54 protein-coding genes are annotated in these 54049 nt (G+C 73.0%); 25 read left to right on the top strand and 29 right to left on the bottom strand.

The window, feature by feature from the left end; all coding sequences use genetic code 11:
• Positions 1-242 precede the first annotated feature (242 nt).
• Entirely contained in the window at positions 243-1412 is a 1170-nt protein-coding gene (locus ABD067_RS10055; protein ID WP_343895128.1) for a YbfB/YjiJ family MFS transporter, read from the top strand.
• On the opposite strand, the gene ABD067_RS10050 is transcribed toward ABD067_RS10055, so the two are convergent.
• On the bottom strand, positions 1402-2388 hold the full coding sequence (locus ABD067_RS10050; protein ID WP_343895127.1) for a Bug family tripartite tricarboxylate transporter substrate binding protein: 987 nt from the start codon (positions 2386-2388) through the stop codon (positions 1402-1404). The two genes, ABD067_RS10055 and ABD067_RS10050, sit on opposite strands and share 11 nt — an antisense overlap.
• 108 nt (positions 2389-2496) lie before the next feature.
• On the opposite strand from ABD067_RS10050, the gene ABD067_RS10045 reads away from it, so the two are divergent.
• Entirely contained in the window at positions 2497-4482 is a 1986-nt protein-coding gene (locus ABD067_RS10045; protein ID WP_343895125.1) for a DUF4139 domain-containing protein, read from the top strand.
• Between the two features lie 2 nt (positions 4483-4484).
• On the opposite strand, the gene uxuA is transcribed toward ABD067_RS10045, so the two are convergent.
• The 5 genes from uxuA to ABD067_RS10020 form a co-directional block, all read right to left on the bottom strand.
• Positions 4485-5675: a mannonate dehydratase gene (gene uxuA / locus ABD067_RS10040; protein ID WP_343895124.1), complete on the bottom strand. Its 1191-nt coding sequence runs from the start codon at positions 5673-5675 to the stop codon at positions 4485-4487.
• A 21-nt stretch (positions 5676-5696) separates the two neighbouring features.
• Positions 5697-6671, bottom strand: coding sequence for a TAXI family TRAP transporter solute-binding subunit (locus tag ABD067_RS10035; protein ID WP_343895123.1), 975 nt, complete (start codon positions 6669-6671; stop codon positions 5697-5699).
• A 108-nt stretch (positions 6672-6779) separates the two neighbouring features.
• Positions 6780-6989, bottom strand: a complete 210-nt coding sequence (locus ABD067_RS10030; RefSeq protein WP_343895122.1) for a hypothetical protein — start codon at positions 6987-6989, stop codon at positions 6780-6782.
• A 64-nt stretch (positions 6990-7053) separates the two neighbouring features.
• Positions 7054-7890, bottom strand: coding sequence for a potassium channel family protein (locus ABD067_RS10025; protein WP_343895121.1), 837 nt, complete (start codon positions 7888-7890; stop codon positions 7054-7056).
• A gap of 2 nt (positions 7891-7892) precedes the next feature.
• Positions 7893-9128: an argininosuccinate synthase gene (locus tag ABD067_RS10020; RefSeq protein WP_343895120.1), complete on the bottom strand. Its 1236-nt coding sequence runs from the start codon at positions 9126-9128 to the stop codon at positions 7893-7895.
• Between the two features lie 221 nt (positions 9129-9349).
• On the opposite strand from ABD067_RS10020, the gene ABD067_RS10015 reads away from it, so the two are divergent.
• Positions 9350-10348 (top strand): alpha/beta fold hydrolase, encoded by a 999-nt coding sequence (locus ABD067_RS10015; RefSeq protein ID WP_343895118.1) that lies wholly within the window; start codon positions 9350-9352, stop codon positions 10346-10348.
• Positions 10349-10355: 7 nt separating this feature from the next.
• Here the strand turns inward: ABD067_RS10015 and ABD067_RS10010 are convergent, their stop codons facing one another.
• The 9 genes from ABD067_RS10010 to ABD067_RS09970 form a co-directional block, all read right to left on the bottom strand.
• Complete coding sequence (locus tag ABD067_RS10010) at positions 10356-12125, bottom strand: cation:proton antiporter domain-containing protein (RefSeq protein WP_343895117.1); 1770 nt, start codon at positions 12123-12125, stop codon at positions 10356-10358.
• Positions 12126-12134: 9 nt separating this feature from the next.
• Positions 12135-12590, bottom strand: a complete 456-nt coding sequence (locus tag ABD067_RS10005) for a MaoC family dehydratase (protein ID WP_343895116.1) — start codon at positions 12588-12590, stop codon at positions 12135-12137.
• Between the two features lie 23 nt (positions 12591-12613).
• Positions 12614-13807 (bottom strand): MFS transporter, encoded by a 1194-nt coding sequence (locus ABD067_RS10000; protein ID WP_343895115.1) that lies wholly within the window; start codon positions 13805-13807, stop codon positions 12614-12616.
• Positions 13808-13852: 45 nt separating this feature from the next.
• Entirely contained in the window at positions 13853-14149 is a 297-nt protein-coding gene (locus ABD067_RS09995; protein WP_343895114.1) for a SemiSWEET family sugar transporter, read from the bottom strand.
• Between the two features lie 101 nt (positions 14150-14250).
• A complete protein-coding gene (locus ABD067_RS09990) occupies positions 14251-15285 on the bottom strand; it encodes a YihY/virulence factor BrkB family protein (RefSeq protein WP_343895113.1) in 1035 nt (344 codons plus the stop codon).
• A 62-nt stretch (positions 15286-15347) separates the two neighbouring features.
• Positions 15348-16613, bottom strand: a complete 1266-nt coding sequence (locus ABD067_RS09985) for an OprO/OprP family phosphate-selective porin (protein WP_343895112.1) — start codon at positions 16611-16613, stop codon at positions 15348-15350.
• A 37-nt stretch (positions 16614-16650) separates the two neighbouring features.
• Entirely contained in the window at positions 16651-18390 is a 1740-nt protein-coding gene (locus tag ABD067_RS09980) for an ABC transporter ATP-binding protein/permease (protein WP_343895111.1), read from the bottom strand.
• A 43-nt stretch (positions 18391-18433) separates the two neighbouring features.
• Positions 18434-18886, bottom strand: coding sequence for a DUF1499 domain-containing protein (locus ABD067_RS09975; RefSeq protein ID WP_343895110.1), 453 nt, complete (start codon positions 18884-18886; stop codon positions 18434-18436).
• Positions 18883-19182, bottom strand: coding sequence for a DUF3253 domain-containing protein (locus ABD067_RS09970; protein ID WP_343895108.1), 300 nt, complete (start codon positions 19180-19182; stop codon positions 18883-18885). Before ABD067_RS09970 ends, ABD067_RS09975 begins: the two co-directional genes overlap by 4 nt.
• A gap of 163 nt (positions 19183-19345) precedes the next feature.
• Here ABD067_RS09970 and ABD067_RS09965 point away from each other — a divergent pair, with 163 nt between their 5' ends.
• The 3 genes from ABD067_RS09965 (at position 19346) to ABD067_RS09955 (ending at position 23287) form a co-directional block, all read left to right on the top strand.
• Entirely contained in the window at positions 19346-21190 is a 1845-nt protein-coding gene (locus tag ABD067_RS09965) for a DUF4214 domain-containing protein (RefSeq protein ID WP_343895107.1), read from the top strand.
• A gap of 425 nt (positions 21191-21615) precedes the next feature.
• Positions 21616-22746 (top strand): type III PLP-dependent enzyme, encoded by a 1131-nt coding sequence (locus tag ABD067_RS09960; RefSeq protein ID WP_343895106.1) that lies wholly within the window; start codon positions 21616-21618, stop codon positions 22744-22746.
• A 76-nt stretch (positions 22747-22822) separates the two neighbouring features.
• Positions 22823-23287, top strand: coding sequence for an Lrp/AsnC family transcriptional regulator (locus ABD067_RS09955; protein WP_343895105.1), 465 nt, complete (start codon positions 22823-22825; stop codon positions 23285-23287).
• Between the two features lie 15 nt (positions 23288-23302).
• On the opposite strand, the gene ABD067_RS09950 is transcribed toward ABD067_RS09955, so the two are convergent.
• Positions 23303-24901 carry an ABC transporter substrate-binding protein gene (locus ABD067_RS09950; protein ID WP_343895104.1) on the bottom strand — a complete coding sequence of 533 codons (1599 nt, stop codon included), beginning with the start codon at positions 24899-24901 and terminating at the stop codon, positions 23303-23305.
• Positions 24902-25061: 160 nt separating this feature from the next.
• Between ABD067_RS09950 and ABD067_RS09945 the strand changes: the two genes are divergently transcribed.
• Genes ABD067_RS09945 through ABD067_RS09905 form a run of 9 tightly spaced genes read left to right on the top strand, consistent with a single transcriptional unit; the run spans position 25062 to position 32918 of the window.
• Positions 25062-26684: an ABC transporter substrate-binding protein gene (locus tag ABD067_RS09945; protein WP_343895102.1), complete on the top strand. Its 1623-nt coding sequence runs from the start codon at positions 25062-25064 to the stop codon at positions 26682-26684.
• Positions 26681-27658: an ABC transporter permease gene (locus ABD067_RS09940; protein ID WP_343895101.1), complete on the top strand. Its 978-nt coding sequence runs from the start codon at positions 26681-26683 to the stop codon at positions 27656-27658. The genes ABD067_RS09945 and ABD067_RS09940 overlap by 4 nt, the downstream gene beginning before the upstream one ends.
• Positions 27655-28590, top strand: coding sequence for an ABC transporter permease (locus ABD067_RS09935; protein ID WP_343895100.1), 936 nt, complete (start codon positions 27655-27657; stop codon positions 28588-28590). The genes ABD067_RS09940 and ABD067_RS09935 overlap by 4 nt, the downstream gene beginning before the upstream one ends.
• Entirely contained in the window at positions 28587-29567 is a 981-nt protein-coding gene (locus ABD067_RS09930) for an ABC transporter ATP-binding protein (protein ID WP_343895099.1), read from the top strand. The genes ABD067_RS09935 and ABD067_RS09930 overlap by 4 nt, the downstream gene beginning before the upstream one ends.
• Positions 29564-30607 carry an ABC transporter ATP-binding protein gene (locus ABD067_RS09925; protein ID WP_343895097.1) on the top strand — a complete coding sequence of 348 codons (1044 nt, stop codon included), beginning with the start codon at positions 29564-29566 and terminating at the stop codon, positions 30605-30607. Before ABD067_RS09930 ends, ABD067_RS09925 begins: the two co-directional genes overlap by 4 nt.
• A 5-nt stretch (positions 30608-30612) precedes the next feature.
• Positions 30613-30747: a hypothetical protein gene (locus tag ABD067_RS09920; protein WP_343895096.1), complete on the top strand. Its 135-nt coding sequence runs from the start codon at positions 30613-30615 to the stop codon at positions 30745-30747.
• 24 nt (positions 30748-30771) lie between these two features.
• Entirely contained in the window at positions 30772-30900 is a 129-nt protein-coding gene (locus tag ABD067_RS09915; RefSeq protein WP_343895095.1) for a hypothetical protein, read from the top strand.
• A 57-nt stretch (positions 30901-30957) separates the two neighbouring features.
• Entirely contained in the window at positions 30958-31926 is a 969-nt protein-coding gene (locus ABD067_RS09910; protein ID WP_343895093.1) for a Bug family tripartite tricarboxylate transporter substrate binding protein, read from the top strand.
• Between the two features lie 14 nt (positions 31927-31940).
• A complete protein-coding gene (locus ABD067_RS09905; protein WP_343895092.1) occupies positions 31941-32918 on the top strand; it encodes a DUF1177 family protein in 978 nt (325 codons plus the stop codon).
• Here the strand turns inward: ABD067_RS09905 and ABD067_RS09900 are convergent.
• From ABD067_RS09900 to ABD067_RS09890, 3 genes are read right to left on the bottom strand one after another with little or no spacing between them, the layout of a single operon-like run.
• Positions 32822-34030 carry an MFS transporter gene (locus ABD067_RS09900; RefSeq protein WP_343895091.1) on the bottom strand — a complete coding sequence of 403 codons (1209 nt, stop codon included), beginning with the start codon at positions 34028-34030 and terminating at the stop codon, positions 32822-32824. The two genes, ABD067_RS09905 and ABD067_RS09900, sit on opposite strands and share 97 nt — an antisense overlap.
• Complete coding sequence (locus ABD067_RS09895) at positions 34027-34812, bottom strand: NAD kinase (RefSeq protein ID WP_343895133.1); 786 nt, start codon at positions 34810-34812, stop codon at positions 34027-34029. Before ABD067_RS09895 ends, ABD067_RS09900 begins: the two co-directional genes overlap by 4 nt.
• A 49-nt stretch (positions 34813-34861) precedes the next feature.
• The gene (locus tag ABD067_RS09890) at positions 34862-35707 is read right to left on the bottom strand and encodes a carbon-nitrogen hydrolase family protein (RefSeq protein ID WP_343895132.1); all 846 of its coding nucleotides are present in this window, start codon (positions 35705-35707) and stop codon (positions 34862-34864) included.
• Between the two features lie 181 nt (positions 35708-35888).
• Between ABD067_RS09890 and ABD067_RS09885 the strand changes: the two genes are divergently transcribed.
• Complete coding sequence (locus ABD067_RS09885) at positions 35889-36098, top strand: hypothetical protein (protein ID WP_343895089.1); 210 nt, start codon at positions 35889-35891, stop codon at positions 36096-36098.
• 15 nt (positions 36099-36113) lie between these two features.
• Here the strand turns inward: ABD067_RS09885 and ABD067_RS09880 are convergent, their stop codons facing one another.
• The 6 genes from ABD067_RS09880 to ABD067_RS09855 form a co-directional block, all read right to left on the bottom strand.
• Positions 36114-37457: an amidase gene (locus tag ABD067_RS09880; RefSeq protein WP_343895088.1), complete on the bottom strand. Its 1344-nt coding sequence runs from the start codon at positions 37455-37457 to the stop codon at positions 36114-36116.
• A gap of 188 nt (positions 37458-37645) precedes the next feature.
• The gene (locus ABD067_RS09875; RefSeq protein ID WP_343895087.1) at positions 37646-37792 is read right to left on the bottom strand and encodes a hypothetical protein; all 147 of its coding nucleotides are present in this window, start codon (positions 37790-37792) and stop codon (positions 37646-37648) included.
• Between the two features lie 72 nt (positions 37793-37864).
• Positions 37865-39247: an MmgE/PrpD family protein gene (locus tag ABD067_RS09870; protein WP_343895085.1), complete on the bottom strand. Its 1383-nt coding sequence runs from the start codon at positions 39245-39247 to the stop codon at positions 37865-37867.
• Between the two features lie 11 nt (positions 39248-39258).
• Positions 39259-40233 carry a hydroxyacid dehydrogenase gene (locus ABD067_RS09865; RefSeq protein ID WP_343895084.1) on the bottom strand — a complete coding sequence of 325 codons (975 nt, stop codon included), beginning with the start codon at positions 40231-40233 and terminating at the stop codon, positions 39259-39261.
• Between the two features lie 18 nt (positions 40234-40251).
• Positions 40252-40866, bottom strand: coding sequence for a thiamine pyrophosphate-dependent enzyme (locus ABD067_RS09860; RefSeq protein ID WP_343895083.1), 615 nt, complete (start codon positions 40864-40866; stop codon positions 40252-40254).
• Positions 40867-40870: 4 nt separating this feature from the next.
• Entirely contained in the window at positions 40871-41422 is a 552-nt protein-coding gene (locus tag ABD067_RS09855) for a thiamine pyrophosphate-binding protein (RefSeq protein ID WP_343895082.1), read from the bottom strand.
• Positions 41423-41517: 95 nt separating this feature from the next.
• On the opposite strand from ABD067_RS09855, the gene arfB reads away from it, so the two are divergent.
• Positions 41518-41940: an alternative ribosome rescue aminoacyl-tRNA hydrolase ArfB gene (arfB, locus tag ABD067_RS09850; RefSeq protein ID WP_343895081.1), complete on the top strand. Its 423-nt coding sequence runs from the start codon at positions 41518-41520 to the stop codon at positions 41938-41940.
• Positions 41941-42012: 72 nt separating this feature from the next.
• Entirely contained in the window at positions 42013-42294 is a 282-nt protein-coding gene (locus ABD067_RS09845) for a hypothetical protein (RefSeq protein WP_343895080.1), read from the top strand.
• A 46-nt stretch (positions 42295-42340) separates the two neighbouring features.
• Here ABD067_RS09845 and ABD067_RS09840 read toward each other — a convergent pair whose 3' ends face one another.
• A complete protein-coding gene (locus ABD067_RS09840) occupies positions 42341-42571 on the bottom strand; it encodes a hypothetical protein (protein WP_343895079.1) in 231 nt (76 codons plus the stop codon).
• A 39-nt stretch (positions 42572-42610) separates the two neighbouring features.
• Positions 42611-43357, bottom strand: a complete 747-nt coding sequence (locus tag ABD067_RS09835) for an SDR family NAD(P)-dependent oxidoreductase (protein WP_343895078.1) — start codon at positions 43355-43357, stop codon at positions 42611-42613.
• A gap of 97 nt (positions 43358-43454) precedes the next feature.
• Here ABD067_RS09835 and ABD067_RS09830 point away from each other — a divergent pair, with 97 nt between their 5' ends.
• The 6 genes from ABD067_RS09830 to ppdK are packed head-to-tail and all read left to right on the top strand — an operon-like array spanning position 43455 to position 50776.
• Positions 43455-44261 carry a S49 family peptidase gene (locus ABD067_RS09830; protein ID WP_343895077.1) on the top strand — a complete coding sequence of 269 codons (807 nt, stop codon included), beginning with the start codon at positions 43455-43457 and terminating at the stop codon, positions 44259-44261.
• 58 nt (positions 44262-44319) lie between these two features.
• The gene (locus ABD067_RS09825; RefSeq protein ID WP_343895076.1) at positions 44320-45207 is read left to right on the top strand and encodes a glycine--tRNA ligase subunit alpha; all 888 of its coding nucleotides are present in this window, start codon (positions 44320-44322) and stop codon (positions 45205-45207) included.
• A 54-nt stretch (positions 45208-45261) separates the two neighbouring features.
• On the top strand, positions 45262-45522 hold the full coding sequence (locus tag ABD067_RS09820) for a type II toxin-antitoxin system VapB family antitoxin (RefSeq protein ID WP_343895075.1): 261 nt from the start codon (positions 45262-45264) through the stop codon (positions 45520-45522).
• Positions 45519-45908, top strand: a complete 390-nt coding sequence (locus ABD067_RS09815; protein ID WP_343895074.1) for a type II toxin-antitoxin system VapC family toxin — start codon at positions 45519-45521, stop codon at positions 45906-45908. Before ABD067_RS09820 ends, ABD067_RS09815 begins: the two co-directional genes overlap by 4 nt.
• Positions 45909-45911: 3 nt before the next feature.
• Positions 45912-48092, top strand: coding sequence for a glycine--tRNA ligase subunit beta (gene glyS, locus ABD067_RS09810; RefSeq protein WP_343895073.1), 2181 nt, complete (start codon positions 45912-45914; stop codon positions 48090-48092).
• An 11-nt stretch (positions 48093-48103) separates the two neighbouring features.
• Positions 48104-50776 carry a pyruvate, phosphate dikinase gene (ppdK, locus tag ABD067_RS09805; RefSeq protein WP_343895072.1) on the top strand — a complete coding sequence of 891 codons (2673 nt, stop codon included), beginning with the start codon at positions 48104-48106 and terminating at the stop codon, positions 50774-50776.
• Between the two features lie 47 nt (positions 50777-50823).
• Here ppdK and ABD067_RS09800 read toward each other — a convergent pair whose 3' ends face one another.
• On the bottom strand, positions 50824-52032 hold the full coding sequence (locus ABD067_RS09800) for a calcium-binding protein (RefSeq protein ID WP_343895071.1): 1209 nt from the start codon (positions 52030-52032) through the stop codon (positions 50824-50826).
• Positions 52033-52234: 202 nt separating this feature from the next.
• Entirely contained in the window at positions 52235-52963 is a 729-nt protein-coding gene (locus ABD067_RS09795; RefSeq protein WP_343895070.1) for a hypothetical protein, read from the bottom strand.
• 176 nt (positions 52964-53139) lie between these two features.
• Between ABD067_RS09795 and ABD067_RS09790 the strand changes: the two genes are divergently transcribed.
• Positions 53140-54012 carry an SDR family oxidoreductase gene (locus tag ABD067_RS09790; RefSeq protein ID WP_343895069.1) on the top strand — a complete coding sequence of 291 codons (873 nt, stop codon included), beginning with the start codon at positions 53140-53142 and terminating at the stop codon, positions 54010-54012.
• Positions 54013-54049: the final 37 nt, after the last annotated feature.

Here is a 54049-nt window from a genome sequence, read left to right as displayed (position 1 = left end):
GGTGGCCGGGTTTTCAGTGGCGCCGCCGGAGGGGTTTGCACGGGCGCCTGACACCATCCGGCGGTCCCGAGCGCCCCGTCGCGCTGGCGACCAGCGGCATCTCCGGCGAGGGGGGCGGCACGGCCGGAGCCGCCGCACGCGCGGCGAGCGCCGCCGTTCGCCGCCGACCGGCGAAAACCGAAAGGCTGGGCCGCGTTTTCCCGGGCCTGCGCCCGGCGCCTGAAGACCCTAACCTGGCCGGCATGGGTTCTCCTGCAGCCGCGAGCTTACTCCGCCCGGCGCTGGCCGGGGCGGCGGCGACCTGCGCCGGCAACGGCCTCGCCCGCTTCGCCTACGTGCCGCTGTTCCCGGCCATGGTGGTGGCGGGCTGGGTGGACGGCGGCGGCGCGGGGCTGCTCGGGGCGGCCGCGCTGGCCGGCTACCTCGCGGGCGTGCTCGGCGCGGGGCGCGTGGCGCGCGCGGCCGGGGTGGCGGGCACGCTCGACCTCGGCATGGCGTTGGTGGCGCTCTCGCTCGCGGCCTGCGCGTGGAACGGCGGCTTCTGGTGGCTGATGGGCTGGCGCTTCGCCGCCGGCGTGGCGGGCGGGTTTTTGATGGCGCTCGCCGGCCCGGCGGTGCAGGCGAGCGTGCCGCCCGCGCGCCGCGGGACCGCGGGCGGCGTGGTGATCTCGGGCGTGGGCACCGGCATCGCTGCGGGGGCGTTGCTGGTGCCGGCGCTGCTGCCGGCGGGGCTGCCCGCGACGTGGCTCGGGCTCGGCGCGGCCGTGCTGCTGCTTTGGCTCTTCGCGCGCCCGCGCTGGCCGGACCCGCCTTCGCCGGCCGGCGACGCGGCGTCGGGCGCGACGCCGAAGGCCCCGCTGCTGGTGCTGTGCTACGGGCTGCACGGGGCGGGGATGGTGCCGCCCATGGTGTACCTGGCCGACTTGGCGGCGCGCGGGCGCGGCCTCGGCGTGGAGTGGGGCGCGCTGGCGTGGCTGCTCTTCGGTTTGGGCGGCGTCGCGGGCGGCGTGCTGTCGGGGCGGGTCGTGGACCGCTTCGGCGGCCTGCCGACGCTGCGGGTCTGGCTCGGCGTGCAGGCGGCGGCCCTGGCCTTGTCGCTGCCGCCGGCCGCGGCGCTGGTGCCGCCGGCGGCGCTGCTGGCCGGCTTCGCCGCCGTCGGCGTCACCGCCGTCACCCTGACCGTGACGCGCGAAGCGGCGCCGGCGCGGCCGGCCGTGCTGTGGGTGCGCTGCACGGCGGCCTTCGCGGTGGCGCAGGCGGCGGTGGGCTTCGCGCTGGCGGCGCTGTTCGCGGCGACGGGCGAGAGCCACGCGGCGGTGTTCGGCGCGGGGCTCGCCTTCTCCGTGGCGGCGCTGGCGCCGGCGCTCTCGCTGCGATCGGTCGCCGCGACGGGGGCGAGTGTCAGGGCGTGATGTTCTTCTCGCGCACCACCGCCGTCCAGCGGTCCACCTCCTCCGCCAGCAGCCGGCCGAGCGCCGCGCCGTCGCCGCCCACGGGAACGCCGCCCTGCTCGGCGAAGCGCGCCCGCACCTCCGGCAGGGCGTTGATGGCGCGCACCGCTTCGAGCAGCCGCGCGGCGGCCGCGGGGTCGGTGCCGGCGGGGCCGAACAGCCCGTACCAGTAGCTGTAGGCGAAATCGATGCCGAGTTCGCGCAGGGTCGGCGCGTCCGGCAGCGCCGGGATGCGGCCGCCCTTGGTGCCGATGGCGAGCACCCGCACCGTGCCCGCGCGCACCGCGCCGAGCACGGTGGGCGGCGCCGCCGCCACCAGTTGCAGGCGGCCGGCGACGAGGTCGGTGAAGGCCGGGCCCATGCCGCGGTAGGGCACGTGCGTCATGCGCATGTTCGCCAGGTCCTGCAGCACCTCGACGTAGAGGTGCGGCGCGCTGCCGTTGCCCATGGAGCCGTAGTTCATCGCGCCCGGCTCCTTGCGCGCGGCGTCCAGCAGCTCGGGCAAGGAGCGCGCGGGCAGGGCGGCCGGCACGGCGAGCACGGAGGGGTAGTCCACCAGCAGCGCCAGCGGCGAAAAGGCGGCGCGCACGTCGAGGCCGAGGTCGGGCATCAGCGGCACCGCCGTCGCCAGCGAGTTCTCGGTGAGCAGCAGCGTGAGCCCGTCCGGCCGTGCGCCGGCCACCGCGCGCCACGCGATCGAGCCGCCGCCACCGGGCCGGTTCTCGACCACGACGGAGGCGCCCAGCATCTCGCCGAGGTGGCGGGCGTAGAGGCGGGTGACGAAATCCGTGGTGCCGCCCGGCGGCCAGGCGATGACGATGCGGACCGGGCGGCCGTCCGGCCAAGCGCCCTGGGCGCGGGCGGGCGCCGCGCGGCGGAGGACGGCGGGCAGCGCCAGGAGCAGCGGCGCGACGTGGCGGCGGCGTGGCGGGCGCATGGGCGTGTCCTCCCGGTGTTGCTCTTCCCGGCAGCGGAGCCGCGCTTCGGTGCAGCGGTCAAGCGGACGGCGTGGTACTTGTTGCGGAATCGACAAGCAGGAACCGCCATGCGCCTAGCCATCGCCTCCGCGCTCTGCTTCGCTGCGCCCGCCATGGCCACGGAACTCCCGGTGCGCGCGGTGACGCTCTCCAACGCCGGTCTGGCGCTGGTGGAGCACGCCGGCGCGCTGGCGCCGGACGAGCCGATCGCCCTCCGCGTGCCGGTCGAGAGCGTGGACGACGTGCTGAAGAGCCTGTTGCTGCGCGACCCCGCCGGCGTGGCGGAAGGGGTCCGGCTCCCGGCGCGGGACCTGGAGCGCGAAGCCTTCCGCGGCCTGCCGCTCCGCCCGGAGGACTTCGCCGACCGCGCTTCCCTGCTGCGGGCGCTGCGCGGCCAGCGCGTGTCGGCGGGAGGCGCGACGGGCCGGCTCGCGGATGCCGAAGGCGGCGAGGGCGGCACCTTGCGCCTTTCGCTGCTGACGGAGGCGGGGCTGCGCCTTTTGGTGCTGCGCGAGGGCGACGAGGTGCGCTTGGCGGACGCGGCCATGGCCGCGCGCCTCGACCGCGCCGCGGAAGCGCTCGCGGCGGCCCGCACGGCGGACGAGCGGGTGGTGGAGGTGCGGCTGCGCGGCGCCGCCGCCCCGCGCGAGGTGGGCTTCGCCTACGTCGCGGGCGCGCCGCTGTGGAAGCCCTCGTGGCGCTTGGTGGTGCCGGAGGGCGACGGCGAAGCGCGGCTGCAAGGCTGGGCGGTGGTGGAGAACCGATCCGGTTCGGACTGGAACGGCATCCGGCTCTCGCTGGTGTCCGGCAACCCCGCGGCGTTCCGGCAATCGCTCTACGCGCCGTTGATGGTGCAGCGGCCCGAGCTGCCGGTGCGCGCGGCGGAGCGGGTGGACGCGCGCCCCGACACCGGCGCCCGTCCGGCCCCACCGGCACCCGCGGCGGCCAGGGCCATGGCGGCCGGTCCGGCGCAAGCTCTGCGTATGGGCGCCGCCCCCGAGGCCGAGGCTCTGCCCGTCGCGCCGGTTCAATCGGCAGAAGCCGCGTCGGCCGGGATGCGCGTGGCCTTCACCGTGCCCGCGCCGGTATCGGTGCGAAGCGGCGAAACGGCGAACATCCCCTTCCTCGACGCCGCGGTGCCGTCCGAGCGGCTGTGGTGGGTGCAGGACGTGTCGGCGCGGCACCCGCTCAACGCCGTCCGGCTCCGCAACGCCACCGGCCACCCGCTGCCGGACGGGCTGGCCACGCTCTACGACGCCGTCAGCGGCGCGCACCTGGGCGACGCCGAGATCCGCATGGCGGCGCCGGGCGAGACGCGCCTGCTCGGCCACGCGCGCGACCGCGGCGTGCTGCTCTCGGCCGCGACCCACGCCGACGAGCGCCCGGCGCGGATCGAGCGGCGGCCCGGCTCCGTCGTGGTGCTGACGGTGCGGCGGGAGGAGACGGCGCTGGCGATCGACCCCCGCGGCGCGCGGGGCCGGGTCGTGGTGGACCTGCCGCGGCGACCCGGCGCCGAGCCGCGCTTCCCGGTGGCGGAGGAGGGCGATTTCGGCCTGCGGCACGAAGCGGCGCTGGATGGTGCCGCCGCCACGCTGCGCTTCGCCTGGGAGCGCGAGGGCAGGAGGGAGATGCCGCTGTGGGACGCCGGCCTCGGCGACCCGGTGCTGCTCGACTGGCGGAACCTCGGCGGCGAGGACGCGATGCGCCGCCTGCCCGGCGGCCCCGGCACCGTGGAGGGTTTCCGCCCGGTGCTGGAGCGGCTGCCCGCCGACGCGCCCGGCCGCGCGCTGCTGGAGAACGTGGTGCGCGGCCTGGAAGAGGCGCGGCGCCTCTTGGACGCGGCGCGCGAACCCCTCCGCCGGGCCGCGGTGGCGCAGGCGGCGCTCGACCGCGCGCGCCAAGCGGCCGAGGACCGGACGGGGGCCGAGCGCGAGGAAGCGCGCCGACGATTGAACGCGGCCAGCCTGGAATTCGAACGCGCCGGCGCGGCGGCGGACGCGGCGTGGGAGGCGTGGCGGCGGAAGGTGGCGGAGGTCCTGGCGCTGGGCGGTTGACCCTACGCGACCCGCCCCGCGCGGAACGCCCGCACCGTCCGCATCACGCCGCGCAGCTCCGCCAAGCCCTTCAGGCGGCCGATGCAGGAATAGCCGGGGTTCACCGTCTTGCCGATGTCGTCCACCAGCAGGTGGCCGTGGTCGGGGCGCATGGGGATCGTGGCGTCCTCGCGCCCTTCCGCCGCGCGCCGCTCCTCCTCGCGCATCAGCGCTGCCACGACGGCCACCATGTCCACGCGCCCGTCGAGGTGGTCCGCTTCATGGAAGGAGCCGTCGGCCTCGATCGTGACGTTGCGCAGGTGCGCGAAGTGGACGCGCGGCGCGAACTCCTCCGCCATCGCCACGAGGTCGTTGGCGCCGTTGCTGCCGAAGGAGCCGGTGCAGAGGGTGAGGCCGTTCGCCGGCTCCGGCACCGCCTCCAGCAGCGCGCGCGCGTCCGCCGCTGTGGACATGGCGCGCGGCAGCCCGAATATGGGGAAGGCCGGGTCGTCCGGGTGGATGCCGATACGCGCGCCTTCCTCGGCCGCCACGGGCGCCACCTCGCGCACGAACTCGACCAAGTTGGCGCGCACGCCTTCCGCGCCGGTGTCCTCGTAGACGTCCAACATCCGCTGGAAGGAGGCGCGATCCCAGGTGAACTCGCGCGCCGGCAGCCAGCCGATCAGCACGCCCTCCAGCGCGGCGACGTCGCCCTCCGACATGGCGCGGAAGCGCGCCTCGGCGGCGGCGCGGCGCTCGGGCGGGTGGTCGGCCTCGGCGCCGGGCCGGCGCAGCACGAACAGGTCGTAGGCGGCGAGGTCCGTCCAGTCGAAGCGCAGCGCGTAGCCGCCGCTCGGCACCCGCCAGGCGAGGTCCGTGCGCGTCCAGTCGGTGACGGCCATGAAGTTGTAGCAGACGGTCCGCACCCCGGCGCGGGCCACGGCGCGGATGGAGCGCTTGTAGTCCTCGATCCGCTCGCGGAAGGCGCCGGTGCGGGTCTTGATGTCCTCGGACACGGCGATGCTCTCCACCACCGACCAAGCGAGGCCCGCCGCCTCGATCTCCACCTTGCGCTTCGCCACCTCCTCCTCGGGCCAGGCGCGGCCTTGGTTGAGGTGGTGCAGCGCCGTCACCACGCCGGTCGCGCCGGCTTGGCGCACGTGCTCCAGCGTCACGGGGTCGTCGGGGCCGAACCAGCGCCAGGTTTCTTCCATCGCGTCCCCCTCCCCTTCCGTTCAAGCGGGCAAGGCGATCTCCGGCACCGCCGCGCCCATCTCCCGCAACGCCCGCGCCGCGCCCGGGTGGAAGGGCAGCACGCGATTGGTGCCCGCATTGGCCGGGCGGGTGCCGGCCGCGGCCGGCGCGATCTCGCGCGCCGGATCGGCGGCGGACAGCGCGGCGCGGGTGAGGGCGTGGGCCGCCGCCTCCGGCATGGCCGCGTTGCCCACCACGAAGTTCCACGCCGCGAAGGACGCGATCGGCGCGTCCTGCCCGCGGTATGTGCCGGGTGCGACGGTGGCTGGCGCCAAGTATGGCAGGCGCGAAACCACGCCGCGCGACACCTCCTCGCCTGGCCCGAACACCGCCGCTTCCGTCCGGTCGGCCACGGCCGCCAGCGCCGGGATCGGCACGATGGCGCCCTGCCACAGCGCGTCGATCTCGCCGCGCAGCACGGCCTCCACCAGCACCGCGCTGTCGCCGCCGACGATCTCCGCCCGGAGGCCGGCGACCTCGGCCGCGGCGCGGAAGAAGGTCTCGGCCGGGCCGCGGGCGGGGCCGCAGCCCACGCGCTTGCCTTCCAGGTCCGCGAAGCGCGCGATCCCTCGGGCGCGCGGCGCGGCGACCATGAAGGCGGTCTCGTACATCGGGAACAGCGCGCGGATCGCGCGGTGCCGGCGCCCGCCCGCGGCGGGCGTGCCGTTCAGCGCGTCCGCCGCGCTGCCGAGGAAGGCGGTGCCGATCGCGGCCGGGTCGTCTTCCACCCGGGCGAGGTTTTCCAGGCTGCCGGCGGAGCGGCGTACCTCGACGGCGATGCCCTTGGTCGCCAGAAAGCGCGCCAACGCCTCGCCGTAGGGCAGGAAGGCGCTGCCGGGGCCGGCCGTGTGGAACGGAAGCGGCGCCGCGGCAGGAGCGGCCGGGGTCTGCGCGCGCGCCGCCGGCACCGGGGCGACGGCCAAGGCGGCGGAAAAGACCAGGGGGCGTCGGCGCATCGGGGTGGTCGGTGTCCTGCTCGTCCGGACCGGGCAGGCTGGGCGCGCGAGACGCGGGCTGTCCAGGCCCTGGCGGCCCGGAGCGCGCCGTCCGTCGGCCTGAGCGCCCTAGCTGGGCTGGCCTTCGCCGCTCTCTTTCTGGGTCTCCGCCGCGGCCTCCTCCATCTTGGCGCGGTCGTCGGTGGGCCGGCCCTTGGATTTGGGCTCTCCGGCGTCGCCGGGGCTGCCGCCGCCCGCGCCGCCGGGCGACCCTTGCCCCTTCTCTTCGGGAGTCCAGCCGCCCTCGACGGGCTTGCCCCCGGCTTCGTCGCTCGTCATGGCGTCCTCCTGCGTCAGGGAAGGTGCAGCGCCGCGGCGCGCGGCGGGTTCCGCGCCGCGGCCGTCAATCGCGGCCCTGGTCCGGGATGCGGAGGATGGCGCCGCACCCCTTGCAATGCACCGCGTCCGGGTCGTGGCGCATCAGCGCGCAGCTCGGGCACTCGAAGGTAACCTTCTCCGGGCGGAACAGCGCCTGGGCGAGCCGCAGGAACAGCGTGACGCCCGCCAGCATGATGACGACGGAGAGCAGCCGGCCCGTCGTCCCGGGCAGGGTGACGTCGCCGTAGCCGGTGGTGGTGAGGCTGGTGACGGTGAAGTAGAGCGCGTCGGCGTAGTTGCGGATGCCGGGGTTGGTGCGGTGCTGCGTCTCGAAGACCAGCCCGCTCATGATGAAGAGGAACACGCCGAGCTGGGCCGCGGCCAGCGTCGCCTCCTCGTTGCGCTTGAAGAAGGGCAGGTCGCTCCGCAGCGTGGCGATGAGTTGCACGGAGTGCAGCAGCCGGAGCGTCCGCAGCACGCGCAGAAATGCCAGGGCGCCTTGCAGCAGCGGCGCCAGCAGCAGCGACAGGATGGCCACCAGGTCCGCCAGGTTCAGCGGCTTGGCCAGTTCCCGCCAGGGCCGCCGGCTGGCCGCGAGCCGGAGCCCGAACTCGCCGAGCAGCACCAAGCCGAGCGCGGCGTCCACCGTCAATTCGACGGTGGTCGTGGGGACGAAGGAGGCGGCGACGATCCAGCCGATGCTGACCAGGTCCAGCAGCAGCAGCCCGTAGCGGAACCCCTTGGCCGGCGGCGTGTCGGCGCGGTGCAGGTAGCGCAGCCACACCCGCAACGAGCCGTGGCGGTGCCGGGCCGGCGGTGGGCGAGACGCCGTCCTTCCTTCCCCCACCGGTCCGCCGTCCATCGCTACAGCCCGCCGCCGCGCCGCCCGGCCATGGCGCCGAGCCGCAGCCGGAGCGCGTTCAGCTTGATGAAGCCCTGCGCGTCGGTCTGGTCGTAGGCGCCCTCGTCGTCCTCGAAGGTCACATGCTTCATGGAGTAGAGCGAGTGGGGCGAGCGGCGGCCGGTAACGACCGTGTTGCCCTTGTAGAGCTTCAACCGCACCTCGCCCGTCACGCTGCGCTGGCTCTCGTCCACCAGCGCCTGGAGCATCCGACGCTCGGGCGCGAACCAGAAGCCGTTGTAGACCAGCTCCGCGTAGCGCGGCATCAGCGAGTCCTTCAGGTGCGCCGCTTCGCGGTCGAGCGTGATGCTCTCCATGGCGCGGTGCGCGGCCAGCAATATGGTGCCGCCCGGCGTCTCGTAGCAGCCCCGGCTCTTCATCCCGACGAAGCGGTTCTCCACCAGGTCGAGCCGGCCGATGCCATTGTCGCGGCCGAGTTGGTTGAGGCGCGTCAGCAAGGCGGCGGGGGAGAGGCGCTGGCCGTCGATGCCCACCGCGTCGCCGCGCTCGAACTCCACCACGATCTCGGTGGCGCGGTCGGGCGCGTCCTCGGGCCGGATGGTGCGTTGCCACACCATCTCGTCCGGCGCGTCCCAGGGCTCCTCCAGGACCTTGCCTTCGGAAGAGGAGTGCAGCAGGTTCGCGTCCACGGAAAAGGGCGCTTCGCCGCGCTTGTCCTTGGCGATCGGGATCTGGTGCTGCTCGGCGAACTCGATCAGCTTCGTGCGGGAGGTGAGGTCCCATTCCCGCCAGGGGGCGATCACCTTCACCTCCGGTTTGAGGGCGTAGTAGGCCAGCTCGAACCGGACCTGGTCGTTGCCCTTGCCGGTGGCGCCGTGGGCCACCGCGTCGGCGCCGGTCTGCTCCGCGATCTCGATCTGCCGCTTGGCGATCAGCGGCCGGGCGATGGAGGTGCCGAGCAGGTACTGGCCCTCGTACAGCGCGTTGGCGCGGAACATCGGGAACACGAAGTCGCGGACGAACTCCTCCCGCAGGTCGTCCACGAAGATGTTCTCCTCGCGGATGCCGAGCAGGCGGGCCTTGTCCCGGGCCGGGGCCAGCTCCTCGCCCTGGCCCAGGTCGGCGGTGAAGGTCACCACCTCGCAGTTGTAGGTGGTTTGGAGCCATTTGAGGATGACGCTGGTGTCCAGCCCGCCGGAATAGGCGAGCACCACCTTCCTCACGTCCTTCACGCGCATGATGGGCTTGTCCTTGAAACGAGACGCGGGCGGGCGCGCGCCCGGCGGGTCGCCCCGCGACGGGTGTGGCCGCTCCGCCCCCTCATCGCCCCAAGCGCGCGGCCGGTAAAGACCACCGTTGCGAACGGCATACGCCTTGTGGTTTCATCACAAGGATGGCATTTCACATTAAATTGTTTTTTGCCCTCTGCGCCGGCCTGCTCGCCGCGGCCGCCCCGGGAATGGCGCGGGCCGAGCCGCCGCCGCCGTCGGACAAGGCCCCGGTCCTCAACGCCGACGCGCCGCCCTACCTGACGGTGGAGGGTCGGAAGGATTATGTCCGATTCCTGCAACAGGCGACGCCGCGCGCCTTCGCCTTGAGCCAGGACGGCTCCTGGGGCTGGGCGGCCGCCCTGGAAACACCCGAAGCGACCGCGGCGCGGGCCGTCGAGATCTGCACCGGCTGGGGCGGCCAGGGCTGCCGGATCTACGCCCGAGACCTCGAAGTGGTCTGGCCCGGGCGCGAGAGCGGGCCGGCCCCGGTGCGCGACGCCGTGCTGGCCTCTGGGCCGGGCTGGTCCCTGGCCGCGGACAACCGTTTCCTGTGGCAAGGCCCGTCCTCAGCCCGCGGCGCCTACCTCTGGGCGCACGGCCGCGCCGCCGGCGGGCAGGACAGCCGCGGCGGGCAGCCGCAGCCGCACGTCCGCATCTTCAACAACGCCGGTTACGACGTGCTCCGCTTCGACCGCGCCCCGGCCACCGACGAGACGGACGCCGCCGCCGCCTGGATGCGCGCGGCTTTGTCCGAACTGCGCGCCAAGGGCTACGCCCGGATCGTGGTCGGCGGCCAGTCGCGCGGCGCCTGGAACGCCTTGCAGGCCCTGGACAAGCCCGGGCTGGCGGACGCGGTGATGGCGGTGGCCCCGGCGGCGCACGGCGCCACGGGCAGCGCGGCCTGGGCCTGGGCGCTCGACGACCTGCGCCAGGTGGTGAAGGCGGCGCGCAGCCCGCAGGCGCGGGTGGCGGTCGCCAACTTCGTCGGCGACGAATTCGACCCGGACCCGGACGGCCGCGCCCAGATCTTCCGCAGCTTGGCCGCGCCGCGGCAGGTGGGCGCCCTGCTGTTCCTCGACCGGCCGCAAGGGCTCGAAGGCCACGGCGCCGGGGCGGATGCCCGCTTCACCCAGCGCTACGGCGCCTGCCTGCTGGACTTCGCCGAGGGGCGCGTCTCCCGCTGCTGAACAGGGCTCACCCGTCCGCCGGCACGGCCGCGGCGGGGGCGACGGGCGGGTCCGCCTCAAGCCCGCGCTCCAGCATGCGGCGGGCGATTTCGCGCTCCCCCAGCACGATGAGGGTGGCGCCCAGCGCGCGGAGGTGCTCGGCGGCGTCCCGCGACTGCGCCTTGGCCACGATGACGAGCGCCGGGTTGGCGGCGCGCGCCTGCTCCACCACCTGCCCGGCCTCGAAGGCTTCCGGGATGGTGACGAACATTCGCCGCGCCGCCGGCAGGTTCGCGGCGGCCAGCACCCGCGGGTCGGCCGCGTTGCCGCCGACCACCTCGGCGCCGTCCCGCCGCGCAGCGGCGGCCTCGTCGTCGTGGTCCTCCACCACCAGCACCGGGCGCCCCGCGCCGACCAGCCCGGCACCGACCAGCGAACCGACCCGGCCGTAGCCCACCACCACGTCGTGGTCCGCGAGGGTTGTCACGGCCAACTCTTCCGCTTCGGCGGGGGCGGCCGGGGCCACGGGGACGGAAGGCGGCGCTTCCGTTGCGGCGGCGGGTTCGGGCGGAGGCGCGGGGGCCGCCGTGGCGGGCGGCGCGGCGGGCCGCGCGCGCGCCGCCATCCCTCGCGCGACCAGCGCGAAGGCGAACGGGTTCAGCATGATGGAGATGATCGCTCCGGCCAGGATCAGGTCGCGCCCTTCCTCGGGCAGGATGCCGAGGGACACGCCGAGGCCCGCCAGGATGAAGGAGAACTCGCCGATCTGCGCGAGGCCCGCCGACACGGTGAACGCGGTGCCCCACGAGTAGCCGAAGGCGCGGATGAGCCCCACCGCCGCCGCCGACTTGCCGACGAGGATGACGGCCACCGTCGCCAGCACGGCGAGCGGCGCCTCCGCCAGCACCGCCGGGTCGAAGAGCATGCCGACGGAAACGAAGAACAGCACCGCGAAGGCGTCCCGCAGCGGCAGCGCCTCCTCCGCCGCGCGCTGGCTGAGCCGGCTCTCGCCCAGCACCATGCCGGCGAAGAAGGCGCCCAGGGCGAAAGACGCGCCGAACAGCTTTGCCGCGGCGAAGGCGACGCCCAGCGCGACGGCGTAGACGGCGAGCCGGAACAGCTCGCGCGAGCCGGTGTGCGCCGTGTAGTGCATCAGCCAGGGGATCAGACGCCGCCCGCCGAGCAGCATCACCGCGACGAAGGCCGAAACCTTGGCCAGGATGAGCGCGAGGGTGAGGGCGATCTGCCCGGCGGACGCCCCGCCCGCCGTGGTGGCGGCGGCGACGGCGGGCAGGAGCACGAGCGCCAGGATCATGGCCACGTCCTCGACCACGACCCAGCCCACCGCGATGCGGCCGCGCTCGGTGTCCAGCATCCGCCGGTCCTGCAAGGCGCGCACGAGCACCACGGTGCTGGCGACCGAGAGCGCCAAGCCGAACACCAGCCCGGCGCCCACGCCCCAGCCGAGCGCCCAGGCCAGCGCCATGCCCATCAGGGTCGCCGCCACGATGCGGCCGAGGGCGCCCGGCACCGCGACCCGGGCCACCGAAACGAGGTCCTTCAGCGAGAAGTGCAGCCCGACGCCGAACATCAACAGGATGACGCCGATCTCCGCCAGTTCGGCGGCGAGCGCCTGGTCGGCGATGAAGCCGGGCGTGAAGGGACCGACCAGCACGCCCGCCAGCAGGTAGCCCACCAGCGGCTGCACGCGCAGGCGGTGCGCGAGGAGGCCGAAGGCGTAGGCCAACACCAAGCCGGCCGCGATTGTCGTGATGAGCGGCGTGTGGTGCTCCGGCATGCCGCCTTTCTAGCCGCCCGCGCGCCGCGGCACGACCAGGTTCGCCACCAGCACCTGCACCGGCTCGCCGCGGCCGTTGAAGGTGGTGGTGCGCGCCTTGACCATGCCCTGCTCCGGGCGCGAGCGGGACGGGCGCACCTCCAGCACCTCGGTCTCCACGCGCAGTTCGTCGCCGGGGCGGACCGGGCGGGGCCAGCGCAACTCGTCCATGCCGGCGCCGACGATGCCGCCGGCGGGGCGGAAGTCGCTCTCCACCAGGAGCCGCATGGTCAGCGCCGCCGTGTGCCAGCCGCTGGCGGCGAGGCCGCCGAAGACGCTGTTACGCGCCGCCGCGTCGTCCAGGTGGAAGGGCTGCGGGTCGAATTGGCCGGCGAAGGCGGTGATCTCGTCCGCGCCCACGGTGAGCCGCCCGGCGGAACCGTAGCGTTGGCCGGGGGCCAAGTCTTCGAGGTGCAACTCGTCCATGGTCGGTTGTCTCCCGCGCCTTTCTACCGCATCCCGCGGCGCGCCCAGAGTGCCAGGGCCAGCACGCCAGCGGCCGCCGCGGCGAAGGCGCCGCGGTAGCCGACCGTGGACAGCCCCAGGCCGAACGCCAAGGAGCCGGCGCCTTGCCCGAGGAACAGCGCCAGCGCGAAGGCCCCCACCGCCGTGCCGCGCGCCTCCGGCAGCGCTTCGGTCGCCCGCACTTGGAGCACGCCGTGGAACATGTAGAACGCCAGCCCGAGCACGGCTTGCAGCGCCGCCACCTGCGCCCACCCGCCCGCCAGCGCCAACGCGCCGAGGCCGGCCGATAGCCCGACGCCGCCGGCCAGCAGCAAGCGCCGCTCGCCGAGCCGCCGCACCAGCAGGCGGGCGAGGCGGGTGTAGGCGAAGGCGCCGAGGCCGAAGCACGCGACCACCGCCCCCGCCTCCGCGGCGTTGCGGCCGAGCTCCTCGACGAGGAATGCGCCGGAGAAGGCGAAGGCGCCGCCGAACAGGAAGAACCCGTTCAGGAAGGCCACGCCCATCAGCCGGCGCCCGGCGGGCCGCCGCAGCAGCGCGGCGTAGCCGAAGCCTCTCCCGCCGCCGCGCGCCGCCGTCCCCGCCGCGTCCGGCCGTTTCGCGTGCAACCGCCGCGCCAGAGCGCCGCCGACCGCGAGCGCGAACAGGCCGAGCAGCAGGAAGGGCAGGCGCCAATCGGCCAGCTCCGCCAGCACTCCCGCCGCCGGTCCGGCCAGGAGCTGCGCCATGACCATGCCGGTCATGAAGCGGCCGAGCACCCCTTGCCGCTCGGCGTAGGGCACCCGGTCGCCGAGTTCGGCCATCAGCAGCGGGATCACCGCGCCGGCGAAGAAGCCCGAGGCGGCGCGCAGCGCCACCAGCATCGGCAGCCCGGACGCCGCCGCGCTGCCGAGCAGGCACAGGCCGTAGAGCAGCAGCGCGCCGCAGGCCACGCGGGCCTTGCCGAAGCGGTCGCCGAGCGGCCCGGCCCCGATCTGCACCAAGCCGTAGGCCACCACGAAGCCCGCAACCAAGCCCGCGACGGCGGAAACCGTGACGCCGAACTCGCGCGCCAGCAACGGCAGCAACGGGTCCAGCAGGCGCATCCCGGAGCCCGTAGCGAAGCCGGCCAGGGCGAACAGGCCCACGGGCGGCGCGGACAGGACGGGCTGGGATGGCGGTGGGCGTTCCGAGTCGGGCACCGCCCCATCCGCCGGGCAGCGGCCGGGCCGGTCAAGCGCTTCCGGTCAGCCCGTGGGGTCCAGCGCGTTCGCCACCGCCTCCTTCTGCGGCTTGGGCAGCACCTTCATCGCCAGGATGAAGGCCGACAGCGCCAGGCAGATGCCGTTGGTGACGATGAGGGGCCACTGCCCGAGCAGCAGGCCGTAGGCGAGCCAAAGCGAGAAGCCCGTCACCGTGATGGCGTACATGCGCTTGGAGATGGCCGAGGTGTCGCGGGTGCGGATCACCTTCCAGGCCTGCGGCACGAAGCTGGTGGTGGAGCAGATCGTGGCGAGCGCGCCGACGATGCTGGCGGTTTCCATGGCGGGTCCGGTTCCTGAGGGCAGGCGCCAAACACCATGTCGGGCCGCCGGGTTCCGGAGGGCCGTGGGCGCATAACAGCCGCCGCCGGCAGGCCGCCGCCCTACCGCCGCCGCCGCAGCAGGTCCATCAGCAGCGTGCCGAGCGCCGCGACGCCGACCGCGGGCGCGACCACCGCCGCCGGGCTGGCCGCTTCTCCGTCGCGGCGGGGGCGGCGCTCGCGGCGGGGCCGGCGGCGAGGCCGCGCCGCCTGCTCCTCGTCTATCTGCTCCGCCGAGCGGGCGCCCGCGGCCAGGGCCTCCGGGCTGCCCTTCAAGCCGGCCCAGGCCTTGGTGAACTCCGCGCCGAGCAGGAACACTTGGCAGGAGTAGAACACCCACACCAGGACCACCATCAGCGAGCCCGCCGCGCCGTAGGCGCTGGCGATGCCGGTGCCGCCGATGTACCAGCCGATCAGCGTCTTGCCGATGGTGAACAGCAGCGCCGTCACCGCCGCGCCGACCGCCACGTCGCGCCAGCGCAGTTGCCGGTCCGGCAGGAACTTGTAGATCGCGCCGAACAGCAGCGTGACCATCAGGAACGACACGGCGAAGTTCGCCCAGCCCAGCAGCGTGGCCATCTCGGGCATCAACCCGCCCACCCACGTCGCCACCGCCGCCAGGGCGGCGCTCACCACCAGCGAGACCAGAAGCAGGAAGCCGGTGGCCGCCACCAGCCCGATCGCCGCGGCGCGGGCCACCAGCAGCCGGGTGATGGTGTCGCCCTTCGGCGGCGGCGCTTTCCAGATCACGTTGAGCGCGCCTTGCAACTCGGCGAACACGCCGCTGGCGGTGAGCAGCAGGGTGGCGATGCTGATGGCGGTGGCGACCGTGCCCCTGGCCGGGTTGGCGGCGCCTTGGATCATCGCCTGCACCGCTTCGGCGCCGGGCCGGCCTAGCAGGCCCTGCAACTGCTCGGCGACGGCGCCCTCGACAGCCTTCTGGCCGAAGAAGAGGCCGGCCATCGCGGTGGCGATCAGGAGCAGGGGCGCGATGGAAAAGATGGTGTAATAGGCGACGGCGGCGCCGCGGCTCATCGCCTCGTCCTCGATGAACCCTTCCACCGTGTCTTTTGCCAGCGCCCAGGCCCTGCCCAACATGGTTCCCTCTTGCCGCCGTCGCCGAGCATACCAAACAAACGCCGCGCCGCCGCGGTCCCGCGTCAAAGGTTGAACGCGATCCGCAGCCCGACCGCCTGAAAGTCGCGGTCGCGGCCATTGAGATCAATGGTGCCGTTCGCGTACTGGGCGGTGATCCTCAAGTCGTCCCTGGGGAACCAGTTGAGGGCGGCGGACCAGACGCGCTGGCGCCCGCCCCGCGTCGAGCCGTCGCGGAGGTCGGCCGTGCTGTAGCGGCCGGCGATCTCCAGCGCGCCGAACCGGCCCGCCGCGGGGTCCAGCGCCTCGCCCGAAACGCCGGGGCGGGCCCAAACCCCGGTGCGGGCGTCGCGCCGCCGCCCCGGGCCGAGCAGGGGGTGGATGCCCTGCACGTACCAGCCTTCGAAGCGCCGGTCTCCACCGCCACCCGCGGCTGGCGCGTCCACGCCGAGGCTCTGCCAGACGGCCTCGAGCACCAGCGGGCCGAGTTGGGCGTTGACTTCCGGCCCGACGGCGTGGGCCGCGTCGGCGCGGAGGGGGCCGGTGTCGAGGAACTGGCGGCTGTCCACGCGCAATTCGGGGTAGTCGCCGAAGCTCGCGCGGCCGCGGCCGTCGGTCTCGAATCGCCACGCGCCGTTGAAGCCGAGTTGGAGTTGCGCCCCCGGCCGGTCCACCGCCAACACCGCCAGCCGCCCCGCCACGCCGCGCTGCCCGCCGTCGTTGCGCTCGGACAGGACGCCGTCCGTCACGTAGAGGCTGCCCACCCACCGTTCGCCCCGGGTTTCGAAGCCGAGCGCGACGCGGGTGTCGCCGGACGCGACGGAAGCCGCGAGGTTGCTGATCGCCGCCCGTTCCAGGAATGGCAGGTCGAAGGAGCTGCCGGAGAACTCGGGCAGGTGCCGCAGCTTGAAAGCGCCGAGCCGGACCGTGCCCCAGCCGAGCCCGGTGTAGGCGACCTGGGCTTCGTAGATCGAACTCCAATCGTTCGGGTCGCTGCCGCCGAAATCCCAGATGAAGCTGTACTCGAAGGCGCCCCCGATCCCGCCTTCCGCCCCGACCCGGGCGCGGCGGAGGTTGGCGCCGCTGCGGAAGCCGCCGGGCCGGTCCTGGCCGAAGAAGGACACCGCGTCGGCGTCCAGCCGCAGCACCGGCGTCAGGCGGAAGCCGCCGTCGAAGGCCGTCAGGGTCGGCTCCCCGCCGCGCCAATCGAAGCCGTCCGGCGAGGCGGATCGCTGCGCGGCCGCCCCGCCAGCGCCCGCGGCGAGCAGGGCGGACGACAGCCACGCGGCGACCGCGGCGCGGCGGCCGGGCCGTTCCCGATGAAAGCTCAAACCTTCGCCTCCACAAGCTTCCGTTCCCGATGAAAGCTCAAGCCTTCGCCTCCACAAGCTTCCGGTCGCGCAGCCGAAGCGCGCGGTTGTGGTACTCGGCCACCGCCGGGCGGTGCGCAATGGAGACCATCGTCGCGTCCGGCAGCCTTTCCCGCAGCGAGGCGTAGAACGCGGCCTCCCCTTCGGGGTCGAGGCTCGCCGTCGCTTCGTCCAGGAACAGCCAGTCGGGCTTGAGCAGCAGCGCGCGAGCCAGGGCCACGCGCTGCTGCTCGCCCCCCGACAGGCGACGGTCCCAGGCGTCTTCCTGGTCCAGCCGGGATTCGAGGTGGCCGAGGCCGGCGTCGCGCAGCGCCGCCCGCGCGGCCTCGTCGGGCACCGCGGCCGCCTCCGCCGGGTAGCAGAGGGCGCGCCGCAGCGTGCCGAGCGGGAGGTAGGGCCGCTGCGGCAGGAACAGCGCCCGCGCCCCGGCGGGCAGGCGGATGCGCCCGGCTCCGAAGGGCCAGATGCCGGCCGCCGCGCGGAACAGGGTGGACTTGCCGGTGCCCGAGGGGCCGGTGACGAGCACGGCCTCGCCCGGCGAAACGCGCGCCGACGCGTCCTCGACCAGCACCCGCCCGTCCGGCAGCGCCAGCGTGAGGCCTTCGAACGCGAGGTCCGGCCCTTGCCCCTGCTCCGCGCGCGGCCCGGCGCCCCCCGCCGCGGCGGCCCGCGCGGCCGCGATGGCGTCCTGGAAACCGGCGAGGCGCTGCACCGTCGCGCGCCATTCGGCCAGGTTCCGGTACTTGTCCACGAACCAGGACAGCGAAACCTGCACCTGTGAGAAGGCGTCGGCCGTTTGCGTGAGGCCGCCCAGCGGGATGGCGCCGCTGAAGTAGCGCGGCGCGGCGACCAGGAAGGGGAAGACCACGGCAGCCTGCCCGTAGGTGGTGGTGAAGAGCATCAGGCGCTTGGTGGCGACCATGATCTCCCACCAGTTGCCCGTGAGGACGCCGAAGCGGTCCAGCAGCCCGCGCTTCTCGCCCGCTTCGCCGGCGTGCAGCGCGACCCCTTCCACGTTGTCGCGGAACCGCACCAGGGCGTAGCGGAAGTCCGCCTCCGCCCGCTGCCGGACGAAGTTGAGGCCGATCAGGCGCCGGCCGATCAGGTGCGTGAGCCACGTGCCAGCCGCCGCGTAGAGCAGCGCCACCCAGACCATGTAGCCGGGTACCGAGACGCCTAAGACCTCCAGCGCCCCGGACAGGCCCCAGAGCACGACGACGAAGCTCGCCAGGGTGAGGACGGAGCGCATCAGCCCGAGGCCGAGGTCGAGCGTCTCGTCCACGAACATGCGGAGGTCCTCGGCGATGCGCTGGTCCGGGTTGTCGGTGCCGGCGTCCGTCAGCGCGATGCGGTAGTAGGCGCGGTCGGCCAACCAGCCGTCTAGGTACTCGCGGGTCATCCAGCGCCGCCACCGGATCTGCAAGGCCTGTTGGAGGTACACGGCGTAGACCGCGACGCCGACGTAGACCGCGGCGATCCAGACGAAGCCCGGCATCGGCCCGCTCTCCGTCCGCCGGCCCCACAGCAGCAGGTCGAAGAAGGCCGCCTCGTCCCGCTCCTGGATGCTGTTGAAGAACTCGCGGTTCCAGTAGCTGATCAGCACGTCCAGGCCGACCGTCGAAAGGTTCAGCCCCACCACCGCGGCGAGCAGCAGGAGGCCCCGCCCGCGCTCGTCGCTGCGCCAGTAAGGGGCCGCGAGGCGCCACGCGTCGCGCAAGGAAGGGCCGAGACGGCGCATCGGGCGGGGGACTCCTGGTGGGCTGGGAAGGCGGGACGGGGCGTCAACGGGCGCGGAGCGCGGCGTCCAAAGCCTCTATCCACGCCTGTACCCGCCGCCGGTTCACCCCGAGGTCCGACCACCCGAACAAGCTGCGGGAATACAGGAACAGCCCCGCGGCGCCTCCCGGCCCTTCCTCCAACTCCGCGGCGATCACGTCCGGGAAGCCCAGCCTGGGGGAGCGCTCCACCCATTGCGCCTGCCGGCGCTCCGGCCACTCGGCCAAGGGGTAGGTGTTGGGGAAGCGCTGCCCCAAGCGCCGCAGCACCGGCCACGCGGCGGCCGCGCCCGCCGGCAAAGGCGGCGTGGCGAGGTGCGCCGCCGGGTGCGCCCCGGCCGGCGCCGCGAGGCAGGTGTTGGGCGAGCGCGGCAGCACGAGCGAACGGAAGTCCACCGGCTCGGGCGGCGGCAGCCCTTCGGCCTTGCGGCCGAGCAGGGCGGCGAGCGGGGCGCTCATTCGCCCGTCGAGGCGGCGGCGGGGGCGGCGCGCAGGCGGATCACGCCGCGCATCGCCTCCGGCGGCACCGGCTTGCCTTTGCGGAGGATGTCGATCCGCCCGGCGCGGGCGAGTTCGGCCGCCGCGCGCCGCACCGGCGCCATGAGCGGGCGCCACGGGCCGTCGTCCCCGCCGGCGAGGGCGCGCGCGACCTCGCTCGGGCAGATGGAGCGGTCGGGGCCGCGGGCGGAGGTTTGTCGGAGGATCTCCGCCCGGATCGCGGCGGGTCCGGCGGGGGCGGCGGGGGGCTGGTCCATGCGGCCGGGAAGGGAGCGCGGAGCGGGGCGGCGCGCAAGCGCCCCTTGGTGCGAAAACGTTTTTATTGTTCAAGCAGAATTGATAGGGTGCCGCCGGCCAGGGGAGCCCGCGATGTCATCCGAGCAAGAACTCACCGGGATGCGTTGTTACTGCGGATTTTGCATGGGGCAGTCGCCGGACGATCCGGTGTCCGCATGGGGGCGCACCTACTATGTGCCCGACCCGCCCAAGGTCCCTGACCCGCCAGGCAGCATCTCCAGCGCCGCTCCGCCCGAGGAGCCGGGGTGGACGGGCCCCCGGTTCTGGACCCTGCTGCGCGGCGACGATTGGAACGACCCCCAGGTGGGCATCCCGGCGGCGGTGACCTACACCTTCGCCACGCGCGCCATGTCGAACTACGCGCGGGACGACGACGACCCCGCCCGGCCCGGTTTCGACGCCACGTCCGGCCAGCCTCTGAGCGAGGTCCAGAAGGCCAGCATCCGGCAGGCGCTCGGCGCGTGGGAGCAGGTCAGCGGCTTGACGTTCGTGGAGGTGTCCGACCCCGACGATTGGTCGTTCGACGGCATCCGCTTCCTCATGGAGAGCGTGGACGTCTACGACCTGCTCGGCGTGGCGATGCCCAACGACGACCCCTACGGCTTCAACATCGTCTTCAACCGGCCCGCCTACGCCGGGGCCACCCTTCAGCCGGGCACGCAGGGCTATTGGACCGCGCTGCACGAGATAGGCCACGCCATCGGGTTGAAGCACCCGTTCCAAGGCGACCCGGTGCTCAAGGTCAGCGAGGACAACAACAAGAACACCGTCATGTCCTACCTGGACAAGGGCGGGCTCTGGGGCATCGGGCCGTTCGACGTCGCCGCGGTGCAGCACATCTATGGCACGCCCGAGATGAAGATGACCTTGCCGATCCGCTGGTCGCAGGGGCCGAACGGTTCGCTGGTCACCACAGGCAATGACCAAGCGAACACGATCATCGGGATCTCCGGCCGCGACATCGTCTACGGCAACGGCGACGGCGACTACATCGCCACGGGCGACGGGGACGACCACGTGGTGTCCGGCTCGGGCAGCGACGCGGTGTTCGGCGGCGCGGGCGACGACACCCTGTACACCCCGGTGCTGCGGCAGCAGGCGGCGGTCGCGCAGGCCAAGGGCGCTGAGGGTCCGCAGGGCACCATCGCGACGACCGAGGGCATGGACAGCTTTTACGGGGTGGAGACGGTCGGCTTCGTGGACGGAAGCCTCGCCCTCGACCCGAACGGCGAGGCGGGCCAGCTCTACCGCCTCTACATCGCCGCGTTCGACCGCCAGCCGGACGCCCCGGGCTTCTCCCACTGGGCCGACGCCTTGCAGGACGGCACGGCGACCGTGGCCGAGGTCGCCAACCGCTTCGCCGCCTCGGCGGAGTTCGCCGCCCGCTACGACGCGCTGAGCGACACCGCCTTCGTGACCGAACTCTACCGGAACGTCCTCGACCGCCCCCCGGCCCCGACGGAGAGGCTGGAGGTGAACTACTGGGCCAACGCGATCCATGCCGGCGGCGGCCGCGGCGGCGTGCTGCACGGCTTCGCGGAAACGGCCGAGAACAAGGGGAAGACGGAGGCGGCCTTCAAAGGCGGGATGTGGTTCGCTAACGAGGACGCGGTGGACGTGGTCCGCGCCTACGCGGCCGTCCTCGACCGGCTGCCGGACGCCGGGGGTTTGGTGAACTGGACGAACGCGCGCGAGTTCGGCCTTGCCCAGAACGAGTTGATCGCCAGCCTGGCGTCTTCGCCCGAGTTCCAGGCGCGTTTCGGGGGCCTGTCCAACCAGCACTTCGTGGAGCAGCTCTACCGCACCGCGCTGGACCGCCAGGCGGACGCGGGCGGGCTGGCCCACTTCACCTCGGTGCTCGACGCCGGGATCGACAGCCGGGCCGGCGTGGCGCTGGGCTTCGCGGGCAGCGCCGAGATGACGGCGAAGATCGCGCCGTTCGTGGAGTACGGCGCCATGTACGCCTGACCGCCGCGGGGCCTCCTGTGAACAGGTCGTTTCCCGGCGAAAGCACGATCCGACGCGGGGTTCAGCCGGGAACCTTCCTTGTCACCAGGGTTAGATTCCGGCCACCGTCGGAGCCCCAGGAAAAATTTTCGGCCGGAGCCGCAATTCCTCTTTGCGTCCCGGCCGGAGGGGCATATATGCGCTCTCAGACGCAGTACGCACGTGCCTCTGGCCCCAGGCCCACGGAACCCGGCGCGCTCATGGGAGGCGCAGAATAAACGGGTCACCGCGGCGCAAGGTTTACGCAACGACGTCAAGCGTTCTGGCAACCCCGTCCGGCGCAAGCCGGGCGGCCCACTTGGTCGCTGGTTCGTTCGACCGTTTCGTCAACTTGGGGCCGCCTCCCGGCAGAGGGGGTTGGTCCTCTGTCTTTGGAGGGCGGCGCGATGACCCCCAAACTCTCGGCCTTTCTGCGCGACTCCGCGCCCGCGACGCCCTGCCTCGTGCTCGACCTCGACCGGGTGGAGGAGAACTACCGCCGGCTCAAGGCGGCGATGCCGCTCGCGCGCATCTACTACGCCGTCAAGGCCAACCCGGCCGCGCCCGTGCTCGACCGGCTGGTGGGCCTCGGCTCCTGCTTCGACGCTGCGAGCTTCGAGGAGGTCGAGGCTTGCCTGGAGGCCGGCGCGGCGCCCGAGAGCATCAGCTACGGCAACACCGTGAAGAAGGAGAGCGCCATCCGCGCGGCCTACGGGCGCGGCGTGCGCATGTTCGCCTTCGATTCGGAGCCCGAGCTGCGCAAGCTCGCCCGCTCCGCGCCGGGTTCGCGCGTCTACTGCCGCATCCTGGTCGGCAACGACGGGGCCGAGTGGCCGCTCTCGCGCAAGTTCGGCTGCGAGGTCGAGATGGCGCGCGAGCTGATGGTGCTGGCCGGCGAACTCGGCCTGGACCCGTTCGGCCTGTCCTTCCACGTCGGCAGCCAGCAGGTGAACACCGCGGCCTACGAGGCGGCGATCGCCAAGGTCGCCATGCTCTTCACCGACCTGCGCGACGCCGGCGTGAAGGTTCGCATGGTCAACCTCGGCGGCGGCTACCCCGTGCGCTATCGCCAGGAGGTGCCGGAGATCGACGACATCGGCGCCGCCATCATGGGCGCCATGGCGGAGCACTTCGGCAACGCTCTGCCGGACATCCTGGTGGAACCGGGCCGCTTCATCGTGGGCGACGCGGGCGTGGTCAGCGCCGAGGTGGTGCTGGTGTCGCGCAAGGCGAAGGACGACCCGGTGCGCTGGGTCTACCTCGACATCGGGCGCTTCGGCGGCTTGGCCGAGACGGAGGGCGAGGCGATCAAGTACGCCTTCCGCACGCCGCGCGACGGCGAGGCGGAAGGGCCCGTCACCATCGCGGGGCCGACCTGCGACAGCACGGACACCTTGTACGAGAAGTCGAACTACCGCATGCCGCTCTCGCTCGACGCAGGCGACCGGGTGGAGCTGCTGGCGACGGGCGCCTACGTCACCAGCTACGCCAGCCAGTTCTTCAACGGCTTCAAACCGCTGGCCGAGCACTACGTTTGACGGGCGGGGCGCGGCGCCGGACCCCGGCGCCGCGCTCCTCTTTCACAAACCCAGCCGGGCCGCATAAGCTCCGGCCATGGACGAGATAGACCGGAACATCGTCGTCGCCTTGCAGCAGGACGGCAGTTCCGGCCTCGCCGAGCTGGCGAAGGTCGCCGGCCTGTCCGTGTCCGCCACCGCCGAACGCGTGAAGCGCCTGGAGGAGCGGGGCGTGATCCGCGCTTGGCGCGCGGACCTCGACCCGGCCGAGGTGGGCTGCCCTCTCCTGGCGCACGCGCTGGTGTCGGTGGCGCCGGGGCGGGACGACGCCGCCTTCCGCGACCGAGTCAGGGGAGAGGAAGCGGTGTTGGAGTGCCACGCCGTCACCGGCCCCTGGACCTACCTGCTCAAGCTCCGCGTTTCCGACCTCGCGGCGCTGGACGCCTTCCTCAACGAGGAACTGCGGCCGCTGCCCGGCGTGCAAAGGCTGGAGACGCTGGTCGCGCTCGCCACGGTGAAGGAGAGCGCGATCCTTCCCGTGGCGCCGGCGACGGAGGAGTGATCGGGAAGGCCGGCGCTACCGCGCGGGCCGCACGCCCATGGCCACCGTCCGCTCGTCCATCCGCGCGTCGTAGGTCAAGCCCTTGCGGAGCGCCCAGGAGTTGACGAGCTGGAAGAGCGGAATCACCAGCGTGCGGTCCGTCGCCATCTTCACCGCCTCGCGCTGGGCCGCCTCGCGCTTCTCGTCGTCGAGGATGGAGGAGGCGCGCTCCGTCAGCGCGTCCAACTCGCGGTCGGAGATGCGCGAATTGTTGGCCGAACCCCAGCGCCGCTCGCGGTCGAAGGTGCCGAAGATATTGACGAGCATGTAGCTCGCCTCGCCGGTCGAGCTGCCCCAGCCGACGAGCCGCATGTTGAACTCCTGCCGCGCCGCGCGGGCGGAGTAGGCGGCCCAGGGGATCGCGTCCACCTCCGTCCGCACGCCGATGCGCGTCCACATCTGCGCCACGGCCTGCGCGGTGCGGGCGTCGTTCGGGTAGCGGTCGTTGGGCGTGGTGAGCGTCATCCGGAAGCCGTTCGGATAGCCGGCTTCGGCCAGCATCCGCTTGGCGCCGTCCGGGTCGAAGGGCGGCACGCGCACCTCCGGGTTGTAGCCGAACACGCCTTCCGGCAGCCATTGCCCGTTCGGCTTGGCGGTGCCTTCCATCACGCGCTCGGCCAGGGCGTCGCGGTTGATGGCGACCGACATGGCGCGGCGCACGCGGGGGTCGAGGAAGGGGTTCTTGGGCAGGGGCTTGCCGTCGTTGTCCGTGACGAAGACCGGCGGCGTGCCCTCGCCGCGCGAGTAGTCGGGCACGAGATAGATCAGGCGCAGGCCCTGGATCTCGGACACGGTGACGCGCGGGTCGCGCTTCATCCGGGCGAGGTCGTTGGACGGAACCTGGTCGATCATGTCCACGTCGCCGGCCAGCAGCGCGGCGGTGCGGGAGGCGTCGTTGGCCATGAAGCGGTAGGACAGCCGCGCCCAGGGCTCGGGGCCCTTCCAGTAGTTGTCGTTCCGGACGAATTCGGTGCGGTCGCCGGCGCGGTAGGAGGACAGGCGGTAGGGCCCGGTGCCGATCGCGGCCTTGCCGCTGTTGTAGTCCTCCGTCGAGGCGCCTTCGCCGGCGTGCTTCGACACGATCTGGAAGGAGGCGAGGTCCACCGGCAGCAGCGGGTGCGGCGCGGCGGTGTGGAAGCGGACGGTCAGCGGGTCCACCACCTCCACGCGCTGTATGGCGCGCACGAAGCCCGCGAAGGTGGCGGGGCTGTTCGGCACGTCGGGGACGCGGGCGACCGTGAAGGCCACGTCCTCGGCGGTGAAGTCGCGGCCGTCGTGCCACTTCACGCCGGGCCGCAGCTTGAACTCCCACACCGTCTCGGACACGGCCTTCCAGCTCTCGGCCAGCATGGGGTGGAGCCGGGCGCGGGCGTCCTGCTCCACCAGCCGGTCGAAGATGTGCATGGTCAGGCTGATGTTGGGCGAGGCGTTGTAGAAGTGCGGGTCGAGCGAGGTGGGCGAGCCGCCGATGCCGATGGTCAGGTTCTGCGCCGCCGCTGGGGCGGCTGCGGCCGAACCCAGCGCCAAGACGGCGGCGGCGGCCAGGCTGCGGCGGGACAGGGAAGGCTTCGGCATCCGGGGCTCCTCGGCTCGGCGGTGGCGCGGGACCCTAGCGGCCGCCGCGCCGCCGGCAAAACCGGGCCCGGCATCACGACCCCGGGGCCGGCGGGCGGCGAACTAGGCGCCCCACGGGCCGGCTGCTAGACCGCAGGGCGGATCGGCTTCGGGGACGACAATGAAAGGCATCGCCAGGGCGGCGGGTTTCGCCGCCGCTTTCGCCATTGCGGCGGCCGCGCCCGCCGCCGCGCAGACCCCGCCGGCGCCCGCGGCGGGCGCGGCCCTGACGGTGGCGGTGGCGGCGCCGGTCACGTCGCTCGACCCGCACTACCACCAGCTCTCGCCCAACAACGCGGTCGCGGACATGGTGTTCGACCGGCTGGTGAACACCGACGCGCAGTCGCGGCAGGTCCCGGGCCTCGCGGTGGAGTGGAAGGCGGTCGAGCCGACGGTGTGGGAGTTCAAGCTGCGGCCGGACGTGCGCTTCCACAACGGCAATCCGTTCACGGCCGAGGACGTGGCCTTCACCCTGGCGCGGCTGCCGAACGTGCCGAACAGCCCGTCCTCCTTCGCGGTGTATTCGCGGCCGATCAAGCGCGTGGAGGTGGTGGACCCGCTGACCGTCCGCTTCCACACCGCCGAGCCCTACCCGCTGGTGCCGCTCGACATGACGAACGTGCGCGTGCTGGACAAGGAGACGCACGAGAACGCCTCGACGGAGGACTTCAATTCCGGCCGCGCCGCGGTGGGCACCGGGCCCTGGCGCGTGGTGTCGCACCGCCAGGGCGACCGCATAGAGTTCGAGCGCTTCGACGGCTACTGGGGCGACAAGCCCGCCTTCGCGCGCGTGAACTACCGCATGGTCACCAACGACGCGGCGCGCACCGCCGCGCTGCTGGCCGGCGACGTGGACCTGATCGACCAGGTGCCGACGACCGACGTGGCGAAGCTGCGGCGCGACCAGCGGGTGGCCTTGTCGGAGGTGGTGGGCCTACGGCTGGTGTTCCTCGGGCTGGACCACCTGCGGGGGACGGACGAGAACTCCCCCTTCGTCACAGGCAACGACGGCCAGCCGCTCGGCCGCAACCCGCTGAAGGACGTTCGGGTGCGGCGCGCCCTCTCGATGGCTATCGACCGCCAAGCCATCGCCGAGCGCGTCATGGAGGGGGCGGCGACGCCCGCGGGCCAATTCCTGCCGGAGGGCGTCTACGGCTATGTTCCTGGCCTCGAAGCCCCCCGCTACGACCCCGACGGGGCGAAGCGGCTGCTCGCCGAGGCCGGCTACCCCGACGGCTTCCGGATCCAGCTCAACGGCCCGAACGACCGCTACATCAACGACGCCCGCATCATCCAGGCCATCGGCCAGATGTGGACCCGCGTGGGCGTCCGCACGACGGTCGAGGCGCAGACCTGGTCCGTCTTCGTCGGCCGCGCGAGCCGGCAGGAGTACTCGGCTTTCCTGATCGGCTGGGGCTCGAACCCGGACGGCTCGCACCCGCTGCGCAACATCATCGCCACCTACAGCCGCGAGCGCGGCTGGGGCGCCTCCAACCGAGGGCGCTACTCGAACCCGGAGGTGGACGCGCTGCTCGAGCGGTCCAACACCGAGATGGACGGGGAGAAGCGCGAGCAGATGGTGGTCGCGGCCATGCGGATGGCGATGGAGGACGTGGCCGTCATCCCGCTGCACATCCAGACCAACATCTGGGCGGCGCGCCGGGGCTTCCAGCACACCGCGCGCGTGGATGAGCTGACCCGGGCGCAGGACGTGCGCCCGGCCGCTGCGGCGGCGGCGCGGTGACGGTCTACCTGTTGCGGCGGCTGATCCAGGCCGCCGGCGTGGTGCTGGCGATGTCCGTCATCGTCTTCATCGGCGTCTACGCCATCGGCGACCCGGTGGAGATCCTCATCAGCCCGGACGCCGACCAGTTCGAGCGCGAGCGGGCCATCAGGGCGTTCGGCCTCGACCGGCCGCTCTGGCAGCAGTACTTCACCTTCCTCGGCCGGGCGCTGCAAGGCGACCTCGGCCGCTCCTTCGTGTTCAATGAGCCGGCGCTGAAGCTGATCCTCCAGCGGATGCCGGCGACGCTGGAACTGGCGGTCGGCGCCACGGTGGTGGCGCTCATCATCGGCGTCCCGCTCGGCCTTTACGCCGGGCTGAAGCCGGAGAGCCCTGTCAGCAAGGGCGTCATGGCGGCCAGCATCCTCGGCTTCTCGCTGCCGACTTTTTGGGTCGGGCTGATGCTGATCCTGGTGTTCGCGGTGCAACTCGGCTGGCTCCCCTCCACCGGGCGGGGCGAGACGGTGGAGGTGCTCGGGATGCGCTGGAGCTTCCTGACCGCGGACGGCCTGGCGCACATGGTCATGCCGGCGGTGAACCTGAGCCTGTTTAAGATCAGCCTCGTGATCCGCCTGACCCGCGCCGGGGTGCGCGAGACGATGCTGATGGACTTCGTGAAGTTCGCCCGGGCGAAGGGCCTTTCGCCGCGCCGGGTGATCGCGGTCCACGTGTTGAAGAACATCATGATCCCGGTGGTGACGGTGGTGGGGCTGGAATTCGGCGGCACCATCGCCTTCTCGGTCGTGACGGAGAGCATCTTCGCCTGGCCGGGCATGGGCAAGCTCATCATCGACAGCATCAACGTGCTCGACCGGCCGGTGATCGTCGCCTACCTGATGATCATCGTGCTCATGTTCATCGTCATCAACCTCGTGGTCGACCTCACCTATTCGGTACTCGACCCGCGGGTGCGGCTGGAGGCCAAGGGCGCATGAGCACCACCACAGCCCCTTCCGCCGCCCAGGCTGCGCCCACGCCGCCGGCGCCGCCCCGGGTCGAAACGCCGTTCCAGCGCTTCGTTTCGGAGTTCGCCGCGTCCCGCCTCGCCTTGGCGGGGCTGGCGGTGTTCACGACCATCGTGCTCATCGCCGTGTTGGCGCCCTGGATCGCGCCCCAGAACCCCTACGACCTCGCGCAGCTCGACATCATGGACAGCCGGCTGGAGCCGGGCAGCGTCGGCGGCGCCGGCTTCACCCACTGGCTCGGCACGGACGACCAGGGCCGGGACATGCTCTCGGGCATCATGTACGGGCTGCGGATCAGCCTCATCGTCGGCGCCGGATCGGCCGTGATCGCGTGCATGGTCGGCGCCTCCCTCGGCATGCTGGCCGCCTACGCGGGCGGGCGGACCGACAGCGCCATCATGCGCCTGGTGGACCTCCAGCTCTCCTTCCCGGCGATCCTGGCGGCGCTGATGATCCTGGCTGTCCTCGGCAAGGGCGTCCTCAACGTCGTCATCGCGCTCGTCCTGGTGGAATGGGCCTACTACGCCCGCACCGTGCGCGGCACCGCTTTGGTGGAGCGGCGGCGGGAGTACATCGAGGCGGCGCAGTGCCTCGCCCTGCCGACGCGGCGCGTCATCTTCCGCCACCTTCTGCCGAACTGCCTGCCGCCGCTGATCGTGGTGGGCACCATGCAGGTGGCGCGCGCCATCGCGCTGGAGGCGACCCTGTCGTTCCTCGGCCTCGGCGTGCCGATCACCGAGCCCTCGCTCGGCCTGCTCATCGCCAACGGCTACGAGTACATGCTCTCCGGCAAATACTGGATCAGCTTCTACCCGGGCATCGCGCTGCTGGTGACGATCGTTTCCATCAACCTCGTCGGCGACCACCTGCGCGACGTGCTGAATCCGAGGCTCAAGCGTTGACCGCGACCTTGGAGGTCCGGGACCTCCGGACCCACTTCTTCACCCGCGCCGGCGTGGTCCGCGCGGTGGACGGCGTCTCGTTCGCGGTGGATCGGGGCAAGGTGCTGGGGCTTGTGGGCGAGAGCGGCTCCGGCAAGTCCGTCACCGGCTTCTCCATCATGGGGCTGGTGGACCCGCCGGGGCGGATCGTCGGCGGGCACATCCTTTTCAAGGGGCAGGACCTCGCCAAGCTGTCCGAGGAGGGGATGCGCGACCTGCGGGGCAACCGCATAGCCATGATCTTCCAGGACCCCATGATGACGCTGAACCCGGTCCTGCGGATCGACACGCAGATGATCGAGACGGTGCAGGCGCACGCCAAGGTCGGCCGCGAGGAGGCGCGGCAGCGCGCGCGCGACGCGCTCGGCCAGGTCGGCATCCCGAGCCCGGACGAGCGCCTGAAGAGCTACCCGCACCAGTTCTCCGGCGGCATGCGCCAGCGCGTCGCCATCGCCATCGCCCTCCTGCACAAGCCCGACCTCATCGTCGCCGACGAGCCGACCACGGCGCTCGACGTGACCATCCAGGGGCAGATCCTCGCCGAGGCGCAGAAGCTCTGCCGCGAGACCGGCACGGCGCTGATCTGGATCACGCACGACCTCTCCGTGGTCGCCGGCCTCGCGGACGACATCGCGGTGATGTACGCCGGCCGCGTGGTGGAACAGGGGCCGGTGGACGAGGTGCTGGACGCGCCGTTCCACCCCTACACGGTCGGCCTGATCGGCAGCGTGCCCAGCCGCAACCGTCGCGGCGAGCCCTTACGCCAGATCCCCGGCATGACGCCTTCCCTCCTGAACCTGCCCGAAGGCTGCGCCTTCCGCTCCCGCTGCCCGCGCGCCGAGCCGCGCTGCGCCGAGCCGCCGCCGATGGCGGAGTACCGGCCCGGCCGCTTCGCGCGCTGCATCCATCCCTACAACACGGACGCGGTGGCGGCATGAGCGCGTCGGCGGTCCAGGAGACGCCGGGTGCGGGGCTGGCAACGCGCCCGCCCGTCATGGAACTGCGCGGCGTGTCTCGCCGCTTCTCCCGCGGGCTCGACCTCGCGGCGAAGGTGGCTCGGCGCCTCGGCGCGCCGGTGAGGGAAGAGGTGGTCCACGCGGTGGACGGGGTGGACCTCTCCATCGCCAAGGGCGAGGTGGTCGGGCTGGTCGGCGAGAGCGGCTGCGGCAAATCCACCCTCGGCCGCATGGTGGCCGGCATCCTGCCGCCGAGCGACGGCGCCATCCTGTGGCGCGGGCGCGACCTGCGGAGCCTCAACGGAACCGATGCGCGCGAGGCGAAGCTGCGCACGCAGATGATCTTCCAGGACCCGATGTCCTCGCTCAACCCGCGCCTGAAGGTCGCGGACATCATCGGCGAGGCGCCGGCGTTCCACGGCATCGCCAGCCGCCGCGACCTGGACGCCTACGTGGACGAGCAGATGCGACGCGCGGGCCTCGACCCGGCCTTCCGCCGCCGCTACCCGCACCAGTTCTCCGGCGGCCAGCGGCAGCGCATCGGCATCGCGCGGGCGCTCGCGGTGCGGCCCGACTTCCTGGTGTGCGACGAGGCGGTGGCGGCGCTCGACGTCTCCATCCAGGCGCAGATCCTGAACCTGTTCATGAAGCTGCGGCGGGAGCTGGACCTCACCTACCTCTTCATCTCGCACGACCTCGGCGTGGTGGAGCACTTGTCGGACCGGGTGGTCATCATGTACCTGGGCCGCGTGGTGGAGGCCGCGCCGGCGGAGGAGGTGTTCCGCCGCGCCAACCACCCCTACACCCAGGCGCTGCTGTCCGAGGTGCCGCGCATCGAGACGCGCAAGCGCGCCTTCGCCGGGGTGAAGGGCGAGATTCCGTCGCCGCTGAACCCGCCCCCCGGCTGCCACTTCCATCCGCGTTGCCCCCACGCCTTCGACCGCTGCCGCGTAGAGCGCCCGGCGCTGAAGCCGGTGGCGCCGGGCCACACCAGCGCGTGCCACCTCAACGACAGGGCCTGACCGCCATGCGCCACCTCCTCGCCGCCGCGCTTCTGCTCGCAACCCTCGCCGCCGCGGCTTGCGCTGAGCGCGGCACGCGCGGGGCCAGCGGCGCCTACGTCGGGGGCGGCGTGGGTGGCAACGTCGCGCGCGACCGCTGAGGCAGCGGGCCGGCGGTGATCCGGATGCGCCATACGGCACTGCTGCTCCTGCCGGCCGCCGCCGCCGTCGCTTGCAGCGACGGGGCGGGCAACTCGCTTTCCGTCGGGGGCGGCGGCACCCTGCGCGCCTACCACGGGCGAGTTTCGCATTGACGCCCCGGAGGCGGGGCGTGCCGGCGGCCACCGGTCCGGCACGTGGCTAGGACTGGGATGGCGCCGCGCCGCCTCGTGTTGGCCGCGGCGCTCGCCGGTGCCGCCGGCCCTGCCGCCGCTCAAGCCGAGTGGCGCCCGGACCGGCCGGTGCGCCTGCTGCTCGGCTTCCCGCCCGGCGGCTCCGCCGACGCGCTCGCCCGCCGCCTCGCGGAGCCGCTCGGCAGGCTGCTGGGCCAGCCCGTGGTGGTGGAGAACCGGCCGGGCGCGGGCGGCAACATCGCCATGGAGGCGCTGGCCAAGGCGCAGCCGGACGGGCACACGGTCGGCCTCGGGCCGATCGGGCCGCACGCCATCAACCCGGCGCTGCTCGGGGCGAAGATGCCCTACGACGCCGCGCGGGACTTTTCGCCGATCCTGCGCCTCGTGGACCAGCCGAACGTGCTGCTGGCGCACCTGGACTCGCCGGCGGAGCCCGCGGCGCTGCTCGCCTGGATGCGCGCCAACCCGGAGGAGCCCTACGGCTCGCCGGGCGTGGGCACCTCCAACCACTTCACGGGGGCGCTGCTGTCGCGCGCGCTCGGGCTGCGCCTGCAGCACGTGCCGTACCGGGGCGGCGCCGCGGGGCTCGCCGACCTGATGGGCGGGCGCGTCCGGCTCTACGTGGACAACCTCGCCGGCTCGCTGGCGCTGCTGCGCGAAGGGCGATTCCGCGCCGTGGCCGTGTCCACCGCCGCGCGCTCGCGCAGCGCCCCGAACGTGCCGACCTTCGCCGAGATCGGGGTGCCGGGCGTCAAGGTCTCGTCCTGGCAGGGGCTGTTCGGCCCGGCCGGCTTGCCGGAGCCGGCGCTGCGCCGCTGGAACGCCGTCGCCAACGAGGTGCTGCGCGACGCCGACGTGGCCGCGTGGCTGGCGGAGAACGCGGCAGAGCCGGTGGGCGGCACGGCGGAAGGGTTCTCGGCCTTCCTGGCGTCGGAGCGCGCGCGCTGGGCCGCCGCGGTGCGCGACACCGGCATCACCCTGGACTGACGGGCGCCGCCGCCATGCTGCGCCAAGTGGTCGAGGCGATCGAGTTGCTGGAGGACCCGCGCACCGACGGCGCGGCGGCCGCGGCCTGGGTGGCGCGGCACGGGCCGGCCTCGGTGCGCCACCAGCGGCTGGACGCCGAGCGCGGGAGCACGGACGTCGTCACCGTCGAGATCGGCTCCGGGACGCCCTGCCTCGGCATCCTCGGCGTCCTGGGCGGCACGGGGCTGCGGCCGGAGCGGCCGGGCCTCGTCTCGGACGCGGACGGCGCGGTGGTGGCGCTCGCCGCCGCGGCGGCGTTGGCGCGCGAGGCGGGGTGGGGCGACGCGCCGCCGGGCCGGGTCATTGTCAGCACCCACATCTGCCCGCGCGCCCTGTCCCGCCCGCACCAGCCGGCGCCGATGATGACCTGTCCGGTGCCGCGCGAGCGCGTGCTGGCGGCGCAACTCGACCCGGCGATGGAGGCCGTGCTCGCGGTGGACGCGACGCGCGCGAACCGTGTCGTCAACCACACGGGTTTCGCCGTCACGCCCTCCGTCAAGGAGGGCTGGATACTCAAGCCGAGCGCCGACCTGCTCGGCCTCATGGAATGGGCCACGGGCGAGCCGCCGGTGGTCGCGCCCGTCACCATGCAGGACATCACGCCCTATTCCAGCGGCGTGGCGCACATCAACTCCATGATGCAGCCGGCGACCCTCACGGACGCGCCGGTGGTCGGCGTGGCGCTGACGGCGCGGGCGGTGGTGGCCGGCTCCGCCACGGGCGCCAACCCGCCCTTCGCGCTGGACGGGGCCGCGCGCTTCTGCCGCGAGGTGGCGCGCGCCTTCGGCGCCGGCCGCTGCGCCTTCCACGACGCGGCGGAGTTCGAGCGGCTGGTCTCGCTCTACGGCTCCATGCGTCACCTTGTCGGGCCGGGGCGGTCCGAGGCCGCCACGGCGAAGGCGGCGACGCCGACCACGCCCAGCGCCGCGAACAGCCAGGGCACCGGCGCGTAGCCGGCCGCGCCCTCCCAGATCAGCGCCACGGCGAGCGGCGCCGCCGTGCGCGGCAGCACGGTCGCGGTCGCCAGCGCGCCGGAGATCTGACCGTAACCCTCGGCGCCGAGGAACTCCGCCACGCCGGTCGCGCGGATGATGAGCATCATCCCGTTCGCCACGCCCCAGAGCAGCGCGAAGCCGAACAGTGCCGCCAGCCGGTCACCGGCCAACCCGAGGGCCAGCATCGCCAGCGGCAGCAGCGCGGTGGCGGCGAGGCCCACCGGCAGCGGCCCGGCACGCTTGCCGAGCGCGAAGAGCGCTGCGCGCGACGCCACCTGGCAAGGCCCGTGCATCGCCACCACCAGCAGCACCGAGGCGGGCGGCAGGCCCCGTTCCTGCAAGAGCGGGATCAGGTGGAAGACAATACCGGTTTGCAGGAAGGCGTGGACGCAGAAGCACAGCGCCAGCGCCCAGAAGGCGCGCCGCCGGAGCGCCCTGCGCAGCGGCCCGCTCGATCCCTCCGCCGCGCCCGTCAGCCCCGGCCGCGTGCCGCGCAGCAGGACCGCGGTGATCAGACCGGGCACGACCTGCAACGCTGCCAAGGTCACGAGCGCGCCGCGCCAGCCCAACGCCTCGATCAGCGCTCCGCCGAGCGGCAGGAAGATCGTGCCGGTGAAGCCGGTGATGAAGGTCATGCCGGTGATGGCCCGCCGCGCGTCCCTCGCGTTGGCGACGACCACCGCGTAGGCCGGCTCCGCCAGCGCGCCCGCCTGCGCGACGCCGATGGCGACCCAAACGAGGTAGAACAACCAGAGCCGGTCTGTGGCGGACCATGCCAGCAGCAGCGCCGCCCCGGCCAGCGAGGCGAGGGTGATCAGCCCGCGGCCGCCGCGCCGGTCCACCCAGCGCCCGGCGGGGATGGCCGCGAGGCCAGCGGCCAGAAGCCCCGCGGTCAGCGCGCCGTTGATTTCCGCCCGCGACCAGCCGAGCTCCGCCTCCATCGGCGCGACGAAGAGCGGGAACACGGTGAAAAGCGTGCCCCAACTGATCGTTTGCGCCGCGGCCAGCCAGAGCGACAGCGCGGCGTCGGAGGGCGGCGCGGCGGGCTGCGGCGGGCGCGGGCCGGTCACACGGTGAACTGCTCGGCGATGATCCGCTCCGAGAGCCCGTGGCCGGGGTCGAACAGCATGGTGAGCGAGATCGAACGGTCCTCGCGCACCTCCACGCGGCGGACGTCGCGCACCTCCGTGTAGTCCGCCACGGCGGCGACGGGGCGCTTGTCCGCTTCCAGGATCTCGAACACCACCTCGGCGTCCGAACGCAGCAGCGCGCCGCGCCAGCGCCGCGGCCGGAAGGCGGAGATGGGCGTCATCGGCAGCAACTCGGCGCCGAGCGGCACGATCGGGCCGTGCGCCGACAGGTTGTAGGCGGTGCTGCCGGCGGGCGTGGACACCAGGATGCCGTCGCAGATCAACTCCGAGAGCCGCGTCCTCCCGTCCACCATGATGCGGATCTTGGCCGCTTGGCGCGTTTCGCGCAGCAGCGAAACCTCATTGATCGCCAGCGCCTCGCACCGCGTCCTGTCGGCGCAGGTGGCGCACATCCGCAGAGGGTGGACCACGGCGGCCTGCGCCTCCGCCAAGCGCTGGAGCAGGTTCTCCTCGCGGTAGTCGTTCATCAGGAAGCCGACACTGCCGCGGTTCATCCCGTAGACGGGGATGTTGCGGCCGAGCAGCCGGTGCTGTGTCTCCAGCATGCTCCCGTCGCCGCCGAGCGCGACGACCACGGCGGCCTCCTCCGGCGGCACCTCGCCGTAGCGCGCGGCGAGGCGGTTGCGCGCCACCGTGGCCACCTCGGTCGTGGCCGCGACGAAGCCGATGCGCCCGGCGAAGTCCCCCGGCCGCGCGGACAGTGGGGCGAGGGCGGCGGCGGGGCTGCTATCGGTCACGCCGGGCGCCCGGTCAGAGCCTGATCCGGCGGGCGTCGCGGTGCTCCAGCACCGGCATGTCGCGGCGCACCCGCGCCGTCACCGCGTGGTCGAGGCGCGCGGTGGCCCAGCCGACGCCGTCGCTGCACTTCGCCACCACGTGGCCCCAAGGATCGGCGACCAGCGAGTGGCCGTAGACGGAACGCAGGCCGCCGCGCTCCTCGTACTGGCCCCAGGACGCGGCGGCGACGATCCAGCACTGCGCCTCGATGGCGCGGGCGCGCAACAGGGCTTCCCAGTGGTCCTTGCCGGTCTGGAGGGTGAAGTTGGACGGGACGAAGATCGCCTCCGCGCCCATGCGCCGGAGCGCGGTGTACTGCTCGGCGAAGCGCATGTCGTAGCAGATGGTCAGGCCGAAGGTGGTGCCGCCGGCCTCGAAGGTCGCCAATTCCTCGCCGGCGCCATACAGGGCGCTCTCGCGGTAGCCGGTGCCGTCGGGACCGGTGATGTCGAACAGGTGGATCTTGCGGTAGCGCGCGACCTCCCGCCCGTCGGGGTCGAAGACGACGGTGGTGTTGAACAGCTTGTCCCCGCCGGCCTCGATGATGCTGCCCCCGTGGACGTGGATGCCGTGCGCCCGCGCCAGGCCGCGCATCAGCTCGTAGGCCTCGCCGCCCTCCTCGCCCGAGCCGCGCGGGGGCAGGACCTCCGCCGCGGCCATCCGGGCGTCGCGCCCGCCGCCGAGGTTGGTCCAGGTCTCGGGCAGGGAGACGAGGCCCGGCCGGTCCGCCGCAACGGCGGCTTCGACGAGCCGCCGCGCCTGGGCGAGATTGGCCGCCTTGTCCGACCCCTGGTTCATCTGCACCACGCTGACGCGCATCACGCACCCCGACCCAGTCCGCTGCGCCGCAACCTAGGGCGGCGGCGGCCGGACGGGAACGCGGGGGCGTCGCGTTCGGACGAATCCCTTCCTTGACGCGAAAGGCATTATTGCGTATACGTTATAAATAGGTAAGGTGGCCGCCATCCTCCGGGAAGGCGGCCGGTCAAGGAGATCCACCATGGACCACCGAATGGCCTCGCCTCCCCCTCCCGGCGCTTTCGCCGCGCGCAAGATGCGGGTGGACGCCATCATGCGTGCCCTGGCCGACCGGCACGAGGCGAAGCGCGAAGCCATGTCCGGCTTCGCCTCCATCGGCCTGTTCCTGGCCGAGCGCCGTTCCCTGGCCTTGCAGGCGGCGGTTCTGCGCGCCGCCGCCCTGAAGCATTGAACCGCGAGGCCGCGCTTAGCGCTCCGCCAGGGCCGCTTCGATCCCGGCGGCGGCGGCCAACAGGGCCCTGTCCGCCACCGCCTCGCCGGTCAGCATCAGCCCGACCGGCGCCTCGCCGGGGCGGTGGATGGGCAGGCTGATCGAGCAGCGGTCGAGGAAGTTGCCGACCGCCGTGTTCCGCAGCAGCAGCATGTTGATGCGGTTGTACTCCGCTTCCGGCTCCACCTCGGCGATGGCGGGCGGGATGACGGGGACGGTGGGGCAGACCAGCGCGTCGAAGCCCGCCGTCCGCCGCGCCACCGCGGCGATGATGCGGGCGCGGGCGTTCACCAGGTCGATGTACTCGGCCGCGGTCATGCGTTCGCCGCGCTGGATGCGGGCCAGGATGCGCGGGTCATAGCCCTCCCGCCGCTCGGCGATCAGCCGGCGGTGCCAGGCCCAGGCCTCGGACGCGGCGAAGCCGCCGGTGGCGTTGACCGCCGGCAACTCCACCAGTTCCGGGAGGTCGAGCAACTCGATCCGCGCGCCGGCGGCGCTCAGGCGGGCCAGGGCGCGGTTGAAGGCGGCGGCGACGGTCGCGTCCATGTCCTCCATCAGGAAGGTGCCGCGCGGCAGGGCGAGGCGCAGTTGGCCGACCGGCCGCGGGGCCGGGGGCACGGGGGCCTCATCGCCGCTGATCACGGCGTCCAGCACTGCGCAGCAGGCGACCGTGCGGGCCAATGGGCCGATCGAGTCCAACGATTGCGACAGCGGCAGCGCGCCGGCGAGCGGCACGCGCCGGGCGGTGGGCTTGAAGCCGGTGATCCCGCAAAGCGCCGCCGGGACGCGGCAAGAGCCGCCGGTATCGGTGCCGAGGCCGCCGAAGCCCATGCCTTCCGCCGCCGCCACCGCCGCGCCGGAGGAGGAACCGCCGGGCAGGCGCCCGGTCGCGCGGTCCCAAGGGCTCGGCGGCGTGCCGTGATGGGGGTTCACGCCGAGGCCGGAGAAGGCGAACTCCGTCATGCCCGTCCGGCCGAGGACCACGAAGCCGGCGCGCCTGAGCCGCGCCACGGTGGGGGCGTCGGCCGTGGCGGGCGGGGCGTCGCGCAGGACCACCGAGCCGGCCCGGGTGGTGTGGCCTGCCTCGTCGAACAGGTCCTTCACCGTGACCGGGATGCCGGCGTAGCGGCCGGGCGGCGCGCCGGCGGCGCGCAACGCGTCCAGCGCCCGGGCCTGGGCGCGGGCGGCGTCGGCGTGGACGGCGGTGAAGGTGCCGGGGAGGGCGTCGGCCGCGATGCGGGCCAGCGCTTCGTCCGTGAGGGCCTCGGCGGAGGCGAGGCCGGCGGCGAGCGCTTCGGCCGCCTCTTCCATCGTCTGCATCGGGCGATGCTGGCCATGCCGGGGCGGGAGGGCAAGGCGCGCCGGGACGCGACGCCTTACTTCCTTACTATCTTGCTCCCTGGCCCGGTGCGCGCGGCCATTTCGAGCAAAGGGCAAGGCTCAGACATTGGACCGCTTCTGTTCGGGTCGGTGCGAGCCTTTCCCGCCGGGTGGCGCGGCGGAGCCGGTCAGTCCTGGTCGTCGTTGGCGGGCGGCACCCTTTGCACCTCTTGCATGGCGAACGGGAAGAGCAGCCGGCCGAACATCCAGCCTTCCAGCAACGGGAAGCCTTCCGCGTCGTCGCCCGGCGGTGGCGCGTCGTGTCCCTCGCTCATGCCGTCTCAATCCCCTTACCCGCACCTTGATATTAAGTGAACGTCGGGAAATGGAACCGGTTCCTACAAACACTATTCCGCGGCCCGGTGGGCGGCGCCTCGACCGGCCGCCGGCAACGGCACCGGGCCGGGCAGGGCATCGCCGTGCCACAGGGCGTCCAACAGGGTCCGGGACGCGGCGGCGCCGGCCACGGGGGCGGCCAGTTCGGTGAATTTGTCGGACAACTCCCGGTCCGAGAGGGGGGCGTCCGGGTCGCCCTTGCGGGTTGGCTGGTGGCGGAACAACTCGCGTCCGTCGCGCAGCCTGACCGCGACCTTGGCGGCGCGGCGGCCGGGGTAGTCGGCGGCCAACTCCCGGTCGAGCGACACGGAAACACGGCGCATTAGGGCGCGGATGCGCCCGTCGGCGAGCGCCGGCGGCTCGAAGGCGGCGAGACGGACGCCGCCCAGGACCAGGAGGGCGGCGATGCAGTACTGGGCGGAGAAGCGGGCTTCCTGCTCGGTGCCGGGGTCGGGGCGGTCGCAGACCTCCTTGGTGGGGCCGTAGCCGCCGAGGTGGACGGCTTCCACGTCGTCGGGGCCGAAGCCGTGCTCGGCGCGGAGGTCGGCCACGGCGTCCAGGCCAGCGAAGATGTGGCCGCAGCAGCCGTGGTTCTTGAAGGTCATGGCGGTGATGGCGAAGCGCTCGCCCAGGTCCGCCAGGGCCTTGTCCCACTTGCCGGCGTCCTCGCTGGTGGCGGCGGCGAAGCCGACCGGGCCGTGCAGCGCGTCGAGGGCGCCGGTGACGCCGGCGGCGGCGCCGATGGCCGCGAGGGCGCCGGCGTCGGCCGCGTGGCCGGGGTGGAGGGGCTTGCTCATGCCGCCGGAGCGGAACGCCTGCTGCAAGCCGCCGGCGAAGGTGGCGGCGGTGGCGATGGCGTGGGCGGTGCGGCCGGCGTCGCAGCCCAGCAGCAGCGCGGTGGCGGTGGCGGCGCCGAAGGTGCCGACGGTGCCGGTGGTGTGCCAATAGCGGTAGTGGCTGGGCTGCACCGCGACGCCGATGCGGCAGGAGACCTCGTAACCGGCGGTGATGGCGCGGAGCAGGGCGTCCAACGTGGCGCCGCGCGACTGCGCCGCCGCCAGGGCCGCGCCGATTGTGGGGCAGCCGGGATGGTAGCCGGCGTCGCGGTAGATGTCGTCGAACTCGACCGAGTGGCTGGCGGTGGCGTTGAGCAGGGCGGCGTGGCGGAGGGCGCTTGGCTGGCCGTCCACGTAGCAGATGGCGCGGCCGGTGCCGCGCTCGGGCGCGAGGGCGGCGGCGAGCAGGGTCGCGGGCGGGTGGAGGCAGCCGGGCAGCAGCGCGGCGAACCAGTCGATCAGCGCGCGGCGCGCGTGGTGCGCGACCTCGGGCGGCATGGGCCGGTCGCGCCAGGACGCGGCGTGGTCGGCGAGGGCAAGGAGCGGGTTCTCGGCCATGCGCGCGCGCGCTACGCGTTGCCGCGCAGCACCTCCTTGTTGATGACCACGTCGGGGTCGAGCCGGCCTTCGAAGGCGGCGATGACGCTGTCGGCGCAGGAGAGGGACATGCGCCGGACGCTCTCGGCGGTGGCGGCGGCGCTATGGGGCGTCATCACCACGTTGGGCAGGTCGCGGAGCGGGTTTTCCGCCTTCAGCGGCTCTTCCCAGAACACGTCGAGGCCGGCGGCGGCGACCTGGCCGGAGCGCAGACCGGCGGCGAGCGCCTCCTCGTCCACCAGGGTGCCGCGGGCGGTGTTCACCAGCACCGAGCCGCGCTTCATGGCGACGACGAACTCCTTGCCGACCAAGCCGCGGGTTTCCTCGTTGCTGGGGCAGTGGAGCGTGACGGCGTCCGCCTCCGCCAAGCCGGCGGCGAGGGTCTTGGCGGGCGTGAAGCCGGCGCCCTTGATCGTGTTCCCGGGAACATAGGGATCGTAGGCCAGCACGCGCATCCCGAAGGCGGCGGCGAGGCGCGCGGTGCGGGCGCCGATGCGGCCGAAGCCCACCACCAGCAGGGTGCTGCCGGCGAGGTCGAAGGTGGGGAGCGACTCGCGCGGGCCCCAGTCGAGGGCACGGGTGGCGGCGTCGTAGTCCTTCACGCGGCGGGCCACCGAGAGCAGCAGCATCATGGCGTGCTCGGCGACGCTCACGGCGTTGGCGTCCGGCGTGACGGTGAGGGGGATGCCGCGCTGGGTGAGCGCCGGTACGTCCACCGCGTCGTAGCCGACGCCGTGGCGGGCGACGATGCGCAGCTCCGGGGCCATTGCCAGGAAGGCTCTGTCTATCCGTGTGGCGCGGACGATCACCGCTTCCGTGTAGGGCAGGACGGGCTTGAGGTTCTCGGGCGTCGGGTCCGGCATCACCTCCACGGTGATGCCGGGGTGGTTCCGGAGCCGCTCCAGCGCCTCCGGGTGGACGGGGCGGAGGCAGAGGACGTGCGGCATGGCGGCGGGGCTTCCGGGCTATTGCAGGTGCGCGGCGGGGCCGAGGATCGCTTCGCGCATCCGGGCCTGGAGGATGGCGGCCTCGCGCGGGGGCAGCACCAGCGGCTCCGGCGCGTCGTCGATCTTCACCTGCGCGAAGAGCGGGCCTTTGCCGGCGTGGATCGCCTCGCGCAGCGCCGGCACGTCCTTGGCGTCCGTGACGAGGCGCGAGTCCGCGATGCCGGCCGCGCGCGCCATGCCGGCGAGGTCCACGCCGTGGCGGGTGTGGGTTTCTTGCATCCCGGTCTCGCCGTAGCGCTCGTTGTCCTGCACCACGATCGAGAGGTTCGCCGGCTTCTGCACGGCGATGGTGGCGAGGGCGCCGATGCCCATCAGCATCTCGCCGTCGCCGGTGATGACCAGCACGCGGCGGGACGGCTGCGCCAGCGCCAAGCCCAGGCCCATCATCGCCGCGCCGCCCATGCCGCCCCAGAGCGGCAGGTTCTCCGGCGCGTCGCCGGCGGCGGTGATGTCCCAGGCCGGGGCGCCGAGGCCGCCTATGACGAGCAGGCTCCCGCGGTCGCGCAGCAGTTCGCGCACCAGGGGGCGGCGCTTCATCCTGCCGGTCTTGCCCGTTTCGATGCTCGCGCTCATGGCGTCACTTCCCGAAGGTCTTGGCGCCGATGACGCGCTGGCCGATCAGGGTCGCGGTCGGGCGGAAGGTGTTGAAGGCGAGGCGGAGCGTGGCGTCCACGGTGGGCGCCACGTCCTCCGGCGCATCAGCGCGGCGGACCAGCGTGCCCATGGCTTCCAGCACAGCGGGCGTCGCTTGGCCCATGGGCACCTGGAACGGGTTGAACTCGCCGAACTCGCCGCGCATGGTCACGATCATCGGCAGCGGCGTGCGGTGCGCGACGGCGACCGAGAGCATGTTGATGCAGTTGCCCACCCCGCTGCTCTGCATCAGGAGCACGCCTTTTTGGCCGCCGAGCCAGGCGCCGAAGAGCTGGGCCACGCCCTCCTCCTCGGTGGTGAGGGTGACGACGCGCATTTCGTTGTCCGCGAGGCAGCGGCGGATCAGGCGGGAATGGCCGGCGTCCGGCACCAGGGCCACCTGGCGGATGCCGTGCTCCTTCAGGAGGTCGTAGATGCGGTCCGGCCATGCTTCGGCCGCGTCCGGCGCCATCTCCAACTCGTCGCGCTGCACCATGCGTTTCCCCTCGCGTCCAGGGGAACATCACGCCGGGGCGGGGCGCTGGCAAGTTGGGCCGCGCGCGGGCAGAATGTTCCGCGAAGGGCAGGGGCATGATCGAGGTCGGGCACGGCGTTTCCATCCGGGAGGACGAGCTGCGGGAAAGCTTCCTGCGCGCCTCCGGGCCGGGTGGGCAGAACGTCAACAAGCTGGAGACGGCGGTGCAGCTCCGCTTCGACGCGCGCAACTCGCCGAGCCTGCCGGATGCGGTGCGGGCGCGGCTGCTGCGGATGGCCGGGCACCGGGCGACCCTGGCGGGGGAGATCGTCATCACCGCGCAGCGCTTCCGCACGCGCGAGCGCAACCGGGATGACGCGCTGGGGCGGCTGGTGGCGCTGATCCGCGAGGCCGCCGCGCCGCCCCCGCCCAAGCGGCGCGCGACGCGGCCGACGCTGGGGTCGAAGGTGCGGCGGTTGGAGGGGAAGGCGCGGCGGTCGGACACCAAGCGCCTGCGCGGCAGGCCAGCGGGGGACTGACGGCCGCGGGCCCGGCGCGCAACCGGCCGGCGCCTGAGGGGTTGAAGGGCCTCCACGGACGGAACGGAAGCCATGACCAAGAAGAAGTCGAGCGGCGGCAGCGACGACCGCACGACGAGCCGGGGCACGGTGAAAGGGCACCACCCCAGCCCGGACGACGCCGTGCCCGAGGGCGGCAAGGCGGCTTCGCCGACGGAAGGCAAGGGCGCGCCCAAGGGGGCGGCCTCGAAGGCGCTCGCGGAGGGCGCGGTGGCGGGCGACGACACCAGCAGCGCCACTGTCGGCAAGCGCGAAAAGGAGCAAGCGGAAGCGGCGAACGCCGGCAAGCCGCAGTCGGGGCACCGGGACGGCTGACCGGGGCGGGCCGGCGGCCCGCCCATAGTCGCCGAATCGAAGCGTGTCAGGCCTCGACGGAGAAGAAACTCCCGTAGTCGCCGCCCTTGTCGATGAACTCGGTGTGCGCCGCCGCGCACTGGGCGGCTTCGTGCGGCGTCGAGGGGCGCGTGGTGAAGCCGCCCGGCGCGACCGCTTCCGCGGCGTGCTTGGCCAGGAAGCCTTCCAGATCGGCTTGGTTGGTGTTGATGCAGAGCCGCCAAGGCCGGCCGTTGTTTTCAATGGTTAAGTAGCGCATGGCGTCCCTCGCCCATCCATTTCCCGAGCCATGGGGCGATCAGCCCCACATCTGCCCGCCGTCCACGATGACCGTCTGCCCCGTCACCCAGCGCGCGCGGGGCGAGGACAGGAACAGCACCACCTCCGCCACCTCCTCCGGCGTGCCGAGGCGGCCGAAGGGGATGCTGTCGAGGATGCTCCCGTAGAGCTTCGGGTCGCTGGTGCGGCGCTTCTCCCAGGAGCCGCCGGGGAACTCGATGGAGCCGGGCGCGACGCCGTTCACGCGGATGCCCTTCGGCGCGTGCATCTGCGCCTGGCTGGCGGTGTAGTTGATGAGCAGCGCCTTCACCGCGGCGTAGGCCGGCGTGCGGGTGGAGGGCATGAAGCCGGAGATGGACGAGACGTTGACGATGCAGCCGCGCGACCGTTCCAGGTGCGGCAGCGCGGCGCGGCTGGCGCGCACCGTCGCCATCACGTCCACGGATAGGCCGGCGGCCCAGCCCTCTTCCGTGTCCTGCGATCCGAAGCCGGAGGCGTTGTTGACCAGCACGTCGATGCCGCCGAGGGCCTGCGCCGCCGCTTCCACGTAGGCGAGCACGGCGGGGCCGTCCGCCAGGTCGCAAGGGGCGGCGTGGGCGGGGACGCCCTTGGCTTCGATCTCCTTGCGCGTCTCTTCCAGCGGCCCGGGGCTGCGGGCGCAAATGGAGACGGCCGCGCCCCCTTGCGCGAAGCCCAGCGCCACCGAGCGCCCGATGCCCCGGCTGCCGCCGCACACCACCACGCGCTTGCTCCCGAATTCGCCCATGCCCCGGCCTCCCCGTCCGGGCGCAGGCTGGCCGCGACCGGCCGCCCCGGCAAGGCCGCGGCTTGATGATGCGCGGGGCGCGGGCACATAGGGACGCATGTTCCTCCTCCCTTTCGACCGCCGTCCCCGCGTGGCGCTCGTCCGCCTGTCCGGCGCCATCACCGCCCGGCCCGGCTTCGGCGGCGGCCTCAGCCTCTCCTCCGCCGCGCCGGCGCTGGAGCGCGCCTTCGGGCTTCGCCGGGTGGCGGCGGTGTTCCTGGCGCTGAACTCGCCAGGCGGCTCGCCCGTGCAGTCCTCCCTCATCGCCGCGCGCATCCGCCGCCTCGCCGACGAGAAGAAGGTGCCGGTGGTGGCCTGCGTGGAGGACGCTGCGGCCTCCGGCGGCTACTGGATCGCCTGCGCGGCGGACGAGATCGTGGCGGACCCGTCCTCCATCCTCGGCTCCATCGGCGTGATCGCCGCCGGCTTCGGCTTCCAGGACGCGCTGGCGCGCTACGGCGTGGAGCGGCGGATGCACACGGCGGGGACGGAGAAGAGCTTCCTCGACCCGTTCCAGCCGGAGCGGCCGGAGGACATGGAGCGGCTGCGGACCTTGTTGCAGGACCTGCACGGCGAGTTCCGCGGCTGGGTCTCCTCGCGGCGCGGTTCCAAGCTGAAGGCACCGGCGGAGGAGCTGTTCACCGGACGCTTCTGGCCCGGCCGCCGCGCGGTGGAACTCGGCCTCGCCGACCGGCTGGGCGACGCGCGGGGCGAAGCGGAACGGCGCTTCGGGCCGAAGGCGCGCCTGATTCCGGTGGGCGGGCCGCGGCGCCCGCTGCTGCAACGGCTGCTGCCCAGCGTTTCGGCGGAGGCCGCGATCGCCGCGCTGGAGGAGCGGGCGGCGTGGGCGCGGCTCGGGCTGTGACAACCAATGCCGCGGCGGGTATTGTGCGGCGCAACGACAACGAGGACGCCGCCCCCGCATGACAACGGGACAGTTCGCCGAAGCCGCCGCGCGGCCCCTGAGCTTCCAGGACATGATCCTGAAGCTGCACGCCTTCTGGTCGGCGCGCGGCTGCCTGATCCTGCAACCCTACGACATGGAGGTGGGCGCCGGCACCTTCCACCCGGCGACGACCTTGCGCGCGCTCGGGTCGGCGCCGTGGAAGGCGGCCTACGTGCAGCCGAGCCGCCGGCCCTCGGACGGGCGCTACGGCGAGAACCCCAACCGCTTGCAGCATTACTACCAGTACCAAGTGATCCTGAAGCCCACGCCGGCCGATCCGCAGGCGATGCTGATCGAGAGCTACAAGGCGCTCGGCATCGACCCTTCGCTGCACGATATCCGCTTCGTGGAGGACGATTGGGAGAGTCCCACGCTCGGCGCCTGGGGCCTCGGCTGGGAGGTGTGGTGCGACGGGATGGAGGTGACGCAGTTCACCTACTTCCAGCAGGTGGGCGGCATCGCCTGCGAGGTGCCGTCCTGTGAGCTGACCTACGGGTTGGAACGCTTGGCGATGTACATCCAGGGCGTCGAGAACGTGTACGACTTGGCGTTCAACGACGAGGGCGTGCGCTACGGCGACGTGTTCCTGCGGGCGGAACGCGAGTACAGCGCGCACAACTTCGAGCACGCCGACGTGCCGGCGCTGTTCCGCCACTTCGAGGACGCGGAGCGTGAGTGCCGCGCGCTGCTCGACAAGGGGTTGGCGCTGCCGGCCTACGACCAGTGCATCAAGGCAAGCCACCGCTTCAACCTGCTCGACGCCCGCGGCGCCATCAGCGTGACGGAGCGCGCCTCCTTCATCCTGCGCGTGCGCGCGTTGGCGCAGGGGTGCTGCGAGGCTTGGCTGGCTGGAGAGCGGGCGTGACTCGCACCCCGCTGCGTTCTACCATCCGGGGCGGATTTCTACCGCCGAGGCTTCATGGTTCAGTTGAACATCAAGGACGAGCAACTGGTCGCGGACGCGAAGGCGCTCGCGGAGTTGCTGGGCACCTCCGCCACCGAAGCGGTCCGCCGCGCCGTGCAGGAGAAGCTGGCGCGCGAGCGGATCGGCCGCGACGAGGAGAAGCTCCGGCGCTACAACGAACTCATGGCGATCGCCGACCGGGCCTCGAAGCTGTTCCCGCCCGGCGCCAGCAGCGACCATTCCGACCTGTACGACGAGAACGGCTTGCCGAGATGATCGTCGACACTTCGGCCATCATGGCGCTGTTGTTGAAGGAGCCGGAGGCGTCTGCATTCGGCGCGGCGCTGGCGGAACAGCCCCGCAGTGCCATCTCGGCCGCGACGCTGGTCGAGCTCTGCATCGTCGCCGAAGGCCGGGCGGGCATGGCGGTGTGGGCCGAGGTGGAAGCGTTGTTGGCCGGTGTCGAAGTCGAGGTGGTGCCGTTCACCGCCGGGCAGGCGGCGCTCGCCCGCGAAGGCTGGCGCCGCTTCGGCAAGGGGCGGCACCCGGCGGGCCTCAACCTGGGCGACTGCTTCGCCTACGCGCTGGCGCGGGAGCGGGGCGAGCCGCTGCTGTTCAAGGGCGAGGACTTCGCCCGGACCGACGTGCGGCGGGCGTTGTAGCAGATGCCCGAACTGCTGCTCGAACTCCTCTCGGAGGAGATCCCGGCGCGGATGCAGGCGCGCGCGGCGGAGGACCTTTCGCGGCTGCTCTCCGCCCGGATCGCGCCCTTGCTGGAGGGCGAGCCGCGCGCCTTCCACGGCCCGCGGCGCCTGACCCTCACCGCGACCTTGCGCGCCGCCGTCGTGACGGAAGGCCGTGAGGAGCGAGGGCCGCGCGTGGGCGCGCCGGAACAGGCGTTGCAAGGCTTCCTCCGCAAGCACGGCGCGGCGCGCGAGGCGCTGTCGGAGCAGAACGGGTTCTGGGTGCTGAACAAACCCGGCGAGCGGGTGGAGTCGGCGGCGATGCTGGCGCGCGAGCTGCCGCCGCTGCTGCGCGGCTTTCCTTGGCCGAAGTCGATGCGCTGGGGGGCGAGCGGCTTTGCCTGGGTGCGGCCGCTGCGGCGAGTCCTGTGCCTGCTGGACGGCGAGCCGGTCCGCTTCGCGCTGGCAGAGGGCGCGGACGAGGCGCACGGGCTGGTGTCGGGCGACACCACCGAAGGCCACCGTGTGATGGCGCCTGGCGCCTTCGCCGTGCGCGGCTTCGCGGATTACGAGGCCGGTTTGCGCCAGCGCCGCGTGGTGCTCGACGCGGCGGAGCGCGCCGACCTGATCCGCAAGGGCGTCGCCTCGCTTGCCGCTGGGGAGGCGCTGGAGGTGGTGCCGGACGAGGCGCTGGTGGCGGAGGTGGCGGGCCTCGTGGAGTGGCCGGTGCCGCTGCTCGGCCGCATCGACGACGCCTTCATGGACCTGCCGCCCGAGGTCATGCGCTCCACCATGCGCGCGAACCAGAAGTACTTCTCCCTCCGCCGCCCGGGCGGCGGCGCGGCACCGCGCTTCGCCGTGGTGGCCAACATCGAAGCGACGGACGGCGGCGCGGCGGTGGCGGCGGGCAACGAGCGCGTGCTGCGGGCGCGGCTGTCCGACGCGCGGTTCTTCTGGGACCTGGACCGCAAGCAGAAGCTGGAAGACTTCCTGCCGAAGCTCGACAGCGTGGTGTTCCACGCCAAGCTCGGCACCCAGGGCGAACGCGTGCGGCGGCTGGAGGCGTTGGCGGCGCTGATAGCGCCCATGGTCGGCGCGAACATGGCGCTCGCGGCGCGCGCCGCGCGGCTCGCCAAGGCGGACCTCGCGAGCGGCATGGTGGGCGAGTTCCCGGAGTTGCAGGGCGTGATGGGGCGCTACTACGCGCTGAACGGCGGCGAGGACGCGCGGATCGCGGACGCGGTGGGCACGCACTACCAGCCGCTCGGTCCGAACGACGGCGTGCCCCGCGAACCGACCGCGGTCGCGGTTGCACTGGCCGACAAGCTGGACCAGCTCGCGGGCTTCTTCGTGGTCGGCGAAAGGCCGACCGGATCAGGCGACCCCTTCGCCCTGCGCCGCTCCGCGCTGGGCGTGATCCGGATCGTGCGGGAGAACGGGCTGCGGCTGGCCTTGCTCCATGTGCTCGAACACGCCGTCAAAGAAGCGGAAGCGTCGGCCCTCTGGGCGCAAGGGGAACCTCTGCGCCGGGCCGCCGAGGAGTTCGAGCGGCATGGCGGAACGGATCTGGCGAGCATGCCGGGGCGCCACTCGCAGGAGGTCCAGGTCCCCGGCTCCGACCGGTGGGTGAACCAGGCGTGCCTGGACCTGCTCCACTTCCTCGCCGAGCGCCTCCGCGTCCAGCTCCGCGCCGAGGGCGCGCGGCACGACCTCGTGGCCGCCGTGTTCGGCGCCGCGCCCGACGATGACCTCGTGCGCCTTCTCGCCCGCGCCGACGCGCTCAAGGCGCTGGTGGAAGGCCCGGACGGGCCGAACCTGCTCACCGCCTACCGGCGCGCGGCCAACATCCTGCGCATCGAGGACAAGAAGGACGGGCCGCACACCGGCGCGCCCGACCCCGCGCTGCTCCGCGCGCCGGAGGAGGCCGCGCTGGCCGAGGCGCTGGACCGCGCCGCGCCGGCCGCGCGCGAGCGCCTCGCGGCCGAGGATTTCGCCGGCGCCATGGCCGAACTCGCCGCGCTCCGCCCGCCGCTCGACGCCTTCTTCGATCGCGTGACGGTGAACGATGCGGACCCGGAACTCCGGCGCAACCGCCTGCGCTTGCTGGCCAGCCTTCGCGACGCCATGGATGCCGTCGCGGACCTATCCAAAATCGAAGGTTGAGGGAATTGCCCATGGGCAAGTGGGTCTACAGCTTCGGCGCCGGCCGGAACGAGGGCAAGGCCGAGATGCGGAACCTGCTCGGCGGCAAGGGGGCCAACCTCGCCGAGATGGCCAGCATAGGCCTGCCCGTCCCGCCGGGCTTCACCATCACCACCGAGGTCTGCACTTGGTTCTACGACCACGGCAAGAAATACCCGGAGGACTTGCGCGCCCAGGTGGATGAGGCGCTCGCCCGCGTGGAGGAGACGGTGGGCAACCGCTTCGGTGACGCGAAGAGGCCGCTGCTGGTGTCCGTCCGCTCCGGCGCCCGCGTCTCCATGCCGGGCATGATGGACACGGTGCTGAACCTCGGCCTCAACGACCAGACGGTGGAGGGGCTGGAGGCGGCGTCCGGCGACTCCCGTTTCGCCTGGGACAGCTACCGGCGCTTCATCCAGATGTACGGCTCGGTGGTGCTGGGCATCGACCACCACCGCTTCGAGGAGATCATCGAGGACGCCAAGCTCGCCGCCAACGCCACCGAGGACACGGCGCTGACCGCGCGCGACTGGCGCGGCGTGGTGGACGGTTACAAGGCGATGGTGCAGGAAGTGCGCGGCGAGCCCTTCCCGCAGGACCCGCAGGACCAGCTCTGGGGCGCCATCGGCGCGGTGTTCGGCTCCTGGATGAATCCGCGCGCCAACACCTACCGCCGGCTGCACGACATCCCGGCCGACTGGGGCACGGCGGTGAACGTGCAGGCCATGGTGTTCGGGAACATGGGCGAGGATTGCGCCACCGGCGTATGCTTCACCCGCGACCCGTCCACGGGCGAGGACATCTTCTACGGCGAGTACCTGATCAACGCCCAGGGCGAGGACGTGGTGGCCGGCATCCGCACGCCGCAGCCGATGAGCGAGGCGCGCGCCAAGCCGGACGAGCGCAGCATGGAGAAGGCCATGCCCGCCGCCTACGCCGAGCTGGTGAAGGTGCGCGAGACGCTGGAGCGGCACTACCGCGACATGCAGGACATCGAGTTCACGGTGCAGCAGAACAAGCTGTACATGCTGCAAACGCGGAACGGGAAGCGCACGGCGGCGGCTTCCTTGAAAATCGCCGTGGACATGGCCGCGGAAGGGCTGATCGACCGCAAGGAGGCGGTGAACCGCGTCGCGCCCTCCTCGCTCGACCAGCTCCTGCACCCGATGCTGGACCCGGAGGCGCCGCGGAAGCTGTTCTCCAAGGGCCTGCCCGCCTCGCCGGGCGCCGCCTGCGGCGTGGTGGTGTTCTCGGCCGACGAGGCGGAGGCGCGCGCCAACAAGGGCGAGGCGGTGATCCTGGTGCGGATCGAGACCAGCCCGGAGGACATCCACGGGATGCACGCCGCGCGCGGCATCCTCACCACCCGCGGCGGCATGACCAGCCACGCCGCGGTGGTGGCGCGCGGCATGGGCCGGCCCTGCGTGGCGGGCGCCGGCGGCGTCACGGTGGACTACAACGGGCAGACGCTGTCCTCCGGCGGCCAGACGGTGCGGGCCGGCGAGACCATCACGCTCGACGGCGCCAGCGGCGAGGTGTTCGTCGGCGCGGTGCCGATGATCGAGCCCAAGCTCTCCGGCGACTTCGCCACTCTGATGGAGTGGGCGGACCAGTCGCGGCGCCTGCGCGTGCGCGCCAACGCCGAGACGCCGCTGGACGCCGAGACCGCCCGCAAGTTCGGCGCCGAGGGCATCGGCCTCTGCCGCACGGAGCACATGTTCTTCGACCCCGACCGCATCGGCGCGGTGCGGCAGATGATCATGTCCGAGACGGAGCGCGGCCGGCGCGAGGCGCTGGCGCGGCTGCTGCCCTTCCAGCGCAAGGACTTCCTCGACCTGTTCCGCATCATGGCGGGGCTGCCCATCACCATCCGCCTGCTCGACCCGCCGCTGCACGAATTCCTGCCGCACCGGGAGGAGGACCTCGCCGAGGTCGCGGAGGCGCTCGGCGCCGACCCGGCGGCGATGAAACGGCGCGCGGCGGACCTGGCGGAGGCGAACCCGATGCTCGGCCACCGCGGCTGCCGGCTCGGCATCTCCTACCCCGAGATCTACGAGATGCAGGCCCGCGCCATCTTCGAGGCCGCGATCGAGACGGCGAAGAGCACCGGCAAGGCGCCGGTGCCCGAGATCATGATCCCGTTGGTGGCGACCAAGCGCGAGCTGGAGATCACCCGCGCGCAGGTGGAGCGCATGGCCAAGGCGGTCTTCGCCGAGGCGGGTATGGAGGTCGAGTACCAGGTCGGCACCATGATCGAACTGCCGCGGGCCGCGCTCTGCGCCGACGCCATCGCGGAGCCGGCGGATTTCTTCTCCTTCGGCACCAACGACCTGACGCAGACGGTGTTCGGCCTGTCGCGCGACGACGCCGGCAAGTTCCTGCCGCTCTACGTCGAGCAGGGCATCCTGCCGAAGGACCCCTTCGTGTCGATCGACATCGACGGCGTGGGCGCGCTGGTGCGCATCGCCAAGGAGAAGGGGCGCGGGGTGAAGCCGGAACTCAAGCTCGGCATCTGCGGCGAGCACGGCGGCGACCCGGCTTCCATCCAGTTCTGCGAGGAGGCGGGGCTGGATTACGTGTCCTGCTCGCCCTACCGCGTGCCGGTGGCGCGGCTAGCGGCGGCGCAGGCGGCGCTGTCCGGCGGGGGCGGCGACCGCACGGCTTGAGGGGGCGGCCGGGGCGCGCTTCGGCGCGCGCCCCGGCCCTTTCGAAGCTACACCAAATCGAAGTCGCCGGCCGTGAACTCGTTGGCGAGGCGGCCGAGGAACAGCACCTGGTCGCCGTCCCCGAGGTCCAGCACGGTGCCTTGCTCCGTCTGGTCCAGGTTCTCCAAGGGGTCGAAGCCGTCGCCGAAGCCGACCAGGCGCACGGTGTCGTCCGCCGGGCTGAAGTCGGTGATGACGTCGTCCCCCGTTGTTTCGTCGGCGCGGAACACGAACACGTCCGCCCCGTCGTTGCCGGTCATGGTGTCGTCGTCGGCGCCGCCCTCGACCGTGTCGTCGGCGTTCCCGCCGAGCAGGACGTCGTCGCCGCCATCGCCGGAGAGCTCGTCGGCCGCGGTGGCCGCTTCCGGATCGGTGGCGAAGGCGCGGATCAGGTCGTCGCCGCTGCCGCCGAAGATGGTGTCGGCCGCGACGTTGCCGCCGATGATCGAATCATTGCCGCCGTCGCCGTAGACGAGGTCGCCGGTGGGGTCGTTCCAGGCGATGAAGTCGCCGCCGTCGCCGCCGTACACCGTGTCGCTGCCGGCCATGCCGCCGACGGTGTCCTCGCCCGCGCCGGCGTAGACCAAGTCTTTGCCGGCGCCGGTGTTGATGTTGTCGTTCCCGTCGCCGCCGTCGAGCTCGTCGTTCCCGCCGTTGCCGACGATGCTGTCGGCGCCTGCGCCGCCCGAGACGGTGTCGGCCGCGTCGCCGCCCAGCAGGGTGTCGTCCCCGTCGTCGCCCGAGATCTCGTCGGCCGCCGTCGCGTCCGCCGGCGCGGTGGCGAACGCCTGGATCGAGTCGTTCCCGCTGCCGCCGAAGATGGTGTCGGCCGCGACGTTGCCGCCGATGATGGTGTCATTGTCCTCGTCGCCGAAAACGAGGTCGCCGGTCGGGTCGTTCCAGGCGATGAAGTCGTTCCCGCGGCCGCCGAAGACGGTGTCGTTGCCGGCCATGCCGCCGATGCTGTCGCTGCCGGCGTCGGCGAAGACGAGGTCGTCGCCGGCGCCGGTGTTCACCGTGTCGTCGCCGGTGCCGGAGTCGAGCAGGTCGTCGCCGGCGCCGCCGTTGACGGTGTCGTTCCCCTCGTTGCCGAACAGGAAGTCCGCTTCCGGGCTGCCGGTCAGCGAGTCGTCGCCGCCGAAGCCGAAGAAGATCGCTTCCTCCGTCCCGGCCGTGAGCGTGTCAGGGCCGTCCGTGCCGAATCTCAGGTCTGCCATATCCCGGGTCCCTCCGTTGCGCGCCCGAGGGGCAAAACCGGGGTGTTCTCCGGTTCGATCCCGCGAGCAGCAGGAGGAAACCAGAGCCGCCGGGCTACCGCAGTGAGAAAGGTCACTCGTCATGTGATCTTCAACTACCGGTGCCTTCCGCGCCTGACCTTGCCCGCAACAGGGGCGACGGGCGGCGGTTTGACAGCGCCCTTCAGCCGGCGGGGGCCGCGGCGCGCTCCGGTCGCGCGGCGACGGCGTAGGGCAGCGCCGCGAAGTCCCGCAAGCGCCGTTCCACGGCCGCGAAGGCCCGGCGGTCCAAGGCGGAGAGCGGCGGCGCGTCGGCCGAGGCCGCAGTGTTGCGGTGCGCTAGATAGCGGGCGACGCTGCCGGCGCCGCGCCGGTGTGCGGCGGCGACGAGGCCCGCCTCCGTCAGCGGCACCGGGGAGCCGTCGAGGCCCGGGACGGCGCCCCCGCTTCGGGCGAGGCTGCCGTTGCGGTGGAGAAGCGCCTCCGCGCGGCGGAGATAGGCGCCCATCGCTGCCTCCTGCGCCGCCGCGCTGGACAGGAAACCCTCGTCCGAGCCGACGCCGTGGCGCGCGGCGAGGGCGGTCCAGCCGCCGGCGGCGTCCTTCCACCCGAGGTCGCGCAGCGCTTGCGGCGTGAGCTGGTATCGACCGAGCGCGCCGGATGCGGCGTTGCGGGCGCCGTAACCCTCGCCGGGGCGGGTCGCGCCGCTCTCCGCCCGCGCGATGCGGGCGCGGAACGCGGCGTCGTGCGCGGCGACGACGCCCGCCGGACCGGGGAACGGCGTCGCCACGCGCGCCGCCAGGGTGCGGGGCGCCGCCGCCACCGCCACCGCCGGAGATCCGTGCCCTTCTGTCGCCCGCGCCAAGGCGCGTTTGAAGTCGTCGGCCTTGAACGGCCGTCCCGGCTTGGCCACGACACCAGCGCCCTTCGCCGCCGCAACGCTTCCCGCACCGTCCATCGCCGCTCCGCCCGTTCCCCTCCGGACCCGCGGCATAACCGGCGAGGGGTTAAGGTTCCGTTCCGCAGGCCGGCCGCAACCGCCCCGGCCAGCGCCCGTTCCCGGCGCAGACAATCGCAGGGACGCGCGCCATGCCAGACGACAAGCAAACACCGCAGCCGCCGCAGAAGCAGGGGCGCCAGCCCGGCGTCGAAGCGGAGATGATGCCGCAACCCAAGGACCGGATGGAGGGCTGGAAGCCGGCCAACAAGCTCCAGGGCAAGCGCGCCGTCGTCACCGGCGGCGACAGCGGCATCGGTCGCGCGGTGGCCATCGGCTTCGCCAAGGAGGGCGCGGACGTGGTGGTCCTCTACAAGGACGAGCACCAGGACGCCGAGGAGACGAAGCGCCACGTCGAGGCGGCCGGGCGCAAGTGCCTGGCCATCGCCGGCGACGTCGGCGACCCCGGCTTCTGCGCCAAGGCCGTCGAGCAGGCGGCGCGGTTCCTGGGCGGGCGGATCGACATCCTGGTGAACAACGCCGCCGAGCAGCACGTCTGCGAGGACTTCGCCGAGATCCCCGAGGCGCAGGTGGAGCGGACCTTCCGCACCAACATCTTCGGCTACTTCTGGATGGCGAAGAACGCGCTGAAGCACATGCCGGAGGGCGGCGCGATCATCAACACCACCTCCGTCACCGCCTACCAGGGCAACCCGCAGCTCATCGACTACGCCAGCACCAAGGGGGCCATCGTCGCTTTCACCCGCAGCCTGGCGAAGTCGCTGTTCGAGCAGAAGAAGATCAGGGTCAACGGCGTGGCGCCCGGCCCGATCTGGACGCCGCTGATCCCGGCGAGCTTCGACGAGGAGAAGACGGCGCAGCACGGCTCTTCCGCGCCGATGCAGCGCCCCGGCCAGCCGGACGAGTGCGCGCCGTCCTACATCTTCCTCGCCGCCGAGAGCGACAGCAGCTACATCAACGGCCAGGTGCTGCACCCGAACGGCGGCACGGTGGTCAACGGGTGACGATCCGGCGTGGCGGCCGGGCCTCGGCGCGGGAGGC

Source organism: Craurococcus roseus, from assembly GCF_039523795.1.
In the GTDB taxonomy this organism is placed as follows: Bacteria; Pseudomonadota; Alphaproteobacteria; order Acetobacterales; family Acetobacteraceae; genus Craurococcus; species Craurococcus roseus.
Note: the sequence above shows the minus strand (reverse complement) of the source record. Positions and strands in the feature narration are given on the sequence as shown.

Excerpts from the sequence above, each read along its gene's own strand:
- ABD067_RS09830 (WP_343895077.1), top strand. The coding sequence starts at position 43,455 with ATGTTCCTCCTCCCTTTCGACCGCCGTCCCCGCGTGGCGCTCGTCCGC.
- ABD067_RS10045 (WP_343895125.1), top strand. The coding sequence starts at position 2,497 with ATGCGCCTAGCCATCGCCTCCGCGCTCTGCTTCGCTGCGCCCGCCATG.
- ABD067_RS09965 (WP_343895107.1), top strand. The coding sequence starts at position 19,346 with ATGGGGCAGTCGCCGGACGATCCGGTGTCCGCATGGGGGCGCACCTAC.
- ABD067_RS10005 (WP_343895116.1), bottom strand. The coding sequence starts at position 12,590 with ATGGACGAGTTGCACCTCGAAGACTTGGCCCCCGGCCAACGCTACGGT.
- ABD067_RS09950 (WP_343895104.1), bottom strand. The coding sequence starts at position 24,901 with ATGCCGAAGCCTTCCCTGTCCCGCCGCAGCCTGGCCGCCGCCGCCGTC.
- ABD067_RS09890 (WP_343895132.1), bottom strand. The coding sequence starts at position 35,707 with ATGCGCGTCAGCGTGGTGCAGATGAACCAGGGGTCGGACAAGGCGGCC.
- ppdK (WP_343895072.1), top strand. The coding sequence starts at position 48,104 with ATGGGCAAGTGGGTCTACAGCTTCGGCGCCGGCCGGAACGAGGGCAAG.
- ABD067_RS09935 (WP_343895100.1), top strand. The coding sequence starts at position 27,655 with ATGAGCACCACCACAGCCCCTTCCGCCGCCCAGGCTGCGCCCACGCCG.
- ABD067_RS09955 (WP_343895105.1), top strand. The coding sequence starts at position 22,823 with ATGGACGAGATAGACCGGAACATCGTCGTCGCCTTGCAGCAGGACGGC.
- ABD067_RS09860 (WP_343895083.1), bottom strand. The coding sequence starts at position 40,866 with ATGAGCGCGAGCATCGAAACGGGCAAGACCGGCAGGATGAAGCGCCGC.
- ABD067_RS09855 (WP_343895082.1), bottom strand. The coding sequence starts at position 41,422 with ATGGTGCAGCGCGACGAGTTGGAGATGGCGCCGGACGCGGCCGAAGCA.
- ABD067_RS10010 (WP_343895117.1), bottom strand. The coding sequence starts at position 12,125 with ATGCCGGAGCACCACACGCCGCTCATCACGACAATCGCGGCCGGCTTG.
- ABD067_RS09975 (WP_343895110.1), bottom strand. The coding sequence starts at position 18,886 with ATGAGCGCCCCGCTCGCCGCCCTGCTCGGCCGCAAGGCCGAAGGGCTG.
- ABD067_RS09960 (WP_343895106.1), top strand. The coding sequence starts at position 21,616 with ATGACCCCCAAACTCTCGGCCTTTCTGCGCGACTCCGCGCCCGCGACG.
- ABD067_RS09800 (WP_343895071.1), bottom strand. The coding sequence starts at position 52,032 with ATGGCAGACCTGAGATTCGGCACGGACGGCCCTGACACGCTCACGGCC.
- arfB (WP_343895081.1), top strand. The coding sequence starts at position 41,518 with ATGATCGAGGTCGGGCACGGCGTTTCCATCCGGGAGGACGAGCTGCGG.
- ABD067_RS09870 (WP_343895085.1), bottom strand. The coding sequence starts at position 39,247 with ATGGCCGAGAACCCGCTCCTTGCCCTCGCCGACCACGCCGCGTCCTGG.
- ABD067_RS10030 (WP_343895122.1), bottom strand. The coding sequence starts at position 6,989 with ATGACGAGCGACGAAGCCGGGGGCAAGCCCGTCGAGGGCGGCTGGACT.
- ABD067_RS09790 (WP_343895069.1), top strand. The coding sequence starts at position 53,140 with ATGCCAGACGACAAGCAAACACCGCAGCCGCCGCAGAAGCAGGGGCGC.
- ABD067_RS09945 (WP_343895102.1), top strand. The coding sequence starts at position 25,062 with ATGAAAGGCATCGCCAGGGCGGCGGGTTTCGCCGCCGCTTTCGCCATT.
- ABD067_RS10035 (WP_343895123.1), bottom strand. The coding sequence starts at position 6,671 with ATGCGCCGACGCCCCCTGGTCTTTTCCGCCGCCTTGGCCGTCGCCCCG.
- ABD067_RS09995 (WP_343895114.1), bottom strand. The coding sequence starts at position 14,149 with ATGGAAACCGCCAGCATCGTCGGCGCGCTCGCCACGATCTGCTCCACC.
- ABD067_RS09925 (WP_343895097.1), top strand. The coding sequence starts at position 29,564 with ATGAGCGCGTCGGCGGTCCAGGAGACGCCGGGTGCGGGGCTGGCAACG.
- ABD067_RS09905 (WP_343895092.1), top strand. The coding sequence starts at position 31,941 with ATGCTGCGCCAAGTGGTCGAGGCGATCGAGTTGCTGGAGGACCCGCGC.
- ABD067_RS09815 (WP_343895074.1), top strand. The coding sequence starts at position 45,519 with ATGATCGTCGACACTTCGGCCATCATGGCGCTGTTGTTGAAGGAGCCG.
- ABD067_RS09835 (WP_343895078.1), bottom strand. The coding sequence starts at position 43,357 with ATGGGCGAATTCGGGAGCAAGCGCGTGGTGGTGTGCGGCGGCAGCCGG.
- ABD067_RS09875 (WP_343895087.1), bottom strand. The coding sequence starts at position 37,792 with ATGAGCGAGGGACACGACGCGCCACCGCCGGGCGACGACGCGGAAGGC.
- ABD067_RS09820 (WP_343895075.1), top strand. The coding sequence starts at position 45,262 with ATGGTTCAGTTGAACATCAAGGACGAGCAACTGGTCGCGGACGCGAAG.
- ABD067_RS09910 (WP_343895093.1), top strand. The coding sequence starts at position 30,958 with ATGGCGCCGCGCCGCCTCGTGTTGGCCGCGGCGCTCGCCGGTGCCGCC.
- ABD067_RS10025 (WP_343895121.1), bottom strand. The coding sequence starts at position 7,890 with ATGGACGGCGGACCGGTGGGGGAAGGAAGGACGGCGTCTCGCCCACCG.
- ABD067_RS10020 (WP_343895120.1), bottom strand. The coding sequence starts at position 9,128 with ATGCGCGTGAAGGACGTGAGGAAGGTGGTGCTCGCCTATTCCGGCGGG.
- ABD067_RS09970 (WP_343895108.1), bottom strand. The coding sequence starts at position 19,182 with ATGGACCAGCCCCCCGCCGCCCCCGCCGGACCCGCCGCGATCCGGGCG.
- ABD067_RS09865 (WP_343895084.1), bottom strand. The coding sequence starts at position 40,233 with ATGCCGCACGTCCTCTGCCTCCGCCCCGTCCACCCGGAGGCGCTGGAG.
- ABD067_RS09915 (WP_343895095.1), top strand. The coding sequence starts at position 30,772 with ATGCGCCATACGGCACTGCTGCTCCTGCCGGCCGCCGCCGCCGTCGCT.
- ABD067_RS09825 (WP_343895076.1), top strand. The coding sequence starts at position 44,320 with ATGACAACGGGACAGTTCGCCGAAGCCGCCGCGCGGCCCCTGAGCTTC.
- ABD067_RS10055 (WP_343895128.1), top strand. The coding sequence starts at position 243 with ATGGGTTCTCCTGCAGCCGCGAGCTTACTCCGCCCGGCGCTGGCCGGG.
- ABD067_RS09880 (WP_343895088.1), bottom strand. The coding sequence starts at position 37,457 with ATGCAGACGATGGAAGAGGCGGCCGAAGCGCTCGCCGCCGGCCTCGCC.
- ABD067_RS09980 (WP_343895111.1), bottom strand. The coding sequence starts at position 18,390 with ATGCGCCGTCTCGGCCCTTCCTTGCGCGACGCGTGGCGCCTCGCGGCC.
- ABD067_RS10015 (WP_343895118.1), top strand. The coding sequence starts at position 9,350 with ATGGCGCGGGCCGAGCCGCCGCCGCCGTCGGACAAGGCCCCGGTCCTC.
- ABD067_RS09990 (WP_343895113.1), bottom strand. The coding sequence starts at position 15,285 with ATGTTGGGCAGGGCCTGGGCGCTGGCAAAAGACACGGTGGAAGGGTTC.
- uxuA (WP_343895124.1), bottom strand. The coding sequence starts at position 5,675 with ATGGAAGAAACCTGGCGCTGGTTCGGCCCCGACGACCCCGTGACGCTG.
- ABD067_RS09840 (WP_343895079.1), bottom strand. The coding sequence starts at position 42,571 with ATGCGCTACTTAACCATTGAAAACAACGGCCGGCCTTGGCGGCTCTGC.
- ABD067_RS09845 (WP_343895080.1), top strand. The coding sequence starts at position 42,013 with ATGACCAAGAAGAAGTCGAGCGGCGGCAGCGACGACCGCACGACGAGC.
- ABD067_RS09885 (WP_343895089.1), top strand. The coding sequence starts at position 35,889 with ATGGACCACCGAATGGCCTCGCCTCCCCCTCCCGGCGCTTTCGCCGCG.
- ABD067_RS10050 (WP_343895127.1), bottom strand. The coding sequence starts at position 2,388 with ATGCGCCCGCCACGCCGCCGCCACGTCGCGCCGCTGCTCCTGGCGCTG.
- glyS (WP_343895073.1), top strand. The coding sequence starts at position 45,912 with ATGCCCGAACTGCTGCTCGAACTCCTCTCGGAGGAGATCCCGGCGCGG.
- ABD067_RS09920 (WP_343895096.1), top strand. The coding sequence starts at position 30,613 with ATGCGCCACCTCCTCGCCGCCGCGCTTCTGCTCGCAACCCTCGCCGCC.